General features: G+C 69.8%; 63 protein-coding genes. 55 read left to right on the top strand and 8 right to left on the bottom strand.

The features are described 5' to 3' along the window. Positions 1 to 1,226, top strand: a 1,226-nt coding sequence (locus BU198_RS40145; RefSeq protein ID WP_188301655.1) for a serpin family protein, incomplete at its 5' end; no start/stop codon positions are given. Positions 1,227 to 1,280: 54 nt separating this feature from the next. Here the strand turns inward: BU198_RS40145 and BU198_RS40140 are convergent. The 4 genes from BU198_RS40140 to BU198_RS40125 all read right to left on the bottom strand — a co-directional run bounded on the left by BU198_RS40140 (position 1,281) and on the right by BU198_RS40125 (position 6,374). Then, positions 1,281 to 2,393 carry an ADP-ribosylglycohydrolase family protein gene (locus tag BU198_RS40140; RefSeq protein WP_188295391.1) on the bottom strand — a complete coding sequence of 371 codons (1,113 nt, stop codon included), beginning with the start codon at positions 2,391 to 2,393 and terminating at the stop codon, positions 1,281 to 1,283. A gap of 109 nt (positions 2,394 to 2,502) precedes the next feature. Further along, positions 2,503 to 3,774, bottom strand: a complete 1,272-nt coding sequence (locus BU198_RS40135) for a DUF2786 domain-containing protein (protein ID WP_317620519.1) — start codon at positions 3,772 to 3,774, stop codon at positions 2,503 to 2,505. 153 nt (positions 3,775 to 3,927) lie between these two features. Beyond that, on the bottom strand, positions 3,928 to 5,559 hold the full coding sequence (locus tag BU198_RS40130; RefSeq protein WP_188301653.1) for a transporter: 1,632 nt from the start codon (positions 5,557 to 5,559) through the stop codon (positions 3,928 to 3,930). After that, the gene (locus BU198_RS40125) at positions 5,556 to 6,374 is read right to left on the bottom strand and encodes an ABC transporter ATP-binding protein (protein ID WP_188301652.1); all 819 of its coding nucleotides are present in this window, start codon (positions 6,372 to 6,374) and stop codon (positions 5,556 to 5,558) included. Before BU198_RS40125 ends, BU198_RS40130 begins: the two co-directional genes overlap by 4 nt. A 248-nt stretch (positions 6,375 to 6,622) precedes the next feature. On the opposite strand from BU198_RS40125, the gene BU198_RS40120 reads away from it, so the two are divergent. The 9 genes from BU198_RS40120 to BU198_RS40080 all read left to right on the top strand — a co-directional run bounded on the left by BU198_RS40120 (position 6,623) and on the right by BU198_RS40080 (position 17,030). Continuing rightward, entirely contained in the window at positions 6,623 to 7,174 is a 552-nt protein-coding gene (locus tag BU198_RS40120) for a DUF1707 and DUF4190 domain-containing protein (RefSeq protein ID WP_223245569.1), read from the top strand. Positions 7,175 to 7,469: 295 nt separating this feature from the next. After that, positions 7,470 to 9,023, top strand: a complete 1,554-nt coding sequence (locus BU198_RS40115; protein ID WP_188301651.1) for a hypothetical protein — start codon at positions 7,470 to 7,472, stop codon at positions 9,021 to 9,023. Positions 9,024 to 9,069: 46 nt separating this feature from the next. Beyond that, positions 9,070 to 10,665 carry a DUF2142 domain-containing protein gene (locus BU198_RS40110; RefSeq protein ID WP_188301650.1) on the top strand — a complete coding sequence of 532 codons (1,596 nt, stop codon included), beginning with the start codon at positions 9,070 to 9,072 and terminating at the stop codon, positions 10,663 to 10,665. Positions 10,666 to 11,044: 379 nt separating this feature from the next. Next, on the top strand, positions 11,045 to 11,416 hold the full coding sequence (gene rpsL / locus BU198_RS40105; RefSeq protein WP_014144289.1) for a 30S ribosomal protein S12: 372 nt from the start codon (positions 11,045 to 11,047) through the stop codon (positions 11,414 to 11,416). 2 nt (positions 11,417 to 11,418) lie between these two features. Beyond that, positions 11,419 to 11,889, top strand: coding sequence for a 30S ribosomal protein S7 (gene rpsG / locus BU198_RS40100; RefSeq protein WP_030055803.1), 471 nt, complete (start codon positions 11,419 to 11,421; stop codon positions 11,887 to 11,889). Positions 11,890 to 11,928: 39 nt separating this feature from the next. After that, entirely contained in the window at positions 11,929 to 14,034 is a 2,106-nt protein-coding gene (gene fusA, locus BU198_RS40095; protein WP_188301649.1) for an elongation factor G, read from the top strand. Between the two features lie 198 nt (positions 14,035 to 14,232). Then, on the top strand, positions 14,233 to 15,426 hold the full coding sequence (tuf, locus tag BU198_RS40090) for an elongation factor Tu (protein WP_188301648.1): 1,194 nt from the start codon (positions 14,233 to 14,235) through the stop codon (positions 15,424 to 15,426). 192 nt (positions 15,427 to 15,618) lie between these two features. After that, positions 15,619 to 16,581 carry a glycosyltransferase family 2 protein gene (locus tag BU198_RS40085; protein WP_188301647.1) on the top strand — a complete coding sequence of 321 codons (963 nt, stop codon included), beginning with the start codon at positions 15,619 to 15,621 and terminating at the stop codon, positions 16,579 to 16,581. Beyond that, positions 16,578 to 17,030, top strand: a complete 453-nt coding sequence (locus BU198_RS40080; RefSeq protein ID WP_188301660.1) for a GtrA family protein — start codon at positions 16,578 to 16,580, stop codon at positions 17,028 to 17,030. The genes BU198_RS40085 and BU198_RS40080 overlap by 4 nt, the downstream gene beginning before the upstream one ends. A gap of 125 nt (positions 17,031 to 17,155) precedes the next feature. Here BU198_RS40080 and rfbC read toward each other — a convergent pair whose 3' ends face one another. Further along, positions 17,156 to 17,755: a dTDP-4-dehydrorhamnose 3,5-epimerase gene (gene rfbC / locus BU198_RS40075; RefSeq protein WP_188301646.1), complete on the bottom strand. Its 600-nt coding sequence runs from the start codon at positions 17,753 to 17,755 to the stop codon at positions 17,156 to 17,158. Further along, positions 17,752 to 18,627 (bottom strand): glucose-1-phosphate thymidylyltransferase RfbA, encoded by an 876-nt coding sequence (gene rfbA, locus BU198_RS40070; RefSeq protein ID WP_188301645.1) that lies wholly within the window; start codon positions 18,625 to 18,627, stop codon positions 17,752 to 17,754. Before rfbA ends, rfbC begins: the two co-directional genes overlap by 4 nt. Positions 18,628 to 18,708: 81 nt before the next feature. Between rfbA and rfbB the strand changes: the two genes are divergently transcribed. The 43 genes from rfbB (at position 18,709) to glmM (ending at position 48,872) form a co-directional block, all read left to right on the top strand. Then, the gene (gene rfbB, locus BU198_RS40065) at positions 18,709 to 19,686 is read left to right on the top strand and encodes a dTDP-glucose 4,6-dehydratase (protein ID WP_188301644.1); all 978 of its coding nucleotides are present in this window, start codon (positions 18,709 to 18,711) and stop codon (positions 19,684 to 19,686) included. Further along, positions 19,683 to 20,618, top strand: a complete 936-nt coding sequence (rfbD, locus tag BU198_RS40060) for a dTDP-4-dehydrorhamnose reductase (protein ID WP_317620518.1) — start codon at positions 19,683 to 19,685, stop codon at positions 20,616 to 20,618. The genes rfbB and rfbD overlap by 4 nt, the downstream gene beginning before the upstream one ends. 17 nt (positions 20,619 to 20,635) lie before the next feature. Then, complete coding sequence (locus BU198_RS40055) at positions 20,636 to 21,952, top strand: lipopolysaccharide biosynthesis protein (protein ID WP_188301643.1); 1,317 nt, start codon at positions 20,636 to 20,638, stop codon at positions 21,950 to 21,952. 68 nt (positions 21,953 to 22,020) lie between these two features. Further along, positions 22,021 to 22,710: a glycosyltransferase family 2 protein gene (locus tag BU198_RS40050; protein WP_317620517.1), complete on the top strand. Its 690-nt coding sequence runs from the start codon at positions 22,021 to 22,023 to the stop codon at positions 22,708 to 22,710. Next, the gene (locus tag BU198_RS40045) at positions 22,707 to 23,105 is read left to right on the top strand and encodes a DUF2304 domain-containing protein (protein WP_188301641.1); all 399 of its coding nucleotides are present in this window, start codon (positions 22,707 to 22,709) and stop codon (positions 23,103 to 23,105) included. Before BU198_RS40050 ends, BU198_RS40045 begins: the two co-directional genes overlap by 4 nt. A 4-nt stretch (positions 23,106 to 23,109) precedes the next feature. Then, positions 23,110 to 24,021 (top strand): glycosyltransferase family 2 protein, encoded by a 912-nt coding sequence (locus BU198_RS40040; protein WP_317620516.1) that lies wholly within the window; start codon positions 23,110 to 23,112, stop codon positions 24,019 to 24,021. 217 nt (positions 24,022 to 24,238) lie between these two features. Continuing rightward, positions 24,239 to 26,059, top strand: coding sequence for a hypothetical protein (locus tag BU198_RS40035; protein ID WP_188301640.1), 1,821 nt, complete (start codon positions 24,239 to 24,241; stop codon positions 26,057 to 26,059). Between the two features lie 392 nt (positions 26,060 to 26,451). After that, on the top strand, positions 26,452 to 26,760 hold the full coding sequence (gene rpsJ / locus BU198_RS40030; RefSeq protein WP_012785157.1) for a 30S ribosomal protein S10: 309 nt from the start codon (positions 26,452 to 26,454) through the stop codon (positions 26,758 to 26,760). 14 nt (positions 26,761 to 26,774) lie between these two features. Beyond that, a complete protein-coding gene (rplC, locus tag BU198_RS40025) occupies positions 26,775 to 27,422 on the top strand; it encodes a 50S ribosomal protein L3 (RefSeq protein ID WP_188301639.1) in 648 nt (215 codons plus the stop codon). 5 nt (positions 27,423 to 27,427) lie between these two features. Beyond that, the gene (gene rplD, locus BU198_RS40020; protein WP_188301638.1) at positions 27,428 to 28,105 is read left to right on the top strand and encodes a 50S ribosomal protein L4; all 678 of its coding nucleotides are present in this window, start codon (positions 27,428 to 27,430) and stop codon (positions 28,103 to 28,105) included. Then, positions 28,105 to 28,425 (top strand): 50S ribosomal protein L23, encoded by a 321-nt coding sequence (gene rplW, locus BU198_RS40015; RefSeq protein ID WP_063348967.1) that lies wholly within the window; start codon positions 28,105 to 28,107, stop codon positions 28,423 to 28,425. Before rplD ends, rplW begins: the two co-directional genes overlap by 1 nt. A 43-nt stretch (positions 28,426 to 28,468) precedes the next feature. Next, positions 28,469 to 29,305 (top strand): 50S ribosomal protein L2, encoded by an 837-nt coding sequence (gene rplB / locus BU198_RS40010; RefSeq protein WP_188301637.1) that lies wholly within the window; start codon positions 28,469 to 28,471, stop codon positions 29,303 to 29,305. An 11-nt stretch (positions 29,306 to 29,316) separates the two neighbouring features. Next, a complete protein-coding gene (gene rpsS, locus BU198_RS40005; protein WP_030055821.1) occupies positions 29,317 to 29,598 on the top strand; it encodes a 30S ribosomal protein S19 in 282 nt (93 codons plus the stop codon). A 50-nt stretch (positions 29,599 to 29,648) separates the two neighbouring features. Continuing rightward, positions 29,649 to 29,996, top strand: a complete 348-nt coding sequence (gene rplV / locus BU198_RS40000) for a 50S ribosomal protein L22 (RefSeq protein ID WP_033824229.1) — start codon at positions 29,649 to 29,651, stop codon at positions 29,994 to 29,996. Beyond that, a complete protein-coding gene (gene rpsC / locus BU198_RS39995) occupies positions 29,996 to 30,820 on the top strand; it encodes a 30S ribosomal protein S3 (protein ID WP_188301636.1) in 825 nt (274 codons plus the stop codon). The genes rplV and rpsC overlap by 1 nt, the downstream gene beginning before the upstream one ends. 5 nt (positions 30,821 to 30,825) lie before the next feature. Then, positions 30,826 to 31,245: a 50S ribosomal protein L16 gene (gene rplP / locus BU198_RS39990; RefSeq protein WP_030055824.1), complete on the top strand. Its 420-nt coding sequence runs from the start codon at positions 30,826 to 30,828 to the stop codon at positions 31,243 to 31,245. Next, entirely contained in the window at positions 31,245 to 31,469 is a 225-nt protein-coding gene (rpmC, locus tag BU198_RS39985; RefSeq protein WP_049649042.1) for a 50S ribosomal protein L29, read from the top strand. Before rplP ends, rpmC begins: the two co-directional genes overlap by 1 nt. Beyond that, on the top strand, positions 31,469 to 31,741 hold the full coding sequence (gene rpsQ / locus BU198_RS39980; protein WP_030055826.1) for a 30S ribosomal protein S17: 273 nt from the start codon (positions 31,469 to 31,471) through the stop codon (positions 31,739 to 31,741). Before rpmC ends, rpsQ begins: the two co-directional genes overlap by 1 nt. A 102-nt stretch (positions 31,742 to 31,843) precedes the next feature. Continuing rightward, a complete protein-coding gene (gene rplN / locus BU198_RS39975) occupies positions 31,844 to 32,215 on the top strand; it encodes a 50S ribosomal protein L14 (protein ID WP_030393301.1) in 372 nt (123 codons plus the stop codon). A 15-nt stretch (positions 32,216 to 32,230) separates the two neighbouring features. Next, positions 32,231 to 32,542 (top strand): 50S ribosomal protein L24, encoded by a 312-nt coding sequence (rplX, locus tag BU198_RS39970; protein WP_188301656.1) that lies wholly within the window; start codon positions 32,231 to 32,233, stop codon positions 32,540 to 32,542. Further along, the gene (gene rplE, locus BU198_RS39965; RefSeq protein WP_030393302.1) at positions 32,542 to 33,111 is read left to right on the top strand and encodes a 50S ribosomal protein L5; all 570 of its coding nucleotides are present in this window, start codon (positions 32,542 to 32,544) and stop codon (positions 33,109 to 33,111) included. The genes rplX and rplE overlap by 1 nt, the downstream gene beginning before the upstream one ends. Positions 33,112 to 33,115: 4 nt before the next feature. Continuing rightward, complete coding sequence (locus BU198_RS39960) at positions 33,116 to 33,301, top strand: type Z 30S ribosomal protein S14 (protein WP_030055830.1); 186 nt, start codon at positions 33,116 to 33,118, stop codon at positions 33,299 to 33,301. A 269-nt stretch (positions 33,302 to 33,570) separates the two neighbouring features. Then, positions 33,571 to 33,978: a 30S ribosomal protein S8 gene (rpsH, locus tag BU198_RS39955; RefSeq protein ID WP_188301635.1), complete on the top strand. Its 408-nt coding sequence runs from the start codon at positions 33,571 to 33,573 to the stop codon at positions 33,976 to 33,978. Between the two features lie 22 nt (positions 33,979 to 34,000). After that, positions 34,001 to 34,540 (top strand): 50S ribosomal protein L6, encoded by a 540-nt coding sequence (gene rplF, locus BU198_RS39950; protein ID WP_188301634.1) that lies wholly within the window; start codon positions 34,001 to 34,003, stop codon positions 34,538 to 34,540. Between the two features lie 3 nt (positions 34,541 to 34,543). Continuing rightward, positions 34,544 to 34,927 (top strand): 50S ribosomal protein L18, encoded by a 384-nt coding sequence (gene rplR, locus BU198_RS39945; protein ID WP_030280785.1) that lies wholly within the window; start codon positions 34,544 to 34,546, stop codon positions 34,925 to 34,927. A 48-nt stretch (positions 34,928 to 34,975) separates the two neighbouring features. Then, the gene (gene rpsE, locus BU198_RS39940) at positions 34,976 to 35,596 is read left to right on the top strand and encodes a 30S ribosomal protein S5 (RefSeq protein ID WP_188301633.1); all 621 of its coding nucleotides are present in this window, start codon (positions 34,976 to 34,978) and stop codon (positions 35,594 to 35,596) included. Beyond that, positions 35,596 to 35,778 (top strand): 50S ribosomal protein L30, encoded by a 183-nt coding sequence (rpmD, locus tag BU198_RS39935; protein WP_188301632.1) that lies wholly within the window; start codon positions 35,596 to 35,598, stop codon positions 35,776 to 35,778. The genes rpsE and rpmD overlap by 1 nt, the downstream gene beginning before the upstream one ends. A gap of 2 nt (positions 35,779 to 35,780) precedes the next feature. Continuing rightward, positions 35,781 to 36,233 carry a 50S ribosomal protein L15 gene (gene rplO / locus BU198_RS39930; RefSeq protein WP_188301631.1) on the top strand — a complete coding sequence of 151 codons (453 nt, stop codon included), beginning with the start codon at positions 35,781 to 35,783 and terminating at the stop codon, positions 36,231 to 36,233. A 302-nt stretch (positions 36,234 to 36,535) separates the two neighbouring features. Continuing rightward, complete coding sequence (gene secY, locus BU198_RS39925) at positions 36,536 to 37,846, top strand: preprotein translocase subunit SecY (RefSeq protein ID WP_188301630.1); 1,311 nt, start codon at positions 36,536 to 36,538, stop codon at positions 37,844 to 37,846. Next, the gene (locus tag BU198_RS39920) at positions 37,846 to 38,499 is read left to right on the top strand and encodes an adenylate kinase (protein ID WP_188301629.1); all 654 of its coding nucleotides are present in this window, start codon (positions 37,846 to 37,848) and stop codon (positions 38,497 to 38,499) included. The genes secY and BU198_RS39920 overlap by 1 nt, the downstream gene beginning before the upstream one ends. A 117-nt stretch (positions 38,500 to 38,616) precedes the next feature. Beyond that, positions 38,617 to 39,456: a type I methionyl aminopeptidase gene (gene map / locus BU198_RS39915; RefSeq protein ID WP_188301628.1), complete on the top strand. Its 840-nt coding sequence runs from the start codon at positions 38,617 to 38,619 to the stop codon at positions 39,454 to 39,456. Positions 39,457 to 39,585: 129 nt separating this feature from the next. Continuing rightward, positions 39,586 to 40,011 carry a large conductance mechanosensitive channel protein MscL gene (gene mscL / locus BU198_RS39910; protein ID WP_188301627.1) on the top strand — a complete coding sequence of 142 codons (426 nt, stop codon included), beginning with the start codon at positions 39,586 to 39,588 and terminating at the stop codon, positions 40,009 to 40,011. Positions 40,012 to 40,204: 193 nt separating this feature from the next. Then, a complete protein-coding gene (gene infA / locus BU198_RS39905) occupies positions 40,205 to 40,426 on the top strand; it encodes a translation initiation factor IF-1 (RefSeq protein WP_003956442.1) in 222 nt (73 codons plus the stop codon). Positions 40,427 to 40,459: 33 nt separating this feature from the next. Then, on the top strand, positions 40,460 to 40,573 hold the full coding sequence (gene rpmJ, locus BU198_RS39900; protein ID WP_003956441.1) for a 50S ribosomal protein L36: 114 nt from the start codon (positions 40,460 to 40,462) through the stop codon (positions 40,571 to 40,573). A gap of 176 nt (positions 40,574 to 40,749) precedes the next feature. Further along, positions 40,750 to 41,130: a 30S ribosomal protein S13 gene (gene rpsM, locus BU198_RS39895; RefSeq protein ID WP_063348977.1), complete on the top strand. Its 381-nt coding sequence runs from the start codon at positions 40,750 to 40,752 to the stop codon at positions 41,128 to 41,130. Positions 41,131 to 41,202: 72 nt separating this feature from the next. Continuing rightward, complete coding sequence (gene rpsK / locus BU198_RS39890; protein WP_030232513.1) at positions 41,203 to 41,610, top strand: 30S ribosomal protein S11; 408 nt, start codon at positions 41,203 to 41,205, stop codon at positions 41,608 to 41,610. 143 nt (positions 41,611 to 41,753) lie between these two features. Further along, positions 41,754 to 42,776, top strand: coding sequence for a DNA-directed RNA polymerase subunit alpha (locus BU198_RS39885; RefSeq protein WP_049649049.1), 1,023 nt, complete (start codon positions 41,754 to 41,756; stop codon positions 42,774 to 42,776). Between the two features lie 127 nt (positions 42,777 to 42,903). Further along, positions 42,904 to 43,377, top strand: coding sequence for a 50S ribosomal protein L17 (gene rplQ, locus BU198_RS39880; RefSeq protein ID WP_188301626.1), 474 nt, complete (start codon positions 42,904 to 42,906; stop codon positions 43,375 to 43,377). A gap of 99 nt (positions 43,378 to 43,476) precedes the next feature. Next, positions 43,477 to 44,409, top strand: coding sequence for a tRNA pseudouridine(38-40) synthase TruA (gene truA, locus BU198_RS39875; RefSeq protein ID WP_188301625.1), 933 nt, complete (start codon positions 43,477 to 43,479; stop codon positions 44,407 to 44,409). A 42-nt stretch (positions 44,410 to 44,451) separates the two neighbouring features. Then, entirely contained in the window at positions 44,452 to 46,110 is a 1,659-nt protein-coding gene (locus BU198_RS39870) for an ABC-F family ATP-binding cassette domain-containing protein (RefSeq protein ID WP_188301624.1), read from the top strand. 232 nt (positions 46,111 to 46,342) lie between these two features. Beyond that, a complete protein-coding gene (rplM, locus tag BU198_RS39865; RefSeq protein WP_063348980.1) occupies positions 46,343 to 46,786 on the top strand; it encodes a 50S ribosomal protein L13 in 444 nt (147 codons plus the stop codon). Positions 46,787 to 46,831: 45 nt separating this feature from the next. After that, positions 46,832 to 47,341 (top strand): 30S ribosomal protein S9, encoded by a 510-nt coding sequence (rpsI, locus tag BU198_RS39860; RefSeq protein WP_188301623.1) that lies wholly within the window; start codon positions 46,832 to 46,834, stop codon positions 47,339 to 47,341. A gap of 166 nt (positions 47,342 to 47,507) precedes the next feature. Beyond that, on the top strand, positions 47,508 to 48,872 hold the full coding sequence (glmM, locus tag BU198_RS39855; RefSeq protein WP_188301622.1) for a phosphoglucosamine mutase: 1,365 nt from the start codon (positions 47,508 to 47,510) through the stop codon (positions 48,870 to 48,872). Between the two features lie 54 nt (positions 48,873 to 48,926). On the opposite strand, the gene coaA is transcribed toward glmM, so the two are convergent. Then, positions 48,927 to 49,922 (bottom strand): type I pantothenate kinase, encoded by a 996-nt coding sequence (gene coaA, locus BU198_RS39850; protein ID WP_188301621.1) that lies wholly within the window; start codon positions 49,920 to 49,922, stop codon positions 48,927 to 48,929. Between the two features lie 99 nt (positions 49,923 to 50,021). Between coaA and glmS the strand changes: the two genes are divergently transcribed. Continuing rightward, complete coding sequence (gene glmS / locus BU198_RS39845) at positions 50,022 to 51,878, top strand: glutamine--fructose-6-phosphate transaminase (isomerizing) (RefSeq protein ID WP_188301620.1); 1,857 nt, start codon at positions 50,022 to 50,024, stop codon at positions 51,876 to 51,878. A 42-nt stretch (positions 51,879 to 51,920) separates the two neighbouring features. On the opposite strand, the gene BU198_RS39840 is transcribed toward glmS, so the two are convergent. Beyond that, complete coding sequence (locus BU198_RS39840; protein WP_188301619.1) at positions 51,921 to 52,478, bottom strand: Uma2 family endonuclease; 558 nt, start codon at positions 52,476 to 52,478, stop codon at positions 51,921 to 51,923. Between the two features lie 170 nt (positions 52,479 to 52,648). Between BU198_RS39840 and BU198_RS39835 the strand changes: the two genes are divergently transcribed. Next, a partial coding sequence (locus BU198_RS39835) for an NAD(P)H-hydrate epimerase (protein WP_188301618.1) occupies positions 52,649 to 53,398 on the top strand: 750 nt, incomplete at its 3' end.

Here is a 53,398-nt window from a genome sequence, read left to right as displayed (position 1 = left end):
GCGGCAGCACCGGGGCCGCCGCGCCCGTGGAGCTCAGGGCCTCCGCGCCCGCGAGTCGGCCGGCGGTCGACCCGGCCCAGGTGGCCGCCACCGCGGCCGCCACCGACGCCTTCGGCCTGGACCTCCTGCACACCCTGACCGCCCAGCCGGACGCGGCCGACCGCAACCTGGTGGTCTCCCCGTCCGGCCTGGCCACCCTGCTCGCCATGCTGCTGCCCGGCGCCCGCGGCACCACCGCCGAGGAACTCGCCAAGGCCCTGCACACCGGGCTCACCCCGCAGCAGTACGCGCTCGCCACCGGCGAGCTGAACCGGCCGGTCCCGGCGACCGGCAAGCTCACCCTGAGCCGCAGCGACGACGTCTGGACCCAGCGGGGACTGTCCGTCGCCCCGGACTACCTGGCCACCCTCGCCGCCGCCTTCGACACCGGCGTGCACCAGACCGACTTCGCCAAGGACCCGGACGGGGCCCGCAAGACCGTCAACGAGACCGTGGAGAAGGCCACCGACGGCCGGATCAAGGACCTGTTCGGCCAGGGCGCGATCACCCAGGACACCCGGCTGGTGCTCACCGACGCGCTCTGCCTCAAGGCCGAGTGGGCCTCCGCCTTCAAGCCCTCGCACACCGCCGACCGCCCGTTCCACAAGCTCGACGGCTCCGCTCCGGCCGTCCCCACGATGGGGCAGACCGGGGACTTCAAGTACGCCGACGGCTCCGGCGGGATCGCCGGCGAGCCCTGGCAGGCCGTCGAACTCCCTTACGCGGACGGCGGGTTGGTGATGGACCTGATCGTCCCCGCGCAGGGCGGCTTCGCCGATTTCGCCAAGAGCCTGGACCAGCCCCAGCTCGACCGCATCCTCGGCGCCCTCGCCGAGCGGCCGGTCGACCTCCAGCTGCCGCGCTTCCACTTCGGCACCTCGGAGGAGCTGACCCCGGCGCTGCGCTCGCTCGGCGTGCGGGCGGCCTTCGACGGGGCCGACTTCGGCGGCATCACCAAGGACCCGCTCGTCGTCGGCACGGTGGTGCAGAAGGCCACCGTCGAGGTCGACGAGAAGGGTACGGTCGCGGCGGCCGGCAGCGGTGCCGGGATGGAGGCGGCGGCGGCGCCGCAGGCCGACAAGCCCGTCCGGCTGCACCTCGACCGGCCGTTCCTGTTCCTGATCCGGGACACCAGGGGCGGGGCGCCGCTGTTCCTCGGCCAGGTCACCGACCCGCAGGCCCGGTAGGCCCGGCAAGCCCGGTGGGCCCCGGGGGACCCGTGGGCGCGCCGCCCGGGCGGCTCACCAGGCCGGGTAGCGCCCGCCGAGCCCCGGGTGCAGCGGGTCGCGGCTGCCGAACAGCACCAGCAGGTCGTCCGCGACCTGCCGCAGCTCCGTACGGCCCTCGACCGCTCCGGCCCACTCGGCGGGCAGCGCCGCGGCGCCGTACGCGGCCCCGACCAGGTTGCCGCAGACCGCGCCGGTGGAGTCGCTGTCCCCGGAGTGGTTCACCGACAGCAGCAGCGCGGTGCGCACCGGGTCGGGGTCCAGGGTGGCCGCCAGCAGCGAGTACACCGCGATGGCCAGGCACTCCTCGGCGATCCAGCCGAGCCCGACCCGCTCCACCGTCTCCGCCGCCGGCTCGGCCTCCTGGGCCAGCCGCACCGCCCGGGCCAGCGCCTGGACGGTCTCCTTGGAGCTCGGCAGCTCGCGGATCTGCTCCACCGTCTCGCCGACCGCCGCCCACGGCTCGGTGCCGTTCGCGAGCCGCTCGACCAGCGCCGCGAAGGCGCCCGCCGCGAGGTAGCCGGTCGGGTGTCCGTGGGTGAGCTGGGCGCACTGCACCGCCAGCCCGAAGGACTGTTCGGCGCCCAGCCTGGCCAGTCCGAACGGCGCCGAGCGCATCACCGTGCCGCAGCCCTTGGAGCCCGGGTTGACCGGCCCGGCCAGCCCGATCGCGGACGGCGCCTCGAACACCGGGTGCTCGGACGCCCCGCTCAGGCACGCGTTGCCCGGCGCCCGCCGCGCGTACAGGAAGGGCCGGCTCAGCAGCCAGCCGTCGTACGGGCGGGGCTGCGGCGCGGTGTCCGGCGCGCCCTGGTACTGGGTGCGCAGCCAGCGCCGGTAGGCGCCGTGGACGGCCTCCGGCACCGAGCCGCCGCCGCCCGTCCAGCCGCGGACGAAGCCGCGGATCAGGCCCTCGGCGGTGAACAGCGTCATCTGGGTGTCGTCGGTGACCTCCACCGGGCCGGGCCCGGCCGGCAGCGCGGTCACGCCGTCCGGTCCGTACCGGTCCCGGATCTGGTGGAGCTGCTGGAACTCCACCGGCCAGCCCAGCGCATCGCCGATCGCTCCGCCGAGCAGCGCTCCGCGCACCCGGTCCCGGTACCCCGACTCGGCCGCCGGCTCCGTCACGTCGAATCCCCCTTCGTTCGTGGCGGACTACGTTCTATCAGGTCCGTCGGAGCGCCGCCGGGCTCCGGGTGGATCTTGTCGGGGCGGGTCGGGCACCGCGGGGCCCGGCCTACCGGCGGAGCTGCCCGGCCCGCCCGTGCAGCGCGGCCCGGTCGGCGGCGGCGCGTCCGGCCGCCCAGCCCACGCCGTCACTGACCCTGACCCGTTGCGAGACCAGCTTCGGGAACAGCCGGCCGACCTCCTCGTCCACCGCCTCCGAGCGGGCGACGAGGGCGGGCAGCAGCCGCGCGTCGGGCAGCAGCTGCTCCTCGGTGCCGTCCTCGCGCAGGTGCCGCCCGGCCGCCGCGGCGCTGGTGGCGCGCTCGGTGGCGGCCGTCAGCCGCTCGCGGATCCGCGCCGCGTACGCGACCAGGAAGGACTGCCGGAACGCCTTGCTGCGGGAGTCCCTGCGGGAGCCCGCCCGGTTGAGTGCGTGGGTGGCCTGCACCAGCAGCGAGGTGTAGAGCAGCTCGACGCCGTCCAGGTCGCCGTCGAAGCCGACCACGGTGCAGAAGCCGTACTCCTTGGCCCACACCACCCGGCACCGGTTGGCCGCCGCGACGGCGTCCAGAAGCATCGTCTTGGGGCCCTCGTACGGGTTGTCCACCCCGATCCGCAGCGCCGCCGGGGTGTCGCGGTCGGCGCCGGCCGCGGCCAGCAGCGCGTCGTCGATGCTGTGCTGGGCCATCAGCTGCTGGGCCTTGGCGGTCAGCGCCTCGGCCTCCTCCGGGTACTCGGTGGACTCGGCCTTGGCCAGCAGCGCCCGGATCCGCGAGAGCATCCGCGGCTCGCCGGAATCCGGCGCCCGGTGCTGCGGCCGTACGGTCTGCCCGGGGGCGGGCCCGACCGGGGCGATCGGGGGCAGCCGGCCCCAGGTGCGCAGCAGCTCCAGGACGGCGGTGGCGAGCGCGAAGCGGTCCAGCCGGTGCCGGTCGGCGAAGGCGCCGAGGTACTCCTCGTCGCCGGACCACCAGACCTCGGCCTCCAGCTCGCGCAGCTGTTCCTGCCAGCGCCGGTCCAGGGCGGCCGAGGGGTGGCGGCGGGCCTCGGCGGCGATCAGGTCCACCGCGAGGGCCAGGTGGACGGGCTTCAGGCCGCGCCGCACCACCCGGACCAGGTCGGCCGGCCGCCAGCCGGCGGACCAGCAGCGGCCGACGGCGGTGTCCGCGTGGGCCAGCACCGCCCGGCTGACCGTCGGCCACTGCCCGGCCGAGGCGGCCAGCAGCGAGGCCCCGGTGTCCAGGGCGAGGTCCAGTGCGTCCTCCGGGGCCGTCAGCACCGACCGCACCGCCTGCTCCAGCAGCGGTTCGGCGCTCCCGCCCTGTTGCGCGCGCTTGCCCACGGTGTTTCCCTGCTCTCCTCGACGGCCCGGCCTCCTGCCCATGATGCCGGAGTCGCCGTCGGGAACGGCCTGGCGAGCCGACGTCCGAGCTGTGATCTGAGCTGTGATCTGAGCGGTGATCCGCGCTGTGATCCGAGGAGGGAACGATTCGGCTCAGCGCTCGACGGCCTTGGCCAGGATCTCCGGTGTGCGCTCCAGCAGCAGGCCCGCGGCCAGCCGTACGCCCAGGGCCGCGACCAGGGCCCCGTACAGCGGGCCGACCAGCAGCACCGGCCAGCTCGGCCCGCCCGAGAGCAGCGCCCAGGCCAGGTAGCCGCCGACCGGCAGCGCCAGCACCGTGACGCCGACCATCGAGCCGAACTGGTTGAGCAGGATCAGCCCGCCCTGCCCCGGGGCGGCGCTGCGCATCGGATTGCTGTCGGCCGGCATGGTGTACGGCGCCAGCACGCTGAACATCGAGCCGAGCGCGATCCCGCAGCCGAGCAGCGTCAGCGCCAGCCCGAGCGCGGACGGCAGCTCGCCCCACCGCCCGGTGACGGCGGCCAGCACCAGCCCGAGCACCACCGTCACCGGGACCGCGTACGACAGCACCGCGTACGCCCGGCCGCGCAGCTCGGCCCTGGCGTCGGCCGGGGTGCGCAGGGTGGCGGCGACCATCCAGAACGCCGAGCCGTCCATGCCGAACAGGTTGAGCATCTGCAACCCGAGGAACACCCCGGTCATCGCCAGCAGGTAGACGCTCGCCCAGCCCTGCACCATCGACAGCACGCAGATCACCAGCGTCATCCCGATGCTGGTGAACAGCGCCGCCTTGGCCCGCGGCTCGCGCCAGGCGTACCGCAGGTGGCGCTGCATCACCGCGCCGGTCCTGCCCTCCGGCAGGAAGCCCCAGCCGCGCGAGCCCCGCACCCCGCGGGCCACCTCCAGGGTCGAGGAGTCGGCGGTGACCATCAGCTCCTGGAGGCTCCGCCGCCACCAGCGCAGCAGCAGCGCCAGCAGCCCGGCCGCCGCGGCGAGCTGGAGCAGGGCCAGGCCGTACCGGCCCTCGCCGGCGGTGCGCGACGCGTCCGCCGCGCTGATCGGCGGGATCCAGCGCAGCACCGCGGCGATCGGTTCCAGCGGGCTGAGGTCGATCGGCCCGCCCCGGCGGCCGAAGACGCTCTGCGAGCCCACGTTGGCGACCTGGACCAGCAGCGCGAAGGCCAGCCCGCCGAAGATCGCGAAGTCCTTGCCGCGCCGGCTGGAGAGCATCCGGGCGTTGCCCGCCGCGACCGCCCTGGAGAGCGTCACCAGGCAGAGCACCGCGAGCGGCACACCGATCACCGCGACCGCGGCCGAGGCGCCGCCGGCCGCGCCGGACAGCACCGCGCCGGTCACCAGCACCAGGCTGATCAGCGGCCCCGGTCCGATCAGCGCGGCCAGCAGCGAGCCGCGCAGCAGCGGGCCCGGCCGCAGCGGCAGCATGGTCAGCCGGGTCGGGTCGGCGCTCTCGTCGCTGGAGAACAGGAACAGCGGCAGCGCGGCCCAGCCCAGGGTCAGCACGCCGAGCAGCATCACCCCGGCGTCCCCGGAACCCGCGTGGCGTCCGTTCAGCGCGGCCATGGCGACGGCGACGCCGCCCGCGAGGGCCAGGCCGAACACGCCGCCGATCACGTAGACGGCGGTCCGGCCGGGGCTGCGCCGCAGGCCGTTGCGCAGCAGCCGCAGCTTGAGCGCCACCAGGGCGCGGACCACCGTGCCGGCGTCGGGCACGGGAGCCGTACGCGTGCCGCCTTCGGCGGTCACCGCTCGCCCCCGGTGCGGCCGCCGAGCCAGCCGAGCGACTGCCCGTCGTCCTCGCGCACGCCGATCAGCTCCAGGAAGGCCTCGTGCAGGCTGCGTCCGCCCCGCACCGAGTCCAGCGGGCCCTGGGCGATCACCCGGCCGGCGTTGACCACCGCGACCCAGTCGCAGAGCTGCTCGACCAGCTCCATCACGTGGCTGGAGAAGACCACCGTGGAACCGGCCGCCGCGTACCGCTTGAGCACGCCTCGGATGGTCTGGGCGGAGACCGGGTCGACGCCCTCGAAGGGCTCGTCCAGGAACAGCACGTCGGGGTTGTGCAGCAGCGCGGCGGCCAGGCCGATCTTTTTGCGCATGCCGGTGGAGTAGTCGGCGACCAGCTTGTCGGCGTCCCGGCCGAGGTCCAGGACGGTCAGCAGTTCCTCGGCCCGCCGGTCCACCTCGGCGCCGGGCAGGCCGCGCAGCCGCCCGGTGTACTGGAGCAGCTCGCGCCCGCTGAGCCGCTCGAACATCCGCAGGCCCTCGGGCAGGATGCCGATCCGGGCCTTGACCGTGACCGGGTCCGCCCACACGTCGGTGCCGTGCACCAGGACGGTCCCCTGGTCGGGCCGGAGCAGCCCGGTGACCATCGACAGCGTGGTGGTCTTGCCCGCGCCGTTCGGTCCGACCAGCCCGATGAACGCGCCGGTCGGCAGCTCCAGGCTCAGCCCGGCCACGGCGGCCTGGGCGCCGAAGTGCTTCCAGAGCCCCTGGATGCTGACGGCGGACGGGGTGCCCGGTCCGGAGGGGCCGGAGGGCGGCGGCGCTGACGCCTGCATGGGTGCCTTCTCTGCTCGTGGTGGTGGTGGAAATTCCGTGGAGGCCCAGCCTGTCACTGCTCGAACAGGCTGTCGTCCGACTTGAGCATCCCCTGAGCCCGCCCGCCGAACGGGTGAGGCACGCCGTCCGGCGCCGGTGATCCGGCGGCTGCCGGGCCGATTCGGCAACTACTCGGATCCACCGTTCGTCCTGCACTATGAGGAAGCAGTGACGTGCGCGGGGGTGCCGCGCTACCGGGAGGTGGCGGATGTCCGTACAACCATGGGGCGAGCCTGGTTCCGGCTATCCGCCGGGCAAGCGGCCGACGGCCGGCTGGCAGCCGGCGCCCGTGCCGGTGGCGATGCCGCAGGCCGTGATGCGGGCGGGCCACGCGGACCGGGACCGCACGCTGGACGTGCTCAAGGCCGCGTTCGCCGAGGGCCGGCTCTCCGTCCAGGAGTACGAGCAGCGCCACGAGGCGGTGGCCGCGGCGCAGACCTACGGTCAGCTGGCCGCGCTGGTGGCCGATCTGCCCAGCGGGCCGATGACGGCGCCGCCCACGGTCGCCGCGCCGGTCCCGGCCACCTTCATGGCCGTCCCGCCGCCGCCCCAGGCCCGCCCCACCAGCGCGCTGGCGGTGATCTCCCTGCTGTGCAGCGTGCTCCTGCTCTCCGCCCCCGCCGTGATCACCGGTCACATCGCCCGCGGCGAGATCCGGCGCCGCAACATGGACGGCGACTGGGCGGCCGTCTTCGGCCTGGTCCTCGGCTACCTGGGCTGCACGTTCTGGACCCTGCTGCTCTTCTTCATCGCCGCGTAGGCCGACGCCGGTGTCCGGACACCGGTGTGGCCACGCCGTTCCGCCCCTATGTCGATGGGGTCTTCGGAACGTGAAGGATCTATGATGCCCGGGGCTGCCGCCGCACGCCTGGAAGCAGTTCCGTCACCAGCCGCTGGGGAACCGGCCGGGACGGGCTGAGCGAGCGACCACGAGCTGAGGACCTACCTTGACAGTCAGTGCCCAGGAAGCCTCCACGATCCCACGGAGCGGAGGCCGTTCCCTGACCAGGGGATCGGCGGACCGGTCCGGTGGCGGGCTCCGGACGTCCGCGCCGGTGCTGCTCGCGGGGGAGGCCGTGGTCGCCTTCCTGGCCGCGCTGGTGCTCCCGCTGCTGGCCCGCGGTTTCAAGCTGGACCCGCTGGACCGGATCGCCCAGGTGAGCGGCCTCGCCGCGGTGCAGCTGCGGTTCGCGGTGATCGGCTTCCTGCTGCTCGGCGCGGTCGTGCTCGCGCTGCGCTTCCGCTCCGGCCGGCACTTCGGCCTGGTGTCCCGCTTCTCCGCCGCCGCCCTGGCCGGCCTGGCCAGCGGCTTCGTGGCGGCCGGTGCGGTCATCGCCCTGCTGGGCACGCCCTGGCCGATGTTCGGCCTCAACGGCGACAGCGGACGCATCGTCGAGTGGGCCCACGCCGTGGCGAACGGCCAGCCCTCGGGCTCGCCGGTCTACCCGCCGGCGCCGCTCTACACCCTGGGCTACTACGCCGAGTGGTTCCACGGCGGCAACACCGCGTACGCCTTCAAGGACCTCCAGATCCTCGGCGCCGCCGCGTTCGGCCCGCTGGTCTACCTCTCCTGGCGGATGCTGCTCAGCCCGGTCCGCGCGCTCGCCTTCGGCGTGCTGCCGGCCTTCGCCCTGATCGACGCGTACAAGCCGTACAGCCAGACCGTGCTGGTCGTCCTGGTGCCCGTGCTGGTCGCGCTGGTGGTGCACCTGCGCCGGAGCGGGACGGACGCCTGGCGGACGCTGCTGCTGAAGGCGGCCGGCTTCGGCGCCCTGCTGGGCCTGATGTTCCTCACCTACTCCGGCTGGTTCCTGTGGAGCGGCCTGGGGGTGCTGGTCGCGGCCCTGGCGTACTTCCCCTGGCGGGCGGACCGCCGCAAGGGCCTGGCCTACCTCGGCGCCACCGGGGCCGCCTTCCTGCTGGTCTGCGGCAGCTATCTGGTGACGATGCTGACGGAGGGCCAGGACACCAAGGACTCCTCGTTCCGCTTCGACAACATGACCGACCCGGCGTACTTCCTGATGTGGCGCACGGACATGCCGGGCAAGGTGGGGGAGTGGCCCCTGCCCGGAGAGTTCGGCGGCATGGACCTGTTCGCCGTGGTGATGTTCGTCGCACTCGGCGCCGCCCTGTGGCTGGGCATCCGCAAGCCGCTGGTCGTCACCATCTGCTGCATGTTCGCGAGCGCCTGGCTGATGCGGATGTACATCGCCTCGCACATGTACGAGACCCAGACGGTCCAGCTCTACACCCGGACCAACAACCAACTGCTCTACTGCGGCCTGCTGTTGTGCGCCCTGGTCGCCCACCTGGTGTCGCTCCGGGTGATGGAGCGCCGGCAGGCCACCGAGGCCGGGGACGGCGCCGGGGCGGGCCTGCCCGGCCCGCGGGTCGCCGTCGTCGGTACGCTGTTCGCTCTCCTCTTCCTGCTCGGCACGGTCTCGTCCTCGATGGCGGACCGTTACATGCCGGCGAAGGAGAACACCTACCGCATCCTGCCGTGGGTTTCGCACACCGTGCAGAAGCTCGACGGCACGTGCCCGAAGTTCGCGCCCGGCGGGCAGTGCTCGCAGAAGGGCGACCAGACGTGGGAAACCATGATCAAGTGACCGGTTCCCGCCCCTGAGCCCGAGCTGACCCGAAGGTCCTTTCCAGATGATGATCACCGCCGTCAAGAGCCTCGCCGACCGGCTCGTCGCCTCGCCGAGGCGGCTGTGGCTCGCCGCGTTCGCGATCTTCTTCGCACTCAGCGCGTCCTGGTCGATCTCCACGCCGACCGGAGCCTCACCGGACGAGCACGCCCACCTGGTCAGGGCGGCGGCCGTCGCCCGCGGCCAGATCGACGGCCGGGAGGTCATGGTCCCGCACGTGGTGGGGGGCATCGAGGGGCAGTTCGCCGAGACCGGCGTCGAGCTCCCGCGCATCTACCAGGACGTCAAGGACGTCAACGCCTGCTACGTCTTCGAGCCCGGCATCCCGGCGGCCTGCGCCCCGGAGCTCAAGGAGCGCCCCGGGACGACCCTGGTGACCACGGCGGCGGGCCGCTACCACCCGGCGTACTACCTCGCCGTGGGCTGGCCCAGCCGTCTGGTGCACGGCGAGAAGGCGTTCTACCTGATGCGCCTGATGTCGGCGCTGATCTGCTCCGCCCTGGCGGCGAGCGCGGTGGTCTCGGCGGCGGAGTGGCGGCGGCGGTCCTTCACCCTGCTCGGCACGGTCACCGCGACCACCCCGATGGCGCTGTTCATGTTCGGCGTGGTCAACCCGAGCGGTCCGGAGATCGCGGCGGGAATCCTGGTCTGGAGCGCCGGCCTGCCGATGCTGATGAGCCCGGACCCGCACCTGCTGAACCGCCGGCTGGCCCGGCTCGGCGTCGGTGCGCTGGTGCTGATCAGCATCCGGCCGCTCGGCCTGATCTGGTTCTGCGGGGCCCTGTTCTTCGGGCTGCTGCTGGGCCGCAAGGGCGCGCTGCGCGACGTGCTGCGCCGCCGGGCGACCTGGCTCTGGGGCGTCCTGGCGCTGGCGACGGCCGGCTGGGCCCTGGCCTGGTCGTCGAGCCACCCGGACAACTCGGTCATCGATGCGAGCGACCTCACTCCGGTGCTCGCGGCCAGGAAGACCTTCGACAACGGCCTGCTGTACATCAAGCAGATGGTCGGTTACTTCGGGTGGCTGGACGCGCAGTCGCCGGCCGCCACGCTGGTGGTCTGGTGCGGCGTGGTGATCGCCCTGGCGATGCTCGCCCTGGTCTACGCCCGGTTCAGGGACGCCCTGGCGATCGGCGGCGTGCTGATCGGCATCGTGGTGATACCGATAACAGCACAGGCCCTGCAGAGCCAGCTGGGCATGATCTGGCAGGGCCGGTACCTGCTGCCGTTCGCCGTCGGACTGCCGATCATGTGCGCCGCGATCTGCCACGAGCGGATGCCCTGGGGCGGCTTCGCCTGGCGCCGGCTGCTGGTGATGTTCGGCTTCTCGCTCGCCCTGGTCAACGCCGCGGCCTTCCTGTGGGCGCTGCGCCGCAACACGGTCGGCACCGAGGGGCCGCTGCTGATCAGCCCGGCCCACTGGGCCCCGTACGGGGGCTGGGCGGTGTGGCTGGTCGTGTACACGCTGGCCGCGCTGGCGCTGGGGCTGTTCGTGGCGGCGTCGGACAACCGGGAACGCCCGCTGCCGGACTCCTCCGGGACGGCCGGGGGCGGCTCCGCGGAGGGTCCTCCCCGGCTCGCCGGGGCCCACGCGGAGGCGTAGGGTTTCGCCGTGCGGGGGGTGCCCGGTTGTGGTAGAGAGCCCCGCCCCAGGGCCGGTTCCCGGTCCGCTTCCGGCGCAAGCCCCCGCGACCTGCGGCGTTGCATTTGTTTTGACCGCGCCCGATGCGCTAGGTACGCTCTGACCTTGTGCCTGGGGTGTCCCCGGGTCCTTTGCGTGCATGCACACCGGTCGCCGCGCCGAGCCGGAGCGCCTCCCAGCGCCCCGAGCGTAGAGCGCCGTCGCTGTACATCAGCCATGGGATTCCGTGTCGTAACACGCCCAACACACCCGACCGCGTGGGTCGACCACGGGGTCGGGTGCGAGGGAAACACCACAGGTTAGTTCCACCAAGCCTTGGCACACAGAAAACGGAGAAACGGTGCCTACGATCCAGCAGCTGGTCCGAAAGGGCCGGCAGGACAAGGTCGAGAAGAACAAGACTCCCGCGCTGAAGGGTTCCCCGCAGCGTCGTGGGGTCTGCACGCGTGTGTACACGACCACCCCGAAGAAGCCGAACTCGGCGCTTCGTAAGGTCGCCCGTGTGCGCCTCACCAGCGGGATCGAGGTCACCGCTTACATTCCGGGCGAGGGCCACAACCTGCAGGAGCACTCCATCGTGCTGGTGCGCGGTGGTCGTGTGAAGGACCTTCCTGGTGTCCGCTACAAGATCATCCGCGGTTCGCTTGACACCCAGGGTGTCAAGAACCGCAAGCAGGCTCGCAGCCGCTACGGCGCCAAGAAGGAGAAGTAAGAATGCCTCGTAAGGGCCCCGCCCCGAAGCGCCCGGTCATCATCGACCCGGTTTACGGCTCCCCGGTCGTCACTCAGCTGGTCAACAAGATCCTGCTGCACGGCAAGCGCTCCACCGCCGAGCGGATCGTCTACGGCGCCCTCGAGGGCGTCCGTGAGAAGACCGGCTCGGACCCGGTCGTGACGCTGAAGCGCGCGCTGGAGAACGTCAAGCCGGCCCTCGAGGTCAAGTCCCGCCGTGTCGGTGGCGCGACCTACCAGGTTCCGGTCGAGGTCCGTCCGGGCCGCGCCAGCACCCTGGCGCTGCGCTGGATGGTCGGCTACTCGCGCGCCCGTCGCGAGAAGACCATGACCGAGCGCCTGATGAACGAGATCCTCGACGCCAGCAACGGCCTGGGCGCTTCCGTGAAGCGTCGCGAGGACACCCACAAGATGGCCGAGTCCAACAAGGCCTTCGCGCACTACCGCTGGTAGTCCCTACCCCGTCACTAGACAGAGAGAGAACGAGCCACCATGGCTGCAACCTCCCTTGACCTCGCCAAGGTCCGCAACATCGGGATCATGGCGCACATCGACGCGGGCAAGACCACCACCACCGAGCGGATCCTGTTCTACACCGGTGTCTCGTACAAGATCGGTGAGGTCCACGATGGCGCTGCCACCATGGACTGGATGGAGCAGGAGCAGGAGCGCGGCATCACGATCACGTCGGCCGCGACGACCTGTCACTGGACGGTCGACGACGCCGACCACACCATCAACATCATCGACACCCCGGGTCACGTCGACTTCACCGTCGAGGTGGAGCGTTCGCTGCGCGTCCTCGACGGTGCCGTGACGGTGTTCGACGGTGTCGCCGGTGTCGAGCCCCAGTCCGAGACCGTGTGGCGGCAGGCTGACCGCTACGGCGTCCCGCGCATCTGCTTCATCAACAAGCTGGACCGCACGGGCGCCAACTTCTTCTTCTGCGTCGACACCATCGTGGAGCGCCTCGGCGCCACCCCGCTGGTGATGCAGCTGCCGATCGGCGCCGAGGCGGACTTCCAGGGCGTTGTCGACCTGGTCCGCATGAAGGCGCTGGTCTGGTCCGCCGAGGCCGCCAAGGGCGAGATGTACGACATCGTCGACATCCCGGCCGACCTGGTGGACCAGGCGAACGAGTACCGCGAAGCGCTGATCGACACGATCTCGAACGTCAGCGACGAGGTCATGGAGCTCGCCCTCGAGGGCGAGGAGATCCCGGTCGAGCTGCTGCAGGACGCGATCCGCAAGGGCACCCTGAACTCGGACTTCACTCCGATCTTCTGCGGTACCGCCTTCAAGAACAAGGGCGTTCAGCCCCTGCTCGACGCCGTCGTCAAGTACCTGCCGTCGCCGCTGGACATCGAGTCCATCGAGGGCACGAAGCCGAACGACCCGGAGACCAAGATCTCCCGCAAGGCTTCGGACGACGAGCCGCTGGCCGCTCTGGCGTTCAAGATCATGTCCGACCCGCACCTGGGCAAGCTCACCTTCGTCCGGATCTACTCCGGTCGCCTGGAGTCCGGCACCTCGGTGCTGAACGCCGTGAAGGGCAAGAAGGAGCGCATCGGCAAGATCTACCGCATGCACGCGAACAAGCGTGAGGAGATCGAGTCGGTGGGCGCCGGCGACATCGTCGCCGTCATGGGCCTGAAGCAGACCACCACCGGTGAGACGCTGGCCGACGAGAAGAACCCGGTCATCCTGGAGTCCATGGACTTCCCGGCCCCGGTCATCCGCGTCGCCATCGAGCCCAAGTCCAAGGGTGACCAGGAGAAGCTGGGTGTTGCCATCCAGCGTCTCGCCGAGGAGGACCCGTCCTTCCAGGTCAACACGGACGAGGAGACCGGCCAGACGATCATCGCGGGCATGGGCGAGCTGCACCTCGAGGTGCTGGTCGACCGCATGCGCCGTGAGTTCAAGGTCGAGGCCAACGTCGGCAAGCCGCAGGTCGCGTACCGCGAGACGATCCGTCAGGCCGTCGAGCGCATCGACTACACCCACAAGAAGCAGACCGGTGGTTCCGGTCAGTTCGCCAAGGTGCAGATCGCGATCGAGCCGCTCGAGCAGGCCGAGGGCTACGAGTTCGTCAACCAGGTCACCGGTGGCCGTGTCCCGCGGGAGTACATCCCGTCGGTCGACGCCGGCTGCCAGGAGGCCATGGAGTTCGGTGTGCTCGCCGGCTACCCGCTCCAGGGTGTCCGCGTGAAGCTGCTGGACGGCCAGGCGCACGACGTCGACTCCTCCGAGCTCGCGTTCAAGATCGCCGGTTCGATGGCCTTCAAGGAAGGCGCGAGGAAGGCCAAGCCGGTCATCCTCGAGCCGATGATGGCCGTCGAGGTCACCACGCCCGAGGACTACATGGGCGACGTGATCGGTGACATCAACTCTCGCCGTGGCCAGATCCGGTCCATGGACGAGCGTCACGGTGCCCGCGTCGTCACGGCGCTGGTGCCCCTCTCCGAGATGTTCGGCTACGTCGGTGACCTGCGCAGCAAGACCTCTGGTCGCGCCAGCTACTCGATGCAGTTCGACTCGTACGCCGAGGTCCCCAAGGCCGTGGCTGAGGAGATCATCGCCAAGTCCAAGGGCGAGTGACGTCCCGATATTTCGGGATGATCGCGACCCCTTAGGCTATTAGGAGGCGACCCGGGAGATTCCGGACGGACTCTCCCGGGGCCTCCGGCCCCCTACCCCGCGGGACGGTACGAGGTGCTTCCGGCACCGCGAACCAAGCCCGATCAAGACCAACTGACGTCAGCACGGCGTACAGGATCTGTCCTCAGGAGGACTGCAGTGGCGAAGGCGAAGTTCGAGCGGACGAAGCCCCACGTCAACATCGGCACCATCGGTCACATCGACCACGGTAAGACGACCCTTACCGCGGCGATCACCAAGGTGCTGCACGACGCTCACCCGGACATCAACCCCTTCACGCCGTTCGACCAGATCGACAAGGCGCCGGAGGAGCGGCAGCGCGGTATCACCATCTCGATCGCGCACGTCGAGTACCAGACCGAGGCGCGTCACTACGCCCACGTCGACTGCCCGGGTCACGCGGACTACATCAAGAACATGATCACCGGTGCGGCCCAGATGGACGGTGCGATCCTCGTCGTCGCCGCCACCGACGGCCCGATGCCGCAGACCAAGGAGCACGTCCTCCTGGCCCGCCAGGTCGGCGTTCCGTACATCGTCGTCGCCCTGAACAAGGCCGACATGGTGGACGACGAGGAGATCCTGGAGCTCGTCGAGCTCGAGGTCCGTGAGCTCCTCTCCGAGTACGAGTTCCCGGGCGACGACCTGCCGGTCGTCCGCGTCTCCGCGCTGAAGGCGCTGGAGGGCGACAAGGAGTGGGGCGAGAAGCTCCTCGGCCTCATGGCCGCGGTCGACGAGGCCATCCCGACCCCGGCCCGCGCCGTGGACCAGCCGTTCCTGATGCCGATCGAGGACGTCTTCACGATCACCGGTCGTGGCACCGTCGTCACCGGTCGTATCGAGCGTGGCATCCTCAAGGTCAACGAGACTGTCGACATCATCGGCATCAAGGAGACCAAGACCACCACCACGGTCACCGGCATCGAGATGTTCCGCAAGCTGCTCGACGAGGGCCAGGCCGGTGAGAACGTCGGTCTGCTGCTCCGTGGCATCAAGCGCGAGGACGTCGAGCGCGGCCAGGTCATCATCAAGCCGGGTTCGGTCACGCCGCACACCGACTTCGAGGCCCAGTCCTACATCCTGTCGAAGGACGAGGGTGGCCGTCACACCCCGTTCTTCAACAACTACCGCCCGCAGTTCTACTTCCGTACCACGGACGTGACCGGCGTCGTGACCCTCCCCGAGGGCACCGAGATGGTCATGCCGGGCGACAACACCGCCATGACCGTCGCGCTGATCCAGCCGATCGCCATGGAGGAGGGCCTGAAGTTCGCCATCCGTGAGGGTGGCCGCACCGTCGGCGCCGGCCAGGTCACCAAGATCATCAAGTAATTGGTGCTCTGACCTGCCTGCCTCGTACAGGCCGAGTCCGAAGGGCCCCGCGCACCGCAACGGTGGGCGGGGCCCTTCGGCGTCTCACGGGGCATTCACCAGGAGCGCGCCTCCTCTCACCGGCCGCTCATCGCAGACTGTTATGGTCGGGCCACCAACCAGCCCCGCCTTCGCGGAAAGTGGGACCAACGCATGTCAACGGCACCGCTGTTGTCGGTCGTGATGCCGATCTACAACGAGCAGGAGGCGCTCCCGCTGACCGTCGAACGGCTCCGGCCGATCCTCGACGGGCTCGGCGTGGCCTACGAGGTGGTCGGCGTCGACGACGGCAGCACCGACGTGACCCCGGTGCTGATGCAGAAGATCCGCCAGGACTGGCCGGAGTTCCGCGTCGTCCGCTTCGCCCGCAACTCGGGCCACCAGGCCGCCCTCACCGCCGGCATCCACCGGGCCTTCGGCGAGTACGTCGTCTCCATCGACGCCGACCTCCAGGACCCGCCGGAGAAGATCCCCGAGATGCTGGAGCTCGCCCGCGAGCAGGGCCTGGACATCGTCTACGGCGTGCGCGGCGACCGGGGCACCGACACCTTCTTCAAGCGGCACACCGCCGGCGCCTACTACCGGCTGATGCGCAGGCTGGTCGGCAAGCGGATGCCCAACCAGGCCGGCGACTTCCGGCTGCTCAGCCGGGCCGCGGTGGACGCGCTCAAGGCGATGCCCGAGCACCAGCCGGTCTACCGGCTGCTGGTGCCCTGGCTGGGCTTCCCCAGCGGCGAGGTGGTCTACACGCGGGAGGAGCGGGTCGCGGGCAGCACCCACTACCCGCTGTCCAAGATGGTCCGGCTCGCGCTGGACAGCATCACCAACTTCTCCGCCGCCCCGCTGCGGCTGGCCACCTGGCTCGGGCTGATCAGCTTCCTGGTCTGCATCCTGCTGGCGCTCTACACGACGATCTCGTACGCCGTCGGCTCCACCGTGCCCGGCTGGTCCTCGCTGTTCATAGGGATGCTCTTCATCGGCGCCGTGCAGCTGGTCTGCGTCGGCCTGCTGGGCGAGTACGTCGGCCGGATCTACTCGGCGGTCCAGGCGCGACCCGCGTACTTCGTGGGCTACGACTCGGCCGAGGAGCAGGACCGGTACGGTACGGGCGCGTGAACGAGATCCTCTCCGCGGCCAGGGACGAGCGCGACAAGCCCGCCGAGGCGCCGCCCCGGCCGGTCCGCCGGCAGCTGCCGTCCTTCCTGGTCATCGGGGTGCTGAGCACCCTCTTCTACCTGGCGCTGTACGTACTGCTGCGGCCGGTCACCTCGCCGCAGACGGCCAACCTGGTGGCCATGGCGGTCAGCGCGGTGGCCAACACCGCGGCCAACCGCCGCTTCACCTTCGGCATCACGGGTCCGGACGGCGCGGTGCGCCACCAGCTCCAGGGCGCGGTCGCGTTCCTGATCGGGCTCGGGCTCAGCAGCGGGGCCCTGGCGCTGCTGGACGCGGTGGTGCCGCACGCCTCGCGGGCCGTCGAGGTGGCCGGTCTGGTGGTGGCCAACGGCCTCGCCACGGTGGCCCGGTTCGTGCTGCTCAAGCTGTGGGTGTTCCGGAAGTACTGAGCCCGGCCGGCGCCACCGCGGCCGCGACGACGGCCGACACGACGACGGCCGACGCGGCGACGGGGGGAACGACGACGGAGGGGACGCGTGCCGCTGCACGCGTCCCCTCCGTGGGCCGGGCTCCGCTACTGCTGCCGCAGCGACTCCGTGTAGGCCTTGCAGGCCTGGTAGTCCGGCAGCAGGCCGCCGGCGAGGGCCTCCGCGAGGGTGGGCGCCACCTCGTCGCGGGCGGACAGCTGCGGGGCGTCGGTCGGCCACTCGATGCCGAGGTCCGGGTCCAGCGGGTGCACGCCGTGCTCGCCGGTCGGGTTATACGTCGCCGAGCAGAGGTAGGTCAGCGTGGCGTCGTCGGTGAGGGCGCAGAAGCCGTGGCCGAGGCCCTCCGGGATGTAGACGGCCTTGCGCTCGGTGTCGTCCAGCCGGACGAACTCCCACCTGCCGAAGTTCGGCGAGCCGACCCGCAGGTCGACGATGACGTCCAGCACCGCGCCGCGGGTGCAGGCCACGTACTTGGCCTGGCCGGGCGGGACGTCGGCGAAGTGGATGCCGCGGACGACGTCCTTGGCGGAGAGCGACAGGTTGGCCTGGGCCAGGTTCAGCGGGTGGCCGACGACCTCGGCGAGGCGGTCGAAGCGGTACCACTCGGTGAAGTGGCCGCGGGCGTCGCCGTGCACCTGCGGGGTGATCTCGAAGGCGCCCTCGATGGAGAGCTCGCGGAACTTCACTTGGCGGCCGCCTCGTCGAGCAGGGCCACCAGGTACTGGCCGTAGCCGCTCTTCAGCAGCGGCTCGGCGAGCTCGCGCAGCTGGGCGTCGTCGATCAGCCCGGCCCGCCAGACGGCCTCCTCGATGCAGCCGATCTTGAAGCCCTGGCGCTCCTCGATGACCCGGACGAACTCCGAGGCCTGGACCATCGACACGAACGTGCCGGTGTCCAGCCAGGCGGTGCCGCGGTCGAGGATCGTCACGTGCAGGTCGCCGGTGCGCAGGTAGGCGTCGTTGACGGCGGTGATCTCCAGCTCGCCGCGGGCGCTCGGCTTCAGGGTGCGGGCGATCTCGACGACCCGGTTGTCGTAGAAGTACAGGCCGGGGACGGCGTAGCGGGACTTGGGCTCGGTCGGCTTCTCCTCGATCGACATGACCTGACCGGTCTCGTCGAACTCGACCACGCCGTACGCGGTCGGGTCGGCCACCGGGTAGGCGAACACCCGGCCGCCCTTGATGTCGGAGTGCTCGGTGAGCGCGGTGCCCAGGCCGGTGCCGTGGAAGATGTTGTCGCCGAGGATCAGGGCCACCGGCTCGTCACCGATGAAGTCCGCGCCGAGCACGAAGGCCTGGGCGATGCCCTCGGGCTTCTCCTGGACGGCGTACTCGAGCTTCAGACCGAACTGGGAGCCGTCACCCAGGAGGCGCTCGAACTGGTCCCGGTCGTTCGGGGTGGTGATGATCAGGATTTCGCTTATCCCGGCCATCACGAGGGTCGAGAGGGGGTAGTAGATCATCGGCTTGTCGAAGACCGGGAGGAGCTGCTTCGACACCGCACGGGTCAGGGGCCACAGCCGCGAGCCGGTGCCGCCGGCCAGGAGGATTCCACGCATGGGTGCACCCTATTCGAGATCGGTGAACGCAGGAGGGGCCGGGGCGGGAGGGCGTTCGGGCGGCGGTAGACTACGCGCATTATGCGCATCCTCGTGACCGGCGGCGCCGGGTTCATCGGTTCGGAGTTCGTCCGTCAGCTCCTCGGGGCTGACGAGAACGCCCGGATCACGGTCTTTGACAAGCTCACCTACTCGGGTGTCCTGGAGAACCTGGCCCCGGTGGCCGGCCACCAGGGCTACACCTTCGTCCAGGGCGACATCTGCGACGCGGACGCCGTCGACCAGGTCATGCCGGGCCACGACGTGGTGGTGCACTTCGCCGCCGAGTCCCACGTGGACCGCTCGATCGCCGGTGCGGGCCCCTTCGTCCTCACCAACGTCGTCGGCACCCAGGTGCTGCTCGACGCGGCCCGCAAGCACGGCATCGGCCGCTTCGTGCACATCTCCACCGACGAGGTGTACGGCTCGATCAGCGAGGGCTCCTGGACGGAGACCTGGCCGCTGGTGCCCAACTCCCCGTACTCGGCCTCCAAGGCCTCCTCCGACCTGCTGGCGCTGGCCTACCACCGCACCCACGGCATGGACGTCGTGGTGACCCGCTGCTCCAACAACTACGGGCACTACCAGTTCCCGGAGAAGGTCATCCCGCTGTTCACCACCAACCTGATCGACGGCAAGAAGGTGCCGCTGTACGGCGACGGTGGCAACGTCCGCGACTGGCTGCACGTCTCGGACCACTGCCGGGCCATCGAGCTGGTCATGCGCGGCGGCCGCGCGGGTGAGGTCTACAACATCGGCGGCGGCACCGAGGCGACCAACAAGGAGCTGACCGGCCTGCTGCTGGAGGCCGCCGGCGCCGGCTGGGAGATGGTCGAGCACGTCGAGGACCGCAAGGGCCACGACCTCCGCTACTCGATCGACATCAGCAAGATCCGCGAGGAGCTCGGCTACGAGCCGCAGGTCCGCTTCGAGGACGGCCTCGCCGCGACCATCGCCTGGTACCGCGAGAACCGCGCCTGGTGGGAGCCGCTGAAGCAGAAGGCGGCCCTGGCCAAGTGACTGTGAACGCCGCCGGCCGGGTGCGCTGGCTGGTCACCGGCGCGGCCGGGATGCTCGGGCGGGACGTGCTGTCGGTGCTCGGCACCGACCCGGCCGCCGAGATCACCGCGCTGCGCCGGGCAGACCTCGACATCACCGACGCGGCGGCCGTCCAGGCCGCCGTCGAGGGCCACGACATCGTGGTCAACTGCGCCGCGTGGACGAACGTGGACGCCGCGGAGACCGAGGAGGACGCCGCCACCGCCGTCAACGGCACCGGTGTGCGCCACCTGGCCGCGGCCTGCGCCAAGAGCGGCGCGCGGCTGCTGCACGTCTCCACCGACTACGTCCTGCCGGGCGACGCCACCGAGCCCTGCCCGGAGGACGCCCCGACCGCGCCGGTGAACGCGTACGGCCGCGGCAAGCTGCTGGGGGAGCGGGCGGTCGCCGAACTGCTCCCCGGCGACGGCTACATCGTGCGCACCGCCTGGCTGTACGGCGAGCACGGCCCGAACTTCGTGGCCACCATGCTCAAGCTCGCCGCCCAGCGGGACACCCTGGACGTGGTGGACGACCAGCACGGCCAGCCGACCTGGTCGTACGCGCTGGCCAGCCGGCTGGTCGAGCTCGGCCGGGCCGCGCTCGCCGGGCAGGCCCCGGCCGGGGTCTACCACGGCACCGCGAGCGGCCGCACCACCTGGTGCGGGCTGGCCCGCGAGACCTACGCGCTGAGCGGCCTGGACCCGGAGCGGATCCGTCCGACCACGTCGGAGGCCTTCGTCCGCCCGGCCGCCCGGCCCGCGTTCAGCGTGCTGGCCCACGACCGCTGGGCCGCCGCCGGGCTGGCGCCGCTGCCCGAGTGGCGGGCCATGCTGGCCGAGGCCCTGGGCCGGCCCGTCTTCGCCGAACTGGCCGCCACGGCCCGGACCACGGAGAGCGACAGACCTCGGTGAAGAAAGCACTGACGAAGGTGGCTGCCGCGCTACCGCCGGGAACCCTGGCGGTGGCCGGCGGCACCGTCGTATTGGGCGCCGCCTCCTACATCCACCTCGGGGTGGCGGGCCACAGCCTGTCGGTCGAGGACATGGCGAACGTCTCACTGCTGTGGACGATCGTGATGTCCGTCGGCATCGGCGTCTTCTTCCCGATCGAGCAGGAGCTCACCCGGATCGTCGCGGCGCGCGCGGCGCTCGGCCACGGCGCCGCCCCGGTGCTGCGCCGGGCGACCCTGCTCACCGGCGGCATCCTCGCGGTGGTCCTGGCCGTCCTCGGCGCCGCCTCAGGCCCGATCGCCGACAAGGTGTTCCACGGCGACCGCTCGCTGGTCCTGGCGCTCGGCGGGGCCTTCCTCGGCATGGCCGTCTGCTACCTCACCCGTGGCGTCCTGGCCGGCCTCGGCCGCTTCGGCGCGTACGGCACCCAGCTCGGCCTGGACGGCGGCCTGCGGATCGGCCTGGCCTTCGGCTGCGCGGTGGCCGGGGTGCACTCCGCGCTCGCGTTCAGCCTGATCCTGGCCGTCGCGCCGGTCCTCGCGACGATCGTCACGCTGCCGCCGCTGCTGCGCGCGGTCAAGCCGGGCCCGAAGGTCCCCTGGCCCGAGCTCTACTCCGGGCTCGGCCTGCTGATCCTCTCCACCCTGCTGTCCCAGCTGGTGGTCAACGCCGCGGTGATGAGCACCAAGCTGCTCGCCCCGACCGAGTCCGCGCTGATCGCCGCGCTGCTCAACGCGCTGGTCCTGGCCCGGGTGCCGCTGTTCGTCTTCGGTTCGCTCCAGGCCTCGCTGCTCAGCGGCCTCTCCAAGGCGATCGCGATGGGGGACCGGGCCGCGTTCACCGGGATGCTCACCCGGATCGCCGGCGTGGTGGGCCTGCTCGGCGTGGCGGGCGGGATCCCCGCCACCCTGCTCGGCCCCTGGCTGATCCAGGTGCTCTTCGGAGCCGCGCCGGTGCTCGGCCGCCTCGACTTCTTCTGGTTGTCCCTCGGCACCGTGGCGTACATGTTCGCGATGGTCCTCGGCCAGGCGCTGATGGTATTCAAGCGGCACAACCTCCAGCTGCTGTGCTGGGCGGTGGGCAGCGCCGTGCTGGCGGGGGTCACGTTCATGCCGGGCGAGGTGTCCACCCGCGTGATCCTGGCCTACGTGGCGGGTTCCGCGGCCACCGTCATCGGTATGCTGGCCGCACTCCGGCTGAGCTTCGCCCGTTCGGTGACGAACTCCGCCGGGCCTGCCCGGCAGCAGGGGGACGAGGCCGTCGCTGTGCTGAGCAGCCGGACGGCCGACGAATGACCGTGCCCGCCCCCCATCCGCAGGACACCGCGCACGAGCGCGGGCCAGACCCCATCCATGGAGCCTCCGTGTCCCAGTACGACGATGTTTGGCTGGTGATCCCGGCCTACAACGAGGGCCAGGTGATCGCCGACGTTGTGGAGGGGGCGCGAAAGACGTTCCCGAACATCGTGGTGGTCGATGACGGCAGCGGCGACGACTCGGCCAAGCACATCATGGAGACCGGTGCGCACCTGGTGCGCCACCCGGTCAACCTCGGCCAGGGCGCGGCCCTCCAGACCGGCCTCGCCTACGCCCTGGCCCAGCCGGGCGCCAAGTACTTCGCCACCTTCGACGCGGACGGTCAGCACCAGACCGCAGACGTCGAGAAGATGGTGGCGCTGCTCCGGGAGGGCGACACGGACGTCGTCCTCGGCTCGCGCTTCATCGAGCAGAACGGGCAGGTGCCGTGGATCAAGCGGGTCGTCCTGCGTACCGCGGCGACCGTCAGCCCGACCGCGCGCAAGCTCAAGCTGACCGACTCCCACAACGGCCTGCGGGTGCTGACCCGCGAGGCCGCGGGCCGGCTGCGGATCACCATGAACGGCATGGCGCACGCGTCGGAGATCGTCAGCTTCCTCGCCGGCTCCGACCTCCGGGTCGCCGAGCTCCCGGTGGACATCCTGTACACCGATTACTCACGCGCCAAGGGTCAGTCCCTGATCAACGGCGTCAACATCATCTTCGACATCTCGCTGCGGGAGCGTAGCCGCCGATGAAATTCTTCTGGATCCAGCTGGTTCTCATTCTCGGCTCGGTCACTCTCGCCTTCATGTTCATCCGGCGTTGGGACCGTGCCAACACCCGCGCCTGGAAGCGCATCGCGTTCTCGGTCTTCGTGCTCGTGAACATCTACGCGGTGCTGCGTCCCACCGACGTGACCTGGCTGGCCCACCAGCTCGGCGTCGGCCGGGGCACCGACCTGGTGCTGTACGTGATGGTGCTGGCGATGGGCTTCCTGACCCTGAACACCTTCCTGCGCTTCCGCTCCCTGGAGAAGAAGCTCACCGACCTGGCGCGCACCGTGGCGATCAACGAGGGCGCCCGGCTGAACGAGGAGCGCTTCGACCTGGACCTGCCGGTCTCGGCTCCGGTCGACCGCAGCAAGGCCTGATCCCGTGGCGACCTTCGAGTTCATGCTGCCGTACTACGGCGACGTGGCACTGATGCAGGCCGCGGTGCGGAGCATCCTCGCGCAGACCGACCGGGACTTCCGGCTGACCGTCATCGACGACGGCAAGGAGCCGGACGTCCCCGGCTGGTTCGCCTCGCTCGGCGACGACCGGGTGAGCTACCTGCGCAACGAGCAGAACCTCGGCATCACCAGGAACTTCCAGAAGTGCGTGGAGCTGTCCACGGCCGACCACGTGGTCATCATGGGCTGCGACGACCTGTTGCACCCGCACTACCTGGAGACCGTCCGGGAGATCGTCAGGGTCAACCCGGACCTGGGCATGGTGCAGCCGGGCGTCGAGGTCATCGACGGCGCCGGCGAGGTCAGCCGCTCCGGCCTGGCGGACAACGTCAAGGAGAAGATCTACGCGCCGACCGTCAAGGGCCGGCGGCTGATGGGCGGGGAGGAGCTGGCCGCGAGCGTGCTGCGCGGCAACTGGCTCTACTTCCCGTCGATCTGCTGGCGGGGCGAGGCGCTGCGCGCGGTCAGCTTCCGTGACGAGTACTCGGTGATCCAGGACCTGGCCCTGGTCGTCGACCTGCTGGAGCGCGGCGAGCAGATGATGGTGGACAACACCACCGTCGTCTTCCAGTACCGCCGGCACGCCGTCAGCGAGTCCTCGGTGCAGGCCTTCTCCGGCACCCGGTTCACCGAGGCGGAACGGTACTTCAACGCGGTGGCCGAGCGGATGGACGCCCGCGGCTGGCCGAAGGCCGCCCGCGCGGCCCGGTTCCGCAGCGCCTCCCGCCTGCACGCGCTGACCATGCTGCCGGGCGCGCTGAAGCGCGGCCAGCGGGGCGGGGCCAAGGTCCTGGTCCGGCACGCGCTGACCGGCGGGCAGCGGCACGAAGGCTGAGCAACCCCCACGACCGGCTCCGACACGGTGACACCTGAGGGTGAACCGCCGTTTCGGAGCCGGTCGTTGTGGTCTGTGGAGGGTGAACGCGCTGGATGCGCGGGATCGGCGCGTGGCAGACTTCCGGTGCGATCCGAGGACCGACGGGACGAGCCCGGGCCCGTGACGCCGCCGCTTGCCGGCCGTGACGAGATCGTCAATTCACACAAGTAGGGAAGTGTCCCGAGTGCAGCCGCTGATCGACTCTGCCCACACCTCCGACGGGCAAGGCCGGAGTGAGGACGGCGGCGGGAACGCGCCCGACGGCCCGGCCCCGGCGGTACCCGCCCGGCTGCGGGAGCTGGCCGCCCACCGCTGGTTCTGGCCGGTGGCCCTGCTGCTCGGGTACGGCGCACAGGTGGCCTTCCGCCTGATGCTGTCGATCCACAACTACTTCCCGTCGGTGCACGCCGACGAGGACTCGTACCTGGTGATCGCGCGGGTGCTGGCCGGCCGGCCGACCACCGAGATGCCGGTCGGCGTGGTGATCCCCGGCGGGTACCCGCTGCTGATCTCGCCGGCCCTGCGGATCGCCGACAACCCGGCCACCGCGTACCACCTGGTCATGGGCATCAACGCGGTGCTCAACGCGCTGGTGTTCCCGCTGGTCGTGGTCGCGGCGCGCCGGCTGGGCCTGTCCAGGCCGCAGGCGTACCTGGTGGGCACCGCCGTGGCGCTGGTGCCGCCGGTGATCTTCTACTCCCAGTTCGTCATGTCGGACACCGTGCTCCCGGTGCTCCTGCTGGTCTGGGTGATCGCGATGCACGGCTGGCTCTCGCCGGGCTCGCCCCGCCGCCGGGCGCTGTACGCGGCGGCGATGGGCCTGGCGGCCGGCTACACGATGGCCACCCACGACCGCGGCGGCGTGGTGGTGGCGCTGACCGCGCTGGTCCTGCTCGTGGTGCTGGCTGTCGGCTGGGCGCCGCGGCTCGCCTCGCTGGCCGGCGTCGGCGCCCTCGGCGTGACGTACCTGGGCGCGAAGCTGCTGGCGCGCTTCGTCGAGGCCCAGTTCAAGGACGTGCCGCCGAGCACCGTCGGCAACAAGGTCTTCGAGAACCTCGAGGACAGCAAGTACATCGGCACGATCATCGCCAGGACCTTCGGGCAGCTCTGGTACTTCATGACCTCCACGTACGGCTTCGGGGCGATCGCCTTCGTGCTGTGCGTGGTGGCCCTGTTCCACCGCCGCTTCTCGGTGGCCGAGCGGGTGGTCGCGTTCTGCATGACCGCCATGCTGTTCGGCACCGCGCTCGCCTCCGCGGCCGGCCTGGCGGACACCGAACGCGTCGACAACTGGGTGTACGCCCGGTACTGCGCGGTGCTGGTGCCGCTGTTCCTGCTGGTGGGCCTGGTCGCGCTGTTCCGGGCCGGGGTCCGCACGCTGCTGTGGGCGGCGCTGGCCGGCGCGGTGGTGATCGGGATCATCCAGGTGTCCGTCAGCGGGTACGCCGGCTCCGCGCTGAAGGAGTGGGCCGTCCCGTGGACCGTTCCGGACGCGATGTTCCTGGCCTCGTCCTGGGACAACCTGCACATGGGCCGCACGACCGTCGGCGCGCTGGCGGTGCTGGCCGCCTGCCTGCTGCTGCGGGTGGCCGGCGGGCGGCGGATCGTCGCCGCCGTGGTGGGCTGCGTGACGGTCTTCGCCGCGTACGCGACCGTCACGATCACCGACAACGTCGCCGAGCCGCACTCCAGGACCCGGTCGTACGAGGCCGTGGGCCTGGTGAAGGAGGCCGGCCTGCACAAGGGCGACAACCTGATCCTGGACTGGGACTTCGACTGGGGCGCCCGGATGGCGCTGGCCTACGAGGTCTACTGGGGCCGGGTCTGGACGGACAACGTCAAGGGCGGCAACAACCCGCCGGAGACGGCCACCGCGATGCTGCTGAAGCTCGGCGAGGGCGTCGCGCCGGAGGCCACCTGGCCGAAGCCGGAGCCGGGCTGGCACGTCGCGAAGTACAGCCGGGAGCACGGCTGGGTCCTCTGGCGCAAGGGCTGACCTGCGGGACCACCCCGTCGGGGCCGGTGAGGAGCACCTCACCGGCCCCGATTGGCATCCGGGCTGCTCTCTGTGGCAGTATGTCCAAGTTGCTCGGTTGAGTTGCCGATGCTGCGCGCCTCCCGCCGGGAGGACCGGAAGCGAGTCCCACGTACTCGTCGTTCCCGTGATGGCCGTCAAGCGTGAGTTCTACGCCACGGCAGCTGCGGGGCGAAAGTACGGGAATCTTCCGGGAAGCGTGAGCGGGGCCTCGACCCGGCGCCCCCACCCCGAAAGTTTGAAACCGACGAAGTGATTCGTTGGTTTTTTGCAAGCGCGAGTGCGACACGCCCGAGCGCGGGGGTCGGAGGGTGGTCGCGCAGTGACTAAGGACAAAGGACTACTGAGTAGCCATGGCGGGACAGAAGATCCGCATCCGGCTCAAGGCCTACGACCACGAGGTCATCGACTCTTCGGCGAAGAAGATCGTCGAGACGGTGATCCGTACTGGTGCGCAGGTCGCGGGCCCGGTGCCGCTGCCCACTGAGAAGAACGTGTACTGCGTCATCCGCTCGCCGCACAAGTACAAGGACTCGCGCGAGCACTTCGAGATGCGTACTCACAAGCGTCTGATCGACATCCTCGACCCCACGCCGAAGACGGTTGACTCGCTGATGCGTCTCGACCTGCCGGCTGGCGTCGACATCGAGATCAAGCTCTGAGAGGCGCACCGAAGATGGCTAAGCAGATTAAGGGCATCCTGGGCGAGAAGCTCGGCATGACCCAGGTCTGGGACGAGAACAACCGGGTCGTTCCGGTGACCGTCGTCAAGGCTGGGCCCAATGTCGTGACCCAGGTCCACACCGCCGACAGCGCGGCCGGCTACGACGCCGTCCAGATCGGCTTCGGCGAGATCGACCCCCGCAAGGTGAACAAGCCCCTCGCGGGCCACTTCGCCAAGGCCGGTGTCACCCCGCGCCGCCACCTGGTCGAGCTCCGTACCGCGGACGCGTCCGAGTACACCCTCGGCCAGGAGATCACCGCCGAGCTGTTCGAGGCGGGTGTCAAGGTCGATGTGACCGGCACCTCCAAGGGCAAGGGCTTCGCCGGTGTCATGAAGCGTCACAACTTCAAGGGCCTCGGCGCCGGTCACGGCGTGCAGCGCAAGCACCGTTCGCCCGGTTCCATCGGTGGCTGCGCCACCCCGGGCCGCGTGTTCAAGGGCCTGAAGATGGCCGGCCGGATGGGTCACGAGCGCGTGACCACCCAGAACCTGACCGTGCACGCGGTTGACGCGGAGAAGGGTCTGCTCCTTATCAAGGGTGCGATCCCGGGCCCGAACGGTGGCCTCGTCCTCGTCCGCACCGCGGCGAAGGGGCTGTGAAGGATATGAGCACCATTGACATCCTGTCGCCCTCGGGTGACAAGACCGGCAGCCTCGAGCTGCCGGCCGAGATCTTCGACGCGAAGGTCAGCGTTCCGCTGATGCACCAGGTCGTCGTGGCGCAGCTCGCTGCGGCCCGTCAGGGCACCCACAAGACCAAGACTCGTGGCGAGGTCCGCGGCGGCGGCAGGAAGCCGTACCGCCAGAAGGGCACCGGCCGCGCCCGTCAGGGCTCGACCCGTGCGCCGCAGTTCGCCGGCGGTGGCGTCGTGCACGGTCCCGTGCCGCGCGACTACTCGCAGCGGACCCCGAAGAAGATGATCGCCGCCGCCCTGCGCGGTGCGCTCACCGACCGGGCCCGCCACAACCGCATCCACGTCATCACCGACGTGACCGCGACCGAGGCGCCGTCGACCAAGGCCGCCAAGGGCCTCTTCGGCAAGATCACCGAGCGCAAGAACGTCCTCCTGGTCGTCGAGCGCGAGGACGAGCTGGGCCTGAAGTCCGCTCGCAACCTGCCGAACGTGCACATCCTGGACGCCGGTCAGCTGAACACCTACGACGTGCTCGTCTCCGACGATGTGGTCTTCACCCAGGCCGCCTTCGAGCGTTTCGTGGCCGGTCCGGCCGCGTCCGCCAAGGCCGTGGCTGCTGAGGGCGAGCTCGAAGGGAGCGCCGCCTGATGGCTGCGGAGATCACGAGCAAGACGTTCACGGACCCCCGTGACGTCCTGGTGAAGCCGGTCATCTCGGAGAAGAGCTACTCGCTCCTCGACGAGAACAAGTACACGTTCGTCGTGTCGCCCGGTGCCAACAAGACCCAGATCAAGCAGGCCGTCGAGGCGGTCTTCTCGGTCAAGGTCGAGTCCGTCAACACGCTCAACCGTCAGGGCAAGCGCAAGCGCTCCAAGACGGGCTTTGGCAAGCGCAAGGACACCAAGCGCGCCATCGTGACGCTGGCTGAGGGCAACCGCATCGACATCTTCGGTGGTCCGGTCTCCTAACGGGGATCGTGATCGTCGATAAGGACGAGGACGAGAGAGCCAAATGGGCATCCGCAAGTACAAGCCGACTACGCCGGGCCGTCGTGGCTCCAGCGTGGCCGACTTCGTAGAGATCACGCGGTCCACGCCGGAGAAGTCGCTGGTTCGCCCCCTGCACAGCAAGGGCGGCCGTAACAACGCCGGTCGGATCACCGCTCGCCACCAGGGTGGCGGCCACAAGCGCGCCTACCGCGTGATCGACTTCCGTCGTCACGACAAGGACGGCGTGCCGGCCAAGGTCGCGCACATCGAGTACGACCCGAACCGCACCGCGCGCATCGCGCTCCTGCACTACGCGGACGGCGAGAAGCGCTACATCATCGCGCCGCGCGGCATCGCGCAGGGTGACCGGATCGAGAACGGCGCTGGCGCCGACATCAAGCCGGGCAACAACCTGCCGCTGCGCAACATCCCGGTCGGTACCACCATCCACGCGGTGGAGCTGCGTCCCGGCGGCGGTGCCAAGCTGGCCCGCTCGGCCGGCTCCGGCATCCAGCTGCTGGCGCGTGAGGGCAAGATGGCGCACCTGCGCATGCCCTCCGGCGAGATCCGCCTGGTCGACGCGCGCTGCCGCGCGACCGTGGGCGAGGTCGGCAACGCCGAGCAGTCGAACATCAACTGGGGCAAGGCCGGCCGTATGCGCTGGAAGGGCGTCCGCCCGACCGTGCGTGGTGTGGCCATGAACCCGATCGACCACCCGCACGGTGGTGGTGAGGGTAAGACCTCCGGTGGTCGCCACCCGGTCTCGCCGTGGGGTAAGCCCGAGGGCCGTACCCGTCGCCCGAACAAGGCGTCGGACAAGCTCATCGTGCGCCGCCGCAAGACCAACAAGAAGCGCTAGGAGCAGGTCAGATGCCGCGCAGTCTCAAGAAGGGCCCCTTCATCGACGGCCACCTTCTCAAGAAGGTGGACGCGCAGAACGAGGCGGGTACCCAGAACGTCATCAAGACCTGGTCCCGTCGCTCCGTGATCTTCCCGGCCATGCTCGGCCACACGATCGCGGTGCACGATGGCCGTAAGCACGTCCCGGTGTTCGTCACCGAGTCGATGGTCGGCCACAAGCTCGGCGAGTTCGCGCCGACGCGCACGTTCCGCGGTCACGTCAAGGACGACCGCAAGTCGAAGCGTCGCTAGTCGCCAGCGAGATTACCGACTCAATGACTTACACCAGCAAGGGGACAACCATGGAAGCCAGGGCCCAGGCGCGGTACATCCGCGTCACGCCCATGAAGGCCCGCCGCGTGGTGGACCTCATCCGTGGCCTGAACGCCACGGAGGCCCAGGCGGTCCTGCGTTTCGCTCCGCAGGCCGCCACCGTGCCGGTCGGCAAGGTGCTCGACAGCGCCATCGCCAACGCCGTGCACAACTACAACCACAACAACGTGGACGACCTCGTCATCAGCGAGGCGTACGTTGACGAGGGCCCGACCCTGAAGCGGTTCCGTCCGCGTGCCCAGGGCCGTGCCTACCGGATCCGCAAGCGGACCAGCCACATCACCGTGGTCGTCAGCAGCAAGGAAGGGACCCGGTAATGGGCCAGAAGGTTAACCCGCACGGGTTCCGCCTCGGCATCAGCACGGACTTCAAGTCCCGCTGGTACGCCGACAAGCTGTACAAGGACTACGTCAAGGAAGACGTTGCCATTCGTCGCATGATGACGAAGGGCATGGAGCGCGCCGGCATCTCCAAGGTCGAGATCGAGCGCACCCGCGACCGCGTCCGCGTCGACATCCACACCGCGCGCCCCGGCATCGTCATCGGTCGCCGTGGCACCGAGGCCGACCGCATCCGCGGCGACCTCGAGAAGCTGACCGGCAAGCAGGTCCAGCTGAACATCCTCGAGGTCAAGAACCCCGAGCTGGACGCCCAGCTCGTGGCTCAGGGCGTCGCGGAGCAGCTGTCCTCGCGCGTCTCCTTCCGCCGTGCCATGCGCAAGTCGATGCAGGGCACCATGAAGTCCGGCGCCAAGGGCATCAAGGTCCAGTGCTCCGGTCGTCTCGGCGGCGCCGAGATGAGCCGTTCGGAGTTCTACCGCGAGGGCCGTGTGCCGCTGCACACCCTGCGCGCGAACGTCGACTACGGCTTCTTCGAGGCCAAGACGACCTTCGGCCGCATCGGCGTGAAGGTCTGGATCTACAAGGGCGACGTCAAGAACATCGCCGAGGTCCGCGCTGAGAACGCCGCTGCCCGCTCGGGCAACCGCCCGGCCCGTCCCGAGGGTGGTCGTCCCGCCCGCGGTGGCGAGCGCCGTGGTGGCGAGCGCGGTGGCCGTGGCCGTCGTCCCGCCGCTGCCGAGGCCCCCGCGGCCGCGGCCGCCGAGGCGCCGGCTGCCGAGAACACCGGAACGGAGGCCTGACTCCAATGCTGATCCCCCGTCGGGTCAAGCACCGCAAGCAGCACCACCCGAAGCGCCGCGGCGCTGCGAAGGGTGGCACCGAGCTCGCCTTCGGCGAGTACGGCATCCAGGCCGTCACCCCGGCCTACGTGACGAACCGGCAGATCGAGTCCGCTCGTATCGCCGTCACCCGTCACATCAAGCGTGGCGGCAAGGTCTGGATCAACATCTACCCGGACCGTCCGCTCACCAAGAAGCCGGCCGAGACCCGCATGGGTTCCGGTAAGGGTTCGCCCGAGTGGTGGATCGCGAACGTGCACCCGGGTCGGGTCATGTTCGAGCTGTCGTACCCCAACGAGAAGGTGGCTCGTGAGGCGCTGACCCGCGCTGCTCACAAGCTCCCGATGAAGTGCCGGATCATCCGGCGCGAGGCAGGTGAGAGCTGATGTCGGCCGGCACCAAGGCTGCTGACCTCCGCGAGCTGGACAACGAGGGTCTCGTTGCCAAGCTCCGTGAGGCCAAGGAGGAGCTGTTCAACCTCCGCTTCCAGGCGGCGACCGGGCAGCTCGACAACCACGGACGGCTCAAGCTCGTCCGTAAGGACATCGCGCGGATCTACACCCTGATGCGCGAGCGCGAGCTGGGCATCGAGACGGTGGAGAGCGCCTGATGACTGAGAACACCAACGAGACGCGCGGTTTCCGCAAGACCCGTGAGGGTCTCGTCGTCAGCGACAAGATGGACAAGACCGTCGTCGTCGCCGTCGAGGACCGCGTCAAGCACGCTCTGTACGGCAAGGTCATCCGCCGTACGAACAAGCTGAAGGCGCACGACGAGGCGAACGCCTGCGGCATCGGCGACCGGGTCCTCCTCGCGGAGACCCGCCCGCTGTCCGCGACGAAGCGCTGGCGCGTCGTCGAGATCCTCGAGAAGGCCAAGTAACGAAGTTGATGCGGTACGGCCGTATGTGCACCAGGCCCCTCGTGGGCGCTGGTGTGAGCAGCGGCCGGCCCGTCAGCTCTCGTTGACGATCAGGAGAAAGCTGTGATCCAGCAGGAGTCGCGACTGCGTGTCGCCGACAACACGGGCGCGAAGGAAATCCTTTGCATCCGCGTTCTCGGCGGTTCCGGTCGCCGCTACGCCGGTATCGGGGACGTCATCGTCGCGACCGTCAAGGACGCGATCCCCGGCGGTTCGGTGAAGAAGGGTGACGTCGTCAAGTGCGTCGTCGTCCGTACCGTGAAGTCGCGTCGTCGTCCGGATGGCTCGTACATCCGCTTCGACGAGAACGCCGCGGTCGTTCTGAAGAACACCGATGGTGACCCCCGTGGCACCCGCATCTTCGGCCCGGTGGGCCGCGAGCTGCGTGACAAGAAGTTCATGAAGATCATCTCGCTTGCGCCGGAGGTGCTCTAACCCATGGCGAACAGCATGAAGATCAAGAAGGGTGACCTGGTTCAGGTCATCACCGGCAAGGACCGCGGCAAGCAGGGCAAGGTCATCCTGGCCATGCCCGCCGAGAACAAGGTCCTGGTCGAGGGTGTGAACCGGGTCAAGAAGCACACCAAGCCGGGCCCGGGCACTCAGGGTGGCATTGTCACCGTCGAGGCCCCGGTGCACGTCTCCAACGTCCAGCTGGTCGTGGAGAAGGACGGCAAGAAGGTCGTCACCCGCGTTGGCTACCGCTTCGATGACGAGGGCAACAAGATCCGCGTTGCCAAGCGAACCGGTGAGGACATCTGATGTCTGAGACGACTGTTGAGAAGGTGACCCCCCGTCTCAAGGAGCGTTACAACTCCGAGATCAAGGGTCAGCTGCAGGAGCAGTTCTCGTACGAGAACGTCATGCTGACGCCCGGCCTGGTCAAGGTCGTCGTCAACATGGGTGTCGGCGAGGCCGCCCGTGACAGCAAGCTGATCGAGGGCGCGATCCGCGACCTGACCGCGATCACCGGTCAGAAGCCGGCCGTGACCAAGGCTCGCAAGTCCATCGCGCAGTTCAAGCTGCGCGAGGGCCAGCCGATCGGCACCCACGTCACCCTCCGTGGTGACCGCATGTGGGAGTTCCTGGACCGTCTGGTGTCGCTGGCCCTGCCGCGTATCCGTGACTTCCGTGGCCTCTCCCCGAAGCAGTTCGACGGCCGTGGCAACTACACCTTCGGTCTGACCGAGCAGGTCATGTTCCACGAGATCGACCAGGACAAGGTCGACCGTCAGCGCGGTATGGACATCACCGTCGTGACCACCGCTCAGACCGACGACGAGGGCCGGGCGCTCCTGCGCGCTCTGGGCTTCCCGTTCAAGGAGGCGTGAGCCAATGGCGAAGAAGTCCCTCATCGCGAAGTCCGAGCGCAAGCCGAAGTTCGGCGTCCGGGCCTACACCCGGTGCCAGCGCTGCGGCCGTCCGCACTCGGTGTACCGCAAGTTCGGCCTGTGCCGTGTCTGCCTCCGTGAGATGGCGCACCGCGGCGAGCTGCCCGGCGTGACCAAGAGCTCCTGGTAATCAGGGCGCTTTAGGGCACCCAGCGACGCAGAGGTGCCCGATCCCACACCGGCCCGTTTTGGGCCTGCCGTACGGATTCCCGTAAGGTAGTGGGGTCGGGCCCCCTGCCGCGGCTTCCCCATGGATGTCCGTGGCCCTCTTTCGAGAGGGCTCGCACCCAGTCTTACTACGTCGTAGGTCCCCTGTGCTTGTGCCCCTGACGAACTCGGAAGAGTGCGGCAGGGGGACCTGGTGCGGAGAAACCACGGCGAGAGAGGCCTGAGGCCATCATGACCATGACCGACCCCATCGCAGACATGCTCACGCGTCTGCGTAACGCGAACTCGGCGTACCACGACACCGTGGCGATGCCGGCCAGCAAGATCAAGGCGCACGTCGCCCAGATCCTGCAGCAGGAGGGGTACATCTCCTCCTACAAGGTTGAGGAGCCCACTGAGGGCGAGGTCGGCAAGAAGCTGACCATCGAGCTCAAGTTCGGCCCCAACCGTGAGCGCTCCATCGCCGGCATCAAGCGCATCAGCAAGCCGGGTCTGCGCGTTTACGCAAAGTCCACCAACCTGCCGAAGGTTCTCGGCGGCCTGGGCGTGGCGATCATCTCCACGTCCTCCGGCCTCCTGACCGACAAGCAGGCCGCCAAGAAGGGCGTAGGCGGAGAAGTTCTCGCCTACGTCTGGTAATTCGGGAAACGGAGGTACAGCAATGTCGCGCATTGGACGGCTGCCCATCCAGGTCCCCGCTGGCGTGGACGTCACCATCGATGGCCAGGCGGTCTCGGTGAAGGGCCCGAAGGGCTCCCTCACCCACGTCGTCGCCGCGCCGATCGAGATCGGCAAGGGCGAGGACGGCACTCTGGCTGTCACCCGCCCCAACGACGAGCGTCTGTCGAAGGCCCTGCACGGCCTGACCCGCACGCTGGTGGCGAACATGATCACCGGCGTGACCACGGGCTACCGCAAGTCGCTGGAGATCAGCGGTGTCGGCTACCGAGTTCTGGCGAAGGGCTCCGACATGGAGTTCCAGCTGGGCTACAGCCACCCGATCCTCGTCGAGGCGCCCGAGGGCATCTCCTTCGTCGTCGAGTCGGCCACCAAGTTCCACGTGGACGGCATCGACAAGCAGAAGGTCGGCGAGGTCGCTGCGAAGATCCGCAAGCTGCGCAAGCCCGACCCGTACAAGGCCAAGGGCGTCAAGTACGCGGGCGAGGTCATCCGCCGCAAGGTCGGAAAGAGTGGTAAGTAAGCGATGAGCGTCTCTGTCAAGATCGGCAAGGGCAACGCCTACAAGAGCGCCGCTCGCAAGCGCCGCGCGATCCGCGTTCGCAAGCGCGTCGTCGGCACCGAGGTGCGTCCGCGTCTCGTCGTGACGCGCTCGAACCGCCACATGGTCGCCCAGGTCATCGACGACGCCAAGGGTCACACCCTGGCGTCGGCGTCCACCCTCGACGTGTCCATCAAGGGCGCCGAGGGCGACAAGACCGAGCTGGCCAAGAAGGTCGGGAGCCTGGTCGCCGAGCGCGCCAAGGCCGCCGGCATCGAGTCGGTCGTCTTCGACCGCGCGGGCAACCGGTACGCCGGCCGCATCGCCGCCCTGGCGGACGCGGCCCGCGAGGCCGGGCTCGACTTCTAAGCCGCTCGTCGACTCTGTCGGCGGACGTAAACGAGAGAGGTAAATCCAATGGCTGGACCCCAGCGCCGCGGTAGCGGCGCCGGTGGCGGCACCGGTGGCGAGCGGCGCGACCGTAAGCGTGACGACCGGGGCAACGCCCAGGTCGTCGAGAAGACCGCTTACGTCGAGCGCGTCGTCGCGATCAACCGTGTCGCCAAGGTTGTCAAGGGTGGTCGTCGTTTCTCCTTCACCGCGCTGGTCGTGGTGGGCGATGGCGATGGCACCGTGGGTGTCGGTTACGGGAAGGCGAAGGAGGTTCCGGCCGCCATCGCCAAGGGTGTTGAGGAGGCCAAGAAGAACTTCTTCAAGGTCCCCCGTATCCAGGGCACCATCCCGCACCCGATCCAGGGTGAGAAGGCCGCCGGCGTCGTGCTGCTGAAGCCCGCCGCCCCCGGTACCGGTGTTATCGCCGGTGGTCCGGTGCGCGCCGTCCTGGAGTGCGCCGGCATCCACGACATCCTGTCGAAGTCGCTCGGCTCGGACAACGCGATCAACATCGTGCACGCCACCGTGGCCGCTCTGAAGGGCCTCGTGCGCCCCGAGGAGATCGCCGCGCGTCGTGGCCTGCCGCTGGAGGACGTGGCCCCCGCCGCTCTGCTGCGGGCGCGTGCTGCTGGGGTGAGCGCCTGATGGCTCGCCTGAAGATCACGCAGACCAAGTCGTACATCGGCAGCAAGCAGAACCACCGTGACACCCTGCGTACGCTTGGTCTCAAGCGCATGCACGACGTCGTGGTGAAGGAGGACCGTCCCGAGATCCGCGGGATGGCCCAGACGGTCCGTCACCTGGTGACGGTTGAGGAGGTGGACTGATCATGGGCGAGAACCCGATCAAGATCCACAACCTGCGTCCCGCCCCGGGTGCCAAGACCGACAAGATCCGTGTGGGTCGTGGTGAGGCCTCCAAGGGTAAGACTGCCGGTCGTGGTACCAAGGGCACGAAGGCCCGCTACCAGGTTCCGCAGCGCTTCGAGGGTGGCCAGATGCCGCTCCACATGCGCCTGCCGAAGCTGAAGGGTTTCAAGAACCCGTTCAAGATCACCTTCCAGGTCGTCAACCTCGACAAGCTGGCCGAGCTCTACCCGCAGGGTGGCGCCGTCACGGTCGAGGACCTGGTCGCCAAGGGCGCGGTTCGCAAGAACTCGCTCGTCAAGGTGCTCGGCACCGGCGAGGTCTCGGTCGCCCTCCAGGTGACGGTGGACGCCGTCTCCGGTTCGGCCGCCGAGAAGATCAAGGCCGCCGGCGGTACGGTCACCGAGCTCGTCTGAGCCCGCTGACTCCGGCTTACGGGCCCCGCACCTCCTTCGGGAGGTGCGGGGCCCGTTCCGTTCCCCGGCCGCGAAAGGCGCTCGTTCTTTTGTGTGGCAAACCCGGGCATCCCGTACCCCGTGAGTGGGGGAGCGGCCGTACGCGCTTCTTCCGAGTGGCTGCGCACTGTTAGAGTCCGTGGAGTTCCCTTGTAGGCTGCGCGTAGGCTCGCCTGTGCCGTCTGTACGGGAGCCCGTACCGCAAACTCCCCATTCAGGACCGACCCTCCCGCCGACGACGTGCGGGAGGCGCAGGAGGCACCGTGCTCAGTGCGTTCGCGCGGGCGTTCCAGACGCCCGACCTGCGCAAGAAGCTGCTGTTCACGCTGGGCATCATGGTGCTGTTCCGGCTGGGCTCGCACATTCCGATGCCGGGCGTGAGTTTCACGGCCGTGAACGAGTGTGTGAAGGACACGAAGAACAGCGGCCTCTTCGGACTCGTCAACCTGTTCAGCGGGGGCGCGCTCCTCCAGCTGACGATCTTCGCCCTCGGCATCATGCCGTACATCACGGCGAGCATCATCCTCCAGCTCCTCACCGTCGTGATCCCGCGACTGGAGATGCTGAAGAAGGAGGGACAGGCCGGCCAGGCGAAGATCACCCAGTACACCCGCTACCTGACGATCGCGCTCGCCGTGCTCCAGGGCACCGGCATCGTGGCGACGGCCTCCAGCGGCGCGCTGTTCGCCGGCTGCCCGCTGGCCAACCAGATCGTGCCGGACACCGGCGTGTTCCGGATCGCCGTCATGGTGCTCACCATGACCGCCGGCACCACGGTCATCATGTGGCTGGGCGAGCTGATCACCGACCGCGGCATCGGCAACGGCATGTCGCTGCTGATCTTCACCTCGATCGCGGCGCAGTTCCCCTCCAGCATGTGGAACATCAAGACCACCGGCACCATCGGCGGCGGCTGGGTCGAGTTCCTCTCCGTGGTCGCGGTCGGCGTCATCGTCGTGATGCTGGTCATCTTCGTCGAGCAGGCCCAGCGCCGGATCCCGGTCCAGTACGCGAAGCGGATGATCGGCCGCCGGGCGTTCGGCGGCACCTCGACCTACATCCCGCTCAAGGTGAACCAGGCCGGTGTCATCCCGGTCATCTTCGCCTCGTCGCTGCTGTACATCCCGGCACTGGTGGTCCAGCTGACCAACAGCCAGGCGGGCTGGGCCACCTGGATCAGGACGAACTTCGTCAAGGGTGACCACCCGATCTACATGGCCACCTACTTCCTGCTGATCGTCTTCTTCGCCTTCTTCTACGTCGCCATCTCCTTCAACCCCGAAGAAGTTGCCGACAACATGAAGAAGTATGGTGGGTTCATCCCGGGTATCCGGGCCGGCCGCCCGACGGCCGAGTACCTGAACTACGTGCTGACCCGAATCACGTGGCCGGGTTCGCTCTACCTGGGCCTGATCGCGTTGATCCCGATGATCGCCCTGGTCGCCTTCGGACAGCAGACCAACTTCCCGTTCGGCGGCACCAGCGTGCTCATCGTCGTCGGCGTCGGACTCGAAACTGTGAAGCAGATCGAGAGCCAGCTCCAGCAGCGCAATTACGAAGGGTTCCTCCGCTGATGCGTATCGTCCTCGTTGGTCCTCCCGGGGCCGGGAAGGGTACTCAGGCGCACCTGCTCGCCAAGACCCTGTCCATCCCCCATATCTCTACCGGTGACCTGTTCCGCGCGAACATCAGCCAGGGCACCCCGCTGGGGCTCGAGGCCAAGAGCTACATGGACGCGGGACACCTGGTACCGGACGAGGTCACCATCGGGATGGCCAAGGACCGGATGCTCCAGGAGGACGCCGTGCGCGGCTTCCTGCTCGACGGCTTCCCCCGCAACCTGGGGCAGGCCAAGGCGCTGGACGAGTTCCTCGCCGAGCAGGGCATCAAGCTGGACGGTGTGCTGGACCTGGAGGTCCCGGAGGACGAGGTCGTCCGCCGGATCGCCGGCCGTCGCCTGTGCCGCAACGACGGGGGCCACGTCTTCCACGTGGACTACAACCCGCCGAAGGCCGAGGGCGTCTGCGACGAGTGCGGCGGCGAGCTGTACCAGCGCTCCGACGACACCGAGGAGAAGGTGCGGACGCGCCTGGAGGTCTACCACACGGAGACCGAGCCGATCATCGACTACTACGCCCAGCAGGGCCTGGTGGCGACGATCTCGGCCCTCGGCAAGGTGGACGAGGTCACCGCCCGCTCGATCGAGGCGCTGAAGCAGGACAGCTGAGTCTCTCGGCGAACGTACGACGGCACGGCCGGATCGCCCGCCCAGCGCGGGTGGCCCGGCCGTTTCGGCGTCGTACGGTGGTAGCAGTGGTAATCCGGACTTGGAAGGCGTGACCAGATGGTGGAGATCAAGACCCCCGAGCAGATCGCGAAGATGCGAGCGGCCGGGCTGGTCGTCGCCGAGGCCCTGAAGGCCTGTCGCGAGGCGGTCGCCCCCGGGGTGACCACCCAGGAGCTCAACGACATCGCGGACAAGGTCATCACCGGCCACGGCGCCACCTCGAACTTCCGGGCCGACCACGGCGGGCTCTGGTTCCCCGGCGTGATCTGCGCCTCGGTGAACAACGAGGTCGTGCACGGCATCCCGGGCGAGCGGGTGCTCCAGGAGGGCGACGTCATCTCGATCGACTGCGGCGCCATCCTGGACGGCTGGCACGGCGACGCGGCCATCACCGTGGCGGTCGGCGAGGTCCGCCCCGAGGTCGAGATGCTGAGCCGGGTCACCGAGGGCTCGATGTGGGCCGGCATCGCCCAGATGAAGAAGAACAACCGCCTGGTGGACGTCTCGAAGGCGATCGAGGGCTACATCCGCCGGCAGCCGCTGCCGCCGAAGGGCAAGTGGGGCATCACCGAGGGCTACGGCGGCCACGGCATCGGCACCGCGATGCACATGGAGCCGCACGTGCTGAACTACGTCGAGCGCGGCCGCGGCAAGGGCCCGAAGCTGGTCCCCGGCACCGTGCTGGCGATCGAGCCGATGGTCTCGCTGGGCACCCCGCACACCGCCGTGCTGGAGGACGACTGGACGGTCGTCACCAACGACGGCACCTGGGCCTCGCACTGGGAGCACTCGGTGGCCGTCACCGAGCAGGGCCCGCTGGTGCTGACCGCCTTCGACGGTGGCAGGGCGGAACTGGCCAAGCTGGGCATCACCGCAGCTCCGGACCCCCTCGCGTAGTCCCGGCGGCGCCCAACTGCCGCCGCTGACAAGGGATCAGAGCCCTGGAGGTTTGGACCTCCAGGGCTTTTGTCCTATTTTTATGCGCTGGCAGTGGTCAGTAGTGGCTTACGAGCAGCAGGAGAGAACGTGCTCAAGGGATTCCGCGACTTCATGATGCGCGGCAACGTCGTCGACATGGCGGTCGGTGTCGTCATCGGGGCCGCGTTCACCGCGGTGGTGACCGGTTTCGTGTCCGCCTTCCTCACCCCGCTGGTCGGCGTGGTGGTCGGCGCGGCCGGTGACTTCAGCTCGTACCAGGCGCACATCGCGGGGGTGACCTTCCCGTACGGGCAGTTCCTCAACGTGCTGATCGCGTTCCTGATGACCGCCGCGGTGCTGTACTTCTGCGTGGTGCTGCCGATCACCAAGGCGACCGCGCGCTACATGCCGAAGGCGCCGAAGACGCCGAAGCGCCCGTGCCCGGAGTGCCTGACCGAGATCCCCGTGGCCGCCCGCCGCTGCGCGGCCTGCACCGCCCACGTGGACCCGCTGACGGCCACCGTCGGGGCCTGACGCAGCAGGTGTGACGGCGACCGCCTTCCGGGGCCCCGTTTTGGTCCGCCGGACGCGCTGGCGTAGGATGGACCGTCGGCTCACTCGTAGCGTGCTTCAGCACGCCCTCTTCCCCTCGGGGGTGGGGTGAACCCAGGTTCGCACGAGCGTTCCGCATACGGTAGCCGGTCCCGGAAGGTGGATCTCGCAGTTCATGGCTAAGAAGCAAGGCGCCATTGAGATCGAGGGCACCGTGATCGAGTCTCTTCCGAACGCGATGTTCAAGGTCGAGCTGCAGAACGGTCACAAGGTCCTCGCGCACATCAGTGGCAAGATGCGCATGCACTACATCCGCATCCTGCCGGACGACCGGGTCGTCGTGGAGCTCAGCCCCTACGACCTCACGCGCGGCCGGATCGTCTACCGCTACAAGTAAGAACGTCAGATCTAGACCCGGAGAACCTGAAACATGAAGGTCAAGCCGAGCGTCAAGAAGATCTGCGACAAGTGCAAGGTGATCCGCCGTCACGGCCGGGTCATGGTGATCTGCGACAACCTGCGCCACAAGCAGCGCCAGGGCTGATCTCTCCCCAGCATTTCTCGTAGTACTTCGCGCGACGCGAAAACGTCATGAGCGGGCTACCCGATCCGTCCCACAGGGAACGGACTGCCGCCCCCGGTAAGAGGCCGGGGCTCCCTCACCGTGAGGTGTCGGAGTAGGTAGCACGCAAGACCTCTGAAGAACCACAGGAGCCATGAATGGCACGCCTCGCCGGCGTTGATCTCCCCCGTGAGAAGCGGATCGAGATCGCCCTTACCTACGTGTACGGCATCGGCCGTACCCGCGCCCAGCAGACCCTGGTCGAGACCGGTGTCAACCCGGATGTCCGCGTTCGCGACATCTCCGAGGAAGACCTCGTGAAGCTGGGCCAGTACATCGACGCCAACTACACGGTCGAGGGTGACCTCCGCCGTGAGGTGGCCGCCGACATCCGCCGCAAGGTCGAGATCGGCTGCTACGAGGGTCTGCGTCACCGTCGCGGCCTGCCGGTCCGCGGCCAGCGCACCCACACCAACGCGCGTACCCGCAAGGGCCCGCGTCGCGCGATCGCCGGCAAGAAGAAGCCGGGCAAGAAGTAGTCCGTCCCGTAACCGGACATCCCTCCGGCCCGCGGGTCAGCGGACCGACCACCTCAGTAGGAGAACAGACTTATGCCCCCCAAGGGTCGTCAGGCTGCCGGCGCGAAGAAGATCCGCCGCAAGGAAAAGAAGAACGTCGCTCACGGCCACGCGCACATCAAGAGCACGTTCAACAACACCATCGTTTCGATCACCGACCCCGCGGGCAACGTGATCTCCTGGGCCTCCGCCGGCCACGTCGGCTTCAAGGGCTCGCGCAAGTCCACCCCGTTCGCCGCGCAGATGGCCGCCGAGGCCGCTGCCCGTCGCGCGCAGGAGCACGGCATGCGCAAGGTTGACGTCTTTGTGAAGGGTCCGGGCTCCGGCCGCGAGACCGCGATCCGTTCGCTCCAGGCCACCGGCCTGGAGGTCGGCTCGATCCAGGACGTCACCCCCACCCCGCACAACGGCTGCCGTCCGCCGAAGCGCCGCCGCGTCTGACGCAGCGCCTTCGGGCACGCAGTTCTGCTTCAACCTCGTACGGGGTCCCACGCGGTGATTCGTCGCTGCCAGCGGGACCCCGTACGCTTGGTCCTGTCGGCATCAAATAGTGGGTGCCGAAGACAACTGGAGGGTTCTTCCCCATGCTTATCGCTCAGCGTCCTTCGCTGACCGAAGAGGTCGTCGACGAGTTCCGCTCGCGGTTCGTGATCGAGCCGCTGGAGCCGGGCTTCGGCTACACCCTCGGCAACTCCCTGCGCCGCACGCTCCTGTCGTCGATCCCGGGTGCCGCTGTCACCAGCATCCGCATCGACGGCGTCCTGCACGAGTTCACCACCGTGCCGGGCGTCAAGGAGGACGTGACCGACCTCATCCTCAACATCAAGCAGCTGGTCGTCTCCTCGGAGCACGACGAGCCGGTCGTGATGTACCTGCGCAAGCAGGGCCCGGGCGTCGTGACCGCCGCCGACATCGCCCCGCCGGCGGGTGTTGAGGTGCACAACCCCGAGCTGGTCCTCGCCACCCTGAACGGCAAGGGCAAGCTGGAGATGGAGCTGACCGTCGAGCGCGGTCGCGGCTACGTCTCCGCCGTCCAGAACAAGGCCTCCGGCCAGGAGATCGGCCGCATCCCGGTCGACTCGATCTACAGCCCCGTGCTGAAGGTCACCTACAAGGTCGAGGCCACCCGTGTCGAGCAGCGGACCGACTTCGACAAGCTGATCGTCGACGTCGAGACCAAGCCCGCCATGCGTCCGCGCGACGCCATGGCCTCGGCCGGCAAGACCCTGGTGGAGCTGTTCGGCCTCGCCCGCGAGCTGAACATCGACGCCGAGGGCATCGACATGGGCCCGTCCCCGACGGACGCCGCCCTGGCCGCCGACCTGGCGCTGCCGATCGAGGAGCTGGAGCTCACGGTCCGCTCCTACAACTGCCTCAAGCGCGAGGGCATCCACACCGTGGGTGAGCTCGTCGCCCGCTCCGAGGCCGACCTGCTCGACATCCGCAACTTCGGTGCGAAGTCGATCGACGAGGTCAAGGCGAAGCTGGCCGGCATGGGCCTGGCCCTCAAGGACAGCCCGCCCGGGTTCGACCCGACCGCTGCCGCCGACGCCTTCGGCGCCGACGACCTCGACGACTCGCACTTCGCCGAGACCGAGCAGTACTGAGAGACTTGACCGCGGGGGCGGTTCTCCGGAACCGCCTCCGTCGTCGTGAAAGTCGTGCGGGCACAGTGCCCGTACGCCCGCTGTGGTACCTGGTACGGCCGCAGTCGGAGATTCGAGGAGTAATTCCATGCCGCGTCCCACCAAGGGTGCCCGCCTCGGCGGCGGCCCGCACCACGAGCCGCTGCTGCTCGCCGGTCTGTGCCGGGAGCTGTTCCAGTACGGCCGCATCACCACGACCGAGGCCAAGGCCCGTCGGATGCGCCCGCTGGCGGAGAAGCTGATCACCAAGGCGAAGAAGGGCGACATCCACAACCGTCGCCTGGTGCGCAAGACGATCACCGACATCGCCGTGCTGCACACCCTCTTCACCGAGATCGCGCCGCGCTACGAGAACCGCCCGGGTGGTTACACCCGTATCACCAAGATCGGTCCCCGTCGTGGCGACAACGCCCCGATGGCCGTGATCGAGCTGGTCGAGTCGCTGACCGTCGCGCAGACCGCCGTCGGCGAGGCCGAGGGCGCCACCAAGCGTGCCGTCAAGGAGGCCGAGGCCAAGGCCGAGGCCCCCAAGGCCGACGAGGCCGAGGCCGAGCAGGCCTGACACCTCCAAGGTGTTCGCGGGCCCGTTTCCCCACTACCGGGGGAGCGGGCCCGTTCCCGTCCCCTTGGCCGACCAGAGCAGTCCGGGAGAAGAGAAGCAGTGGTCAACGATTGCGCCGAGCAGCCCCCGGTGAAGGACGGCCCGGCCGACGGGTACGTCCGGGTCCGGCTCGACCTCGCCTACCAGGGTGCCGAGTTCTCTGGCTGGGCCCGCCAGAAGGGCGGCCGCCGGACGGTCCAGGAGGAGATCGAGACCGCGCTGCAGATCGTCACCCGCAGCTCCGAGGCGTTCCCGCTGACCGTGGCCGGCCGCACCGACGCCGGGGTGCACGCCCGCGGCCAGGTCGCCCACGTCGACCTGCCCGCCGAGCTGTGGGCGGCGCACCGGGAGAAGCTGCTGCGCCGGCTGGCCGGCCGGCTGCCGGGGGACGTCCGGATCTACCGGGTCGGCGAGGCGCCGGCCGGGTTCGACGCCCGCTTCTCGGCGGTCTGGCGCCGGTACGCGTACCGGGTCGCCGACCACCAGGGCGGGGTGGACCCGCTGCTGCGCGGCCACGTGCTCTGGCACGACCGGCCGCTGGACCTGGACCGGATGAACGCGGCGGCGAAGCTGCTGCTCGGCGAGCACGACTTCGCCGCGTACTGCAAGAAGCGCGAGGGCGCGACCACCATCCGCACCCTGCTGGAGCTGCGCTGGGACCGCGTCCCGGTGGACCCGTACGCCGCCCAGGAGGGCTCGCTCGCGGTCGCCACCGTCCGGGCCGACGCGTTCTGCCACAACATGGTCAGGGCGCTGGTCGGCGCGATGCTGCTGGTCGGCGACGGGCACCGGCCGGTGGAGTTCCCCGGGGAGGTGCTGGCCGGCGGGGTGCGCAACTCCGCCGTCAACGTGATCAGGCCGTACGGGCTCACGCTGGAGGAGGTCGGCTACCCGCCGGACGACAAGCTGGCCGAGCGCAACCGGCTGGCCCGCCGGATGCGCACCCTGCCCGGGCAGCCGGCGGCCACCGGGGATCACGGAGTCGAGGGCTAAATCCGTTTTGGCCGGGCGCGTCCGCTTGGGACAATCGTTCCCATGGGACACGTCGAGATTTCGCACCTGGAGTACTACCTGCCGGACGGGCGCGTGTTGTTCGACGACGCGTCCTTCCGGGTCGGCGAGGGCGCCGCGGTCGCCCTGGTCGGCGCTAACGGGGCCGGCAAGACCACCCTGCTGCGGATGATCGCGGGGGACCTCCAGTCGCACGGCGGCTCGGTGACGATCAGCGGCGGGCTCGGCGTGATGCGCCAGTTCGTCGGCACCACCGGCCGCGAGGACCAGCAGGCCACCCCGGGCGCGCTGCCGGCCGACGCCTCGGTGCGCGACCTGCTGGTCTCCGTCGCCCCCGAGCGGATCGCCAAGGCGGCCCGCGCGGTGGACGCCGCGGAGCTGGCGATGATCGCCCAGGACGACGAGAAGACGCAGATGGCCTACGCCCAGGCGCTCTCCGACTGGGCCGACGTCGGCGGCTACGACTACGAGACCGACTGGGACGTCTGCACCATGGCGGCCCTCGGCACGCCCTTCGACAAGGCCCAGTGGCGCGGCCTGAACACCCTCTCCGGCGGCGAACAGAAGCGGCTCGTCCTGGAGGCGCTGCTGCGCGGCCCGGAGGAGGTCCTGCTCCTCGACGAGCCGGACAACTACCTGGACGTCCCGGCCAAGCGCTGGCTGGAGGAGGCGATCAAGGCCACTCCGAAGACCGTCCTGTTCATCTCGCACGACCGCGAGCTGCTCTCGAAGACCGCCGACAAGATCATCAGCGTCGAGACCGGCGCGGCCGGCAGCAGCGTCTGGGTGCACGGCGGCGGCTTCGACAGCTTCCACGAGGCCCGCAAGGCCAGGTTCGAGCGCTTCGAGGAGCTGGGCCGCCGCTGGGACGAGGAGCACGCCAAGCTCAAGAAGCTGGTCGTCACCCTGCGTCAGGCCGCGGCCGTCAGCCACGCCCTGGCCACCCGCTACGCCGCCGCGCAGACCCGGCTGAAGAAGTTCGAGGAGGCCGGGCGGCCGGAGGAGCCCCCGCGCGAGCAGAGCATCTCCATGCGGCTCAAGGGCGGACGCACCGGCGTGCGCGCCTTCACCCTGGAGCAGCTGGAGCTCACCGGCCTGATGCAGCCCTTCGACCTGGAGGTCTTCTACGGCGAGCGGGTCGCGGTGCTGGGCGCCAACGGCGCAGGCAAGTCGCACCTGCTGCGGCTGCTGGCGGGCGACGAGACGGTCGCTCACGGCGGCAGCTGGAAGCTGGGCGCCCGGGTCGTGCCCGGCCACTTCCGGCAGACCCACGCCCACCCGGAGCTGTTCGGCCGTACCGTCCGTTCGATCGTCGAGGAGGAGCACGCGCTCAGCCGCGGCGCCGCGATGGGCGCACTGCGCCGGTACGAGCTGGACCGCCAGGAGGAGCAGAAGTTCGAGTCGCTGTCCGGTGGGCAGCAGGCCCGGCTGATGATCCTCAAGCTCGAACTCTCCGGTGTGACGGCCCTGTTGCTCGACGAGCCGACCGACAACCTGGACCTGGAGAGTGCCGAGGCCCTCCAGACCGGCCTGGAGGCCTTCGAGGGCACCGTGCTGTGCGTCACCCACGACCGCTGGTTCGCCAAGACCTTCGACCGTTTCCTGGTGTTCGGCGCGGACGGCCGGGTGTACGAGTCGTCCGAGCCGGTCTGGGACGTGACCCGGGTGGAGCGCGAACGCTGAGTGACGACCCGGGGGGTTCCCGGCGATTTTTGACCGCGTCGGGTCGTGCCGGTAATCTGGACGCTTGATGTGCGTATTGGCTCGCTCTATCTCACGTGAGAGGTCGGTACGCCGGAGACATCAGGTCGTCGACCAGCGGTCCCCCTTGAATTGCGTCCAAGGTTGGCCAGGCTGATCTTCCGTCCGGGTGCTCCTGTCAGGACTCACTCACTGAAAAGCGAAGGCTACGACCGTGCGTACGTACAGCCCCAAGCCCGGCGACGTCCAGCGTCAGTGGCACGTCATCGACGCGAACGACGTCGTGCTCGGCCGCCTGGCCTCCCAGGCCGCCAACCTCCTCCGGGGGAAGCACAAGGCGATCTACGCGCCGCACGTTGACACTGGTGACTTCGTCATCATCATCAACGCCGACAAGGTGCACCTGTCCGGTAACAAGAAGACCCAGAAGCTGGCCTACCGCCACTCGGGCTTCCCGGGCGGTCTGCGCTCGGTGCGCTACGACGACCTGCTGGCGAACAACCCGGAGAAGGCCGTCGAGAAGGCCATCAAGGGCATGATCCCCAAGAACAGCCTGGGCCGCCAGATGCTCTCCAAGCTGAAGGTCTACTCGGGCGACCAGCACCCGCACGCTGCCCAGCAGCCGGTGCCGTTCGAGATCACCCAGGTCGCGCAGTAATTCGGCCACCAAGCCCCCCAACACTGAAAAGAGCTGAGGAACACCGTGGCCGAGACCACTGAAACCCTTGAGGTCGAGTTCGACGACGCCGTTGAGGCCGTCGAGGGCGAGTACACCTCCGAGGAGAGCTACACCTCCGAGTCCCTGGCCGGCCGCTTCGGCGAGGCCGTCCCCGGCGCCGGCCTCGGCCGTCGCAAGGAGGCGATCGCCCGCGTGCGCATCGTCCCCGGCACCGGCCAGTGGAAGATCAACGGCCGCACCCTCGAGGGCTACTTCCCCAACAAGGTGCACCAGCAGACCGTGAACGAGCCCTTCAAGCTCCTCGAGCTGGACGGCCGTTACGACGTCGTCGCCCGCATCAGCGGTGGTGGCACCTCCGGCCAGGCCTACGCGCTGCGCCTCGGCGTCGCCCGTGCCCTGAACGAGGCCGACGTGGACAACAACCGCGCCGCCCTCAAGAAGGCCGGCTTCCTGATGCGTGACGCCCGCGCCGTCGAGCGCAAGAAGGCCGGTCTCAAGAAGGCCCGCAAGGCGCCGCAGTACAGCAAGCGCTAATCGCCTCCCCGGGGGTGCGGCCCGCCCTGGCGGCGCACCCCCTGGTTGCGCGAAACCGTCGCCCCGGAGTACCCCGTGTACTCCGGGGCGACGTGTTCCCCGGCTACTGTGCGGCGGCCGGGATCATCGGTTGGGTTCCGAGCAGTGGTGATGGAGGAACGGGACAGTGGGACGACTCTTCGGTACGGACGGCGTGCGCGGGGTGGCCAACGAGGGCCTGACGGCGGAGCTGGCGCTCGGCCTGTCGGTCGCGGCGGCCCATGTGCTCGGCGAGGCCGGCGCCTTCGAGGGCCACCGGCCGGTCGCGGTGGTCGGCCGTGACCCGCGCGCCTCGGGCGAGTTCCTGGAGGCCGCCGTCATCGCCGGTCTGGCGAGCGCCGGCGTCGACGTCCTGCGGGTCGGCGTCCTGCCCACCCCGGCCGTGGCCTACCTCACCGGCGCGCTCGGCGCCGACTTCGGCGTGATGCTGTCCGCCAGCCACAACGCCATGCCGGACAACGGCATCAAGTTCCTCGCCCGCGGCGGCCACAAGCTGGACGACCGCATCGAGGACGCGATCGAGACCCACTACCGCAAGCACACGCTCGGCGACGAGGACTGGAACCGCCCGACCGGCGCGGCCGTCGGCCGGGTGCGCGAGTACACCGAGGGCTTCGACAAGTACGTCGCCCACCTGATCGGCGTGCTGCCCAACCGCCTGGACGGCATCAGGGTGGTCATCGACGGCGCCCACGGCGCGGCCGCCTACGTCGCCCCCGAGGCCTTCGCCCGGGCCGGCGCCGAGGTGGTCCACACCCTGGGGGCCGAGCCCACCGGCCTCAACATCAACGACGGCGTCGGCTCCACCCACCTGGACCGGCTGCGCGTCGCGATGCAGGAGCACCGGGCCGACCTGGGCATCGCCCTGGACGGCGACGCCGACCGCTGCCTGGCCGCCGACGCCGAGGGCGACGAGGTGGACGGCGACCAGATCATCGCCATCCTCGCGGTCGCCATGAAGGAGGCCGGCACCCTGCGCGGCAACACCGCGGTGGCCACCGTGATGTCCAACCTGGGCTTCAAGCTGGCGATGGAGCGCGAGGGCGTCGAGCTGGTGGAGACCGCCGTCGGCGACCGCTACGTGCTGGAGGCGATGAAGGAGCGGGGCTTCGCGCTGGGCGGCGAGCAGTCCGGCCACGTGATCCTGCTGGACCACGCCACCACCGGCGACGGCACCCTGACCGGCTTGATGCTGGGCGCCAGGCTGGCCGCCACCAAGCAGCCGCTGGCCGACCTGGCCGCCGTGATGACCCGGCTGCCACAGGTGCTGATCAACGTCAAGGGCGTCGACAAGTCCCGGGTGCGGACCAGCACCGAGCTGGCCGCCGCGGTCGCCGAGGCCGAGGCCGAGCTGGGCTCCACCGGCCGGGTGCTGCTGCGCCCGTCGGGCACCGAGCCGCTGGTCCGGGTGATGGTCGAGGCCGCCGACCCGGCGCAGGCCGAGACGGTCGGGCAGCGGCTGGCCGAGGCGGTGCGCGCCCACCTGGGCTGAGCCCCGGACACGGCGAAGGGCCCCCGCGTCGCGCGGGGGCCCTTCGCCGTGCGGTCAGAGCTTGCGCAGCAGCGCCCGGCGGACCTTGTGGTCCGCGCCCTTCTGGAGGATCAGGGTGGCCCTGCCGCGGGTCGGCAGCACGTTCTCCAGCAGGTTGGGCTTGTTGATGGTGCGCCAGACCTGCCGGCCGTACTCCATCGCCTCCTCCTCCGGCACCTCGGTGAAGCGGCGGAAGTAGGAGCTCGGGTCCTGGAAGGCGGTCTGCCGCAGCTTGCGGAAGCGGTCCAGGTACCAGTGCTCGATGTCGTCGGTCCTGGCGTCGACGTAGATCGAGAAGTCGAAGTAGTCGGCCACCGCGAGGCGGGTGCGGCCGTCGGTGCCCGGCAGGGCCGGCTGGAGCACGTTCAGGCCCTCGACGATCAGGATGTCCGGTCGCTCCACGGTGAGTCGCCGGTCCGGCACGATGTCGTACACCAGGTGCGAGTAGACCGGCGCGCTGACCCGCTCCTTGCCCGCCTTCACGTCCGCGACGAAGCGCGTCAGCGCCCGGCGGTCGTACGACTCCGGGAAGCCCTTGCGGGCCATCAGACCGCGGCGGCGCAGCTCGGCGTTGGGCAGCAGGAAGCCGTCGGTGGTGACCAGTTCCACCCGGGGGTGCTCCGGCCAGCGGGCGAGCAGCTCCTGGAGCAGGCGGGCGGTCGTGGACTTGCCGACCGCGACGGAGCCGGCCACGCCGATGATGAACGGCGTGCGGGTGCGTTCGGTGTCCGGGGTGTCCAGGAAGGTGCCCAGCGTGCCGCGCAGCTCGTGCGTGGCGTGGATGTACAGGTTCAGCAGCCGGGACAGGGGCAGGTAGACGTCGCGGACCTCGTCCAGGTCGAGGGCGGTACCGAGGCCGCGCAACTGCTCCACCTCCTCGGCGGTCAGCGGCAGCGGCGTACGCTCGCGCAGCGCGCTCCACTCGGCCCGGCTGAGGTCCACGTAGGGAGACGGTGACGGGCCGGGCGTGGCGGCGCCCCGCGTACAGAGTTCGGTCAGCACATGCTCCATTGTGAGCCGTCGCGGCGTTCACGGTGCTTGTGGTGTCGGTCACGCAGCGTTCCCGCGAGGCGGGAAAACGGCCACAGAACCGCCCTTATGCTGGCACGCATGTGCGGAATTGTTGGATACGTGGGCGCTCAGGCCGCCCTCGACGTAGTAATCGCAGGCCTGCAGCGACTGGAGTACCGGGGTTACGACTCGGCCGGTGTCGCGGTGCAGGTCCAGGACTCCGACGGGCAGTGGAGTCTGGCCACCGACAAGCGGGCCGGCAAGCTCGCCAACCTGGAGAAGTCGCTCGCCGAGTCCCCTCTGCCCGGCGGCACCACCGGCATCGGCCACACCCGCTGGGCCACCCACGGCGGCCCGACGGACGCCAACGCCCACCCCCACCTGGACGACCGGCAGCGGGTGGCCGTGGTGCACAACGGCATCATCGAGAACTTCGCCCAGCTGCGCGCCGAGATCGCCGAGCGCGGCCACACCCTCCGGTCCGAGACCGACACCGAGGTCGTCGCCCACCTGCTGGGCGAGGCCTACGCGGGCGACCTCGCCGAGGCCATGCGGGTGGTCTGCCGTCAGCTGGAGGGCGCCTTCACGCTGGTCGCCGTGCACGCCGACGCGCCGGACGTGGTCGTGGGCGCGCGCCGCAACTCGCCGCTGGTGGTCGGCCGCGGCGAGGGCGAGAACTTCCTCGCCTCCGACGTCGCCGCCTTCATCGCGCACACCCGCGAGGCGATCGAGCTGGGCCAGGACCAGGTGGTCGAGCTGCGCCGGGAGGGCGTGACCGTCACGAACTTCGACGGCACCCCGGCCGACGTGCGCGAGTACCACGTCGACTGGGACGCTTCCGCCGCCGAGAAGGGCGGCTACGACTACTTCATGCTCAAGGAGATCGCCGAGCAGCCGAAGGCCGTCGCCGACACCCTGCTCGGCCGGATCGGCACCGACGGCCGGCTCACCCTGGACGAGCTGCGGATCTCCGACGCGGACCTGCGCTCGGTCGACAAGGTCGTCATCGTGGCCTGCGGCACCGCGTTCCACGCGGGCATGATCGCCAAGTACGCGATCGAGCACTGGACCCGCATCCCCTGCGAGGTCGAGGTCGCCTCCGAGTTCCGCTACCGCGACCCGATCATGGGCCCGGGCACGCTGGTCATCGCCATCTCGCAGTCCGGCGAGACCATGGACACCCTGATGGCCCTGCGGCACGCCCGTGAGCAGGGCGCCAAGGTGCTGGCGATCTGCAACACCAACGGCTCGACCATCCCGCGCGAGTCGGACGCGGTGCTGTACACCCACGCCGGTCCCGAGGTCGCGGTCGCGTCCACCAAGGCGTTCCTGACCCAGCTGGTCGCCTGCTACCTGGTCGCCCTGTACCTGGGCCAGGTGCGCGGCACCAAGTGGGGCGACGAGATCTTCGCCGTCATCAAGGAGCTCGGCGACGCGCCGAAGCAGGTCGAGCAGGTCCTGGAGACCATGGAGCCGGTGCGCGAGCTGGCCCGCTCGCTGGCCGACGCCCGCTCGGTGCTGTTCCTGGGCCGCCACGTCGGCTTCCCGGTGGCCCTGGAGGGCGCGCTCAAGCTCAAGGAGCTGGCGTACATGCACGCCGAGGGCTTCGCGGCGGGCGAGCTCAAGCACGGCCCGATCGCGCTGATCGAGGAGGGGCTGCCGGTCGTGGTGGTCGTGCCCTCGCCGCGCGGGCGGTCGATCCTGCACGACAAGATCGTCTCCAACATCCAGGAGATCCGGGCCCGCGGCGCCCGCACGATCGTGATCGCGGAGGAGGGCGACGAGGCCGTCGTCCCGTACGCGGACCACCTGATCCGCATCCCGGCCACCCCGGTGCTGCTCCAGCCGCTGGTCGCCACCGTCCCGCTCCAGGTCTTTGCCTGCGAGCTGGCCACGGCCAAGGGCCACGAGGTCGACCAGCCGCGCAACCTGGCGAAGTCGGTCACCGTCGAGTAGTCCGGCGCTCGTCGGCGACGGCGCCCCTGCGGTGGCTGCGTCCTACCGCAGGGGCGCCGTGTCGAGCGTGAAGGAGAAGGGGGCGGGGAGCTTGATGCGCCTGCCGAACTCGGTCTCGTGGAGGGTGGCGTAGTCGCCGTCCTTCGGGTCGGTGAACAGCGTCACCGTGCCTTCGCTCCGGTCGACGAGCAGGTAGCACGGCACACCGGCGGCGGCGTAACCGAGGCGCTTGGACTCGCGGTCCTTGGCCGGATTGGTCGACGTCACTTCCAGGACCAGTTCGACTCCCACGGCCGACGACCACGAATCCTGGGCGCGGAAGTGGCCGACGGGAGCAACGGTGGCGCCCGGGATGAACCGGCCCTTGGGAGTGATCAGTCCTTTTCCGCCGCTGACGTACAGCTCCTCCGCCGCCTCGCGGGCCACGGCGCGGGCGAACCGGGCGATGGCGTCCTCGTGATCTCCGTCCGGCGGTGGCGTCACGACGATCTCCCCTTCGATGAGCTCTGCCTTGTAGCCGGGCGGCGTGTCCAGTTCCAGGAACGCCTGGAGCAGGTCGTACCGGCCCAACGGGCCCTCGACAGCTGGCATGGCGACCATGGCCCTTCTCCCTCCTGTGGGTCCGTGCCGAGCCACAAGGTAGGCGTACGGACCGACACCGGCGGGGAATCGAAGTGGTTGTCACTCGAAAGTGTGCCGCAGGCCCGGCTCCCGCGGGGCGGTGACGCGGGCTAGCGTCGGTGACAGCCGACCGCTGAAGGAGCTCCCGCATGCGTCATGCACACCGTGTGGACACCGTCCGGGCCGCCGAGGCCGCGTTGATGGCGCGGCTGCCGGAGGGCGCGCTGATGCAGCGGGCGGCCGCGGGGCTGGCCGCGACCTGTGCGCGGCTGCTGACCCGGTGTCGGGGGCGGGTGTACGGCAGCCGGGTGACGGTGCTCGCGGGCAGCGGGGACAACGGGGGTGACGCCCTGTACGCCGGGGCCGCCCTGGCCCGGCGCGGGGCGCGGGTGACGGCGGTGCTGCTGGCGCCGGAGAAGACGCACCCGGGCGGGCTGGCCGCGCTGCGGGCCGCCGGCGGGCGGGTGACGGTGGAGCAGGAAGTCGGCCTGGCCGACTTCTCACGCGCCGACCTGGTGCTGGACGGCATCGTCGGCATCGGCGGCCGGGGCGGGCTGCGCCCCGGGGCCCGGCCGTACGCGCAGGCCGGGCGGTCCGGGACCGTGGTGGCGGTGGACCTGCCGAGCGGGGTGGACGCCGACACCGGCGAGGTGCCCGGCGCGGCGCTGCGCGCGGACGTCACGGTCTGCTTCGGCACCTACAAGCCCGGGCTGCTGGTCGACCCGGGGGCCTCGTACGCGGGCGCCGTACAGCTGGTCGGCATCGGTCTCGAACCGCCCGCGGCGGAGGTGACGGCCCTCCAGCACGCGGACGTGGCGGCGCTGCTGCCGCAGCCGGGCGCGGAGAGCGACAAGTACCGCCGCGGCGTGGTCGGGGTGGCGGCCGGTTCGGCGACGTAC

The sequence above is a fragment of the Streptomyces sp. CBMA156 genome (assembly GCF_014596515.1).
In the GTDB taxonomy this organism is placed as follows: Bacteria; Actinomycetota; Actinomycetes; order Streptomycetales; family Streptomycetaceae; genus Kitasatospora.
Note: the sequence above shows the minus strand (reverse complement) of the source record. Positions and strands in the feature narration are given on the sequence as shown.

Excerpts from the sequence above, each read along its gene's own strand:
- rplB (WP_188301637.1), top strand. The coding sequence starts at position 28,469 with ATGGGCATCCGCAAGTACAAGCCGACTACGCCGGGCCGTCGTGGCTCC.
- rpmJ (WP_003956441.1), top strand. The coding sequence starts at position 40,460 with ATGAAGGTCAAGCCGAGCGTCAAGAAGATCTGCGACAAGTGCAAGGTG.
- rplW (WP_063348967.1), top strand. The coding sequence starts at position 28,105 with ATGGCTGCGGAGATCACGAGCAAGACGTTCACGGACCCCCGTGACGTC.
- rplO (WP_188301631.1), top strand. The coding sequence starts at position 35,781 with ATGGGCGAGAACCCGATCAAGATCCACAACCTGCGTCCCGCCCCGGGT.
- BU198_RS40085 (WP_188301647.1), top strand. The coding sequence starts at position 15,619 with ATGTCAACGGCACCGCTGTTGTCGGTCGTGATGCCGATCTACAACGAG.
- rplV (WP_033824229.1), top strand. The coding sequence starts at position 29,649 with ATGGAAGCCAGGGCCCAGGCGCGGTACATCCGCGTCACGCCCATGAAG.
- rplQ (WP_188301626.1), top strand. The coding sequence starts at position 42,904 with ATGCCGCGTCCCACCAAGGGTGCCCGCCTCGGCGGCGGCCCGCACCAC.
- rpsM (WP_063348977.1), top strand. The coding sequence starts at position 40,750 with ATGGCACGCCTCGCCGGCGTTGATCTCCCCCGTGAGAAGCGGATCGAG.
- BU198_RS39870 (WP_188301624.1), top strand. The coding sequence starts at position 44,452 with ATGGGACACGTCGAGATTTCGCACCTGGAGTACTACCTGCCGGACGGG.
- rpmD (WP_188301632.1), top strand. The coding sequence starts at position 35,596 with ATGGCTCGCCTGAAGATCACGCAGACCAAGTCGTACATCGGCAGCAAG.
- rpsJ (WP_012785157.1), top strand. The coding sequence starts at position 26,452 with ATGGCGGGACAGAAGATCCGCATCCGGCTCAAGGCCTACGACCACGAG.
- BU198_RS40110 (WP_188301650.1), top strand. The coding sequence starts at position 9,070 with ATGATGATCACCGCCGTCAAGAGCCTCGCCGACCGGCTCGTCGCCTCG.
- rplP (WP_030055824.1), top strand. The coding sequence starts at position 30,826 with ATGCTGATCCCCCGTCGGGTCAAGCACCGCAAGCAGCACCACCCGAAG.
- BU198_RS40045 (WP_188301641.1), top strand. The coding sequence starts at position 22,707 with ATGAAATTCTTCTGGATCCAGCTGGTTCTCATTCTCGGCTCGGTCACT.
- rpmC (WP_049649042.1), top strand. The coding sequence starts at position 31,245 with ATGTCGGCCGGCACCAAGGCTGCTGACCTCCGCGAGCTGGACAACGAG.
- BU198_RS39885 (WP_049649049.1), top strand. The coding sequence starts at position 41,754 with ATGCTTATCGCTCAGCGTCCTTCGCTGACCGAAGAGGTCGTCGACGAG.
- rpsK (WP_030232513.1), top strand. The coding sequence starts at position 41,203 with ATGCCCCCCAAGGGTCGTCAGGCTGCCGGCGCGAAGAAGATCCGCCGC.
- rpsE (WP_188301633.1), top strand. The coding sequence starts at position 34,976 with ATGGCTGGACCCCAGCGCCGCGGTAGCGGCGCCGGTGGCGGCACCGGT.
- rplE (WP_030393302.1), top strand. The coding sequence starts at position 32,542 with ATGTCTGAGACGACTGTTGAGAAGGTGACCCCCCGTCTCAAGGAGCGT.
- coaA (WP_188301621.1), bottom strand. The coding sequence starts at position 49,922 with ATGGAGCATGTGCTGACCGAACTCTGTACGCGGGGCGCCGCCACGCCC.
- BU198_RS39840 (WP_188301619.1), bottom strand. The coding sequence starts at position 52,478 with ATGGTCGCCATGCCAGCTGTCGAGGGCCCGTTGGGCCGGTACGACCTG.
- rpsC (WP_188301636.1), top strand. The coding sequence starts at position 29,996 with ATGGGCCAGAAGGTTAACCCGCACGGGTTCCGCCTCGGCATCAGCACG.
- BU198_RS40125 (WP_188301652.1), bottom strand. The coding sequence starts at position 6,374 with ATGCAGGCGTCAGCGCCGCCGCCCTCCGGCCCCTCCGGACCGGGCACC.
- rfbB (WP_188301644.1), top strand. The coding sequence starts at position 18,709 with ATGCGCATCCTCGTGACCGGCGGCGCCGGGTTCATCGGTTCGGAGTTC.
- rplC (WP_188301639.1), top strand. The coding sequence starts at position 26,775 with ATGGCTAAGCAGATTAAGGGCATCCTGGGCGAGAAGCTCGGCATGACC.
- rfbA (WP_188301645.1), bottom strand. The coding sequence starts at position 18,627 with ATGCGTGGAATCCTCCTGGCCGGCGGCACCGGCTCGCGGCTGTGGCCC.
- BU198_RS39920 (WP_188301629.1), top strand. The coding sequence starts at position 37,846 with ATGCGTATCGTCCTCGTTGGTCCTCCCGGGGCCGGGAAGGGTACTCAG.
- rplR (WP_030280785.1), top strand. The coding sequence starts at position 34,544 with ATGAGCGTCTCTGTCAAGATCGGCAAGGGCAACGCCTACAAGAGCGCC.
- rpsG (WP_030055803.1), top strand. The coding sequence starts at position 11,419 with ATGCCTCGTAAGGGCCCCGCCCCGAAGCGCCCGGTCATCATCGACCCG.
- infA (WP_003956442.1), top strand. The coding sequence starts at position 40,205 with ATGGCTAAGAAGCAAGGCGCCATTGAGATCGAGGGCACCGTGATCGAG.
- rplF (WP_188301634.1), top strand. The coding sequence starts at position 34,001 with ATGTCGCGCATTGGACGGCTGCCCATCCAGGTCCCCGCTGGCGTGGAC.
- rpsS (WP_030055821.1), top strand. The coding sequence starts at position 29,317 with ATGCCGCGCAGTCTCAAGAAGGGCCCCTTCATCGACGGCCACCTTCTC.
- rplX (WP_188301656.1), top strand. The coding sequence starts at position 32,231 with ATGAAGATCAAGAAGGGTGACCTGGTTCAGGTCATCACCGGCAAGGAC.
- rpsH (WP_188301635.1), top strand. The coding sequence starts at position 33,571 with ATGACCATGACCGACCCCATCGCAGACATGCTCACGCGTCTGCGTAAC.
- rplD (WP_188301638.1), top strand. The coding sequence starts at position 27,428 with ATGAGCACCATTGACATCCTGTCGCCCTCGGGTGACAAGACCGGCAGC.
- rpsQ (WP_030055826.1), top strand. The coding sequence starts at position 31,469 with ATGACTGAGAACACCAACGAGACGCGCGGTTTCCGCAAGACCCGTGAG.
- BU198_RS39960 (WP_030055830.1), top strand. The coding sequence starts at position 33,116 with ATGGCGAAGAAGTCCCTCATCGCGAAGTCCGAGCGCAAGCCGAAGTTC.
- fusA (WP_188301649.1), top strand. The coding sequence starts at position 11,929 with ATGGCTGCAACCTCCCTTGACCTCGCCAAGGTCCGCAACATCGGGATC.
- glmS (WP_188301620.1), top strand. The coding sequence starts at position 50,022 with ATGTGCGGAATTGTTGGATACGTGGGCGCTCAGGCCGCCCTCGACGTA.
- BU198_RS40120 (WP_223245569.1), top strand. The coding sequence starts at position 6,623 with ATGTCCGTACAACCATGGGGCGAGCCTGGTTCCGGCTATCCGCCGGGC.
- map (WP_188301628.1), top strand. The coding sequence starts at position 38,617 with ATGGTGGAGATCAAGACCCCCGAGCAGATCGCGAAGATGCGAGCGGCC.